The following is a 53,843-nucleotide window of genomic DNA, read 5'->3' as shown; positions in this document are numbered from 1 at the left end:
GCTCAGCGGCGCCGCGGGGCGTGCGACCCCGTTCGCGACGTCGCGGGCGAGGTCGAGGATGACCGAGACCGGAAGATCGTCCGCGCCGAGTCCGAGCAGCTCGCGCAGGGCGGCGGCCCACTCGTCCAGCGCCTCGGGGGGCAGGGTTCGTTCGCTCATGCTCGCTCCGCTTCCGGTCCACGCGCCCGGGCGCGGGCCCGCTCCAGATCCTCCCACGTGTCCACGTCGTCGGTCTCCTCGGCCGGCGCCGCCACGACCGCGATCGCGAGGTCGTCCAGGAGCGCGCGCACGGGGGCGCCCTGACCTCGATCGGGGAGTGCGGTCGCCGCGCGGCGCAGCGGAGTCGTCCGATAGAGCCCCGTGAGCCACTGCGGACGCGAGCCCGCATCGCCGAGGCAGACGCCGTCGGAGTCGGTCGGCAGGAGCGGCAGGTCGCGACGCAGGCGTGCGGCGGCCTCGACGACGCCCGGCACATCGCACGCCAGGATCATGGTCCAGTCCGGATCCTCGGACCACGCGGAGAGCGCCGCGACGATCGCTGCCGCCGGACCTCCGAACGGCGGGTCCTCGCGGAACCACTCGACGCCGTCGATCCCCGGCACCGGCTCGCCGACGACGGTCAGCGGGCTGCAGGCGGCGGCCGCGTCGACGGCGCGCTGCAGGAGGCTCCGCCCGCCGACCTCGAGGAGCGGCTTCGCCGCCCCGCCCAGCCGCGTGGCCCGGCCTCCCGCGAGGAGGATGGCGCCGATCCGCGTCACGGGCGCTCCCAGTCGCCGCTCTTCCCGCCGGTCTTTCGGGTCAGGTGCACGGTCTCGATCGCGGTGGCCTTGTCCATGCCCTTGACCATGTCGACGACCGCGAGGGCGGCCACGGAGACGGCGGTCAGCGCCTCCATCTCCACGCCCGTCCGGTCGGCCGTCCGCACCGTCGCCTCGATCTCGACGCCGTCGTCGGTCACGACGAGGTCGACGGTGACGCCGTGCACGCCGATCACGTGCGCGAGGGGCAGGAGTGCGGGGGTCTGCTTCGCGGCCTGGATGCCGGCGATCCGCGCCACCGCGAGCACGTCGCCCTTCGGCACCGCGCCGTCCCGCAGCGCCGCCACGACCTCGGGTGCGCAGCGGACGAACCCGCGCGCCGTGGCGGAGCGCGCCGTCGGCTGCTTCGCGGTGACATCGACCATGCGGGCGTGACCCGCGGCATCCAGATGCGTGAAACCCATGCCCCCAGCATGGCATCGGCGGGCCGCGCGGGACTCGGTGGGAGAGACGCGGTCGCCTCCGCTCGCGTGCTCAGTCGAGCAGCAGCACGTCGACGAGGTCGCCCGCGGCGACGGCGTCGGTCTCGGCGGGGACGACGGCAAGCGCCTCGGCCGCGCCGAGTCCGCCCGCCAAATGCGAGCCCGACCCTCCCGCGGTCGCCGGTCGCACGGTCCACCGGGACGGGTCGGTCCGGTCGATCACGACGGGCAGGTACTGGCGGCGCGCAGGGGGCGTGCGCCACGGCGCGGCCGCCGGCAGCCGCAGCACGGCCCGGTCGACATCGGTGCGGCCCTGCAGGGCGAGGAGGGCGGGGCGGACGAACACCTCGAACGACACCGCCGCGCTCACGGGGTTGCCCGGCAGCCCGAACAGCAGGGTGCCGCCGGGCGTCACGCCGAAGCCCTGCGGCTTGCCGGGCTGCATCGCGACCGTCGAGAAGGACATCGTGCCGGCCAGCTCGTTCTTCACGACCTCGTACGCGCCGGCGCTCACGCCGCCGGAGAAGACGACGACGTCGGCGGGCTCGGCTCCACCGGTCACCGCCGCGAGCACCGTGCGGAGGCCGTCGCCGTCGTCGTCGACGCTCTCCCGCGCCACGACGACGGCGCCCGCGGCGACCGCGAGGGAGGCGAGCAGGATGCTGTTGGACTCCGGAATCTGCCCGCGACGGAGCGCCCGGCCCGGCTCGATCAGCTCGCTGCCGGTCGAGACGACGGCGACCCGCGGGGCGCGCGCGACGTCGACCTGCGCGACGCCCGCGGCGGCGATCGCCGAGAGCTGCCACGCGCCGAGGGCGACCCCGGCGGGCAGCACGACGTCGCCGACCCGGGCGTCCTCTCCCCGCCGGCGGAGGTGGCCCCCCGCGCGCGGCGCGGCGACGACCGTGACGGTGACGAGAGACCCCGCCAGTCCGCCGACGGTGTCCTCGAACGGGACGATGGCGTCCGCGTCGGTGGGCATGGGGGAGCCCGTCATGATCCGTGCGGCCTCCGCGGCGCCGATCGCGGGGTCCGCGGCGGTCCCGGCGGGGAGGTCGGCGACGACCCGGAGCGTGACCGGCTCATCTGGGCTCGCGTGTGCGACATCGACCGCGCGCACGGCGAACCCGTCCATCGCGGAGTTGTCGAACACGGGGATGTCGACGGCCGCGCGGACCGCCGTCGCAAGAGTGCGACCGGCGGCGGCGCCGAGCGGCAGCACCTCCGTCGGCAGGGGGCGCACGGCGGCCAGCACCGTCGCCCGCTGCGCTTCGACGGTGCGGAGGCCCGTCATGCCGGTGTCCAGGCGGCGAGGCCGCCCGCCAGGACGGAGGCCGTCACGCCGCGGCCCTGCAGCACCTCGGCGGCGCGCAGCGCGCGGATGCCGTGCGCGCAGATCACGACGACGGGACCGTCGTCGATCTGGCCCGGGTCGGCGAGGAAGTCCGCGAGCGGGATGACGACCGACCCGCCGACGATGCCAGCGTCCGTCTCGAACGGCTCGCGCACGTCGAGGAGCGTCGCGCCCGCCTCCTGCGCCGCGAGCATCTCGGCGGCCGTGATGTGCGGGATCTCCTCCCGAGCCGGTGTGGGTGCGGGGGCGGGAGCGCTCGCCGCCGGGCGGAGGACCGCCGGGCGCAGCGGCACCTCGCGCTGCGTGCCGGCGAGGGCGTCGATCACCGCGACGCGGCCGAGGAGCGGTTCGCCGATGCCGGTGAGGAGCTTGACGGCCTCGGTCGCGAGCAGTCCGCCGACCTGGAGGCAGAGCGCCCCGAGGACGCCGACGGCAGCGCAGGTGGGCAGCTCGCCGACCTCCTCCGCTCGGTGAAGGTCGCTCAGGCGCACCGGGGCGATGCCGGCGGGGGGAGCGGACCAGAACACCGTGACCTGCGCGTGGAACTCCTGCACGACGCCCCAGACGAGCGGGATGCCGAGGCCCTCGCACGCTGCGGCGACGGCGGCGCGGGTCTCGAACGTGTCGCTGCCGTCGATCACGAGGTGGGCGCCGCGCAGCAGATCGCCGGCGTTCTCGCCCGTGAGACGCTCACGGACGGGATGGACCACGGTCTCGGGGGCGAGGTCGGCCGCGACGCGCACGGCGGAATCGACCTTCGCGGCGCCGATGTCGGCGAGCCGGTGCAGCACCTGCCGCTGCAGATTGGTGTGCTCGACGATGTCGTCGTCGATGACGGTGAGGGTGCCGACGCCCGCGGCCGCGAGGGCGAGGATGGCGGGCGACCCGAGACCGCCGGCACCGATCACGGCGACGTGCGCCGCCGCGAGGCGTCGCTGGCCGATCTCGCCGAGACCGGCGAGGGCGACGTGCCGCGCCGTGCGCGCGCGTTCGGCATCCGTGAGCGCCGGGACGGGGTCGACGAGCGGTGGGAGCGGCATCCCTTCAGCGTAATCCCGGGCGCGATGATCAGGATCGACCGCAGATGCGGAAGAAGCACCGTATCTTCGCCGCATCTGCGGTGATAGCGTCGCTGCATGGACGCTTTTCGCATCTCCGAGGCTGCCCGGCTGCTCGGCGTGAGCGATGACACCGTGCGCCGCTGGGTGGAGCAGGGCACGCTACCGACGACCGGCGAGTCCCCGGCCCGCATCCCCGGCGATGCGCTCGCCCGGCACGCGGTCGAGCTCGCGAGCGCGGCATCCGATCCCACCGATGCGCTCGCCAGCGCCCGCAACCGCTTCGTCGGCCTCGTGACGCGCGTGCAGGTGGACGGCGTCATGGCGCAGGTCGACATTCAGGCGGGGCCGCACCGTGTGGTCTCCCTGCTGTCGGCCGAGGCCGTCGCCGAGCTCGGGCTCGAGCCCGGATCGCTGGCGGTCGCCGTCGTCAAGGCCACGAACGTCATCGTCGAGACCCCGCGGGCCTGAGGTGCGCGGGCGACTGCTGTTCCTCGCGGCGTGCGCGCTAGCCCTCACCGGCTGTGCGGCCGGCGCGGACGCGGCCGGACCCGCTGCGGACGCCGGTCCCGACATCCGGCTCACGGTGTTCGCCGCGGCGTCGCTGCAGGGCGCGTTCGATGAGATCGCCGACCTGTTCGAGGACGGGCACCCGGGCGTCGCGGTGGACGCGGTCCGCTACGACGGCTCGGCGACGCTGGCGACGCAGCTCATCGAGGGGGCCGCCGCCGACGTCTTCGCATCGGCCGATGAGGCGAACATGCAGAAGGTCGTGGACGCCGGACTCGCCGCATCCCCGACCGTCTTCGCGACGAACACCCTGACGCTCATCGTTCCCGCGGGCAACCCCGCCGGGGTGAGCGGGCTGTCGGACTTCGCGCGACCCGATCCGGTCATCGTGCAGTGCGCGCACGAGGTCCCGTGCGGTGCGGCCGCCGATCGCCTGCTGACGGCCGCCGGCGTGACCGCACGTGTGGACAGCTACGAGCAGAACGTCACTGCGGTGCTGACCAAGGTCGCGGCAGGGGAGGCGGATGCGGGTCTCGTCTACGTGACGGATGCCGCGGGCCGGAGCGACATCGACACCGTCACGACGCCCGGCGCTGAGGCGGTCGTCAACCTCTACCCGATCGCCGCGCTCGCCGGAGCGTCGGCGCCGGAGGCCGCGACCGCCTTCGTGGCGTTCGTCCGCGGTCCGGTCGGTCAGCGGGTGCTCGGCGAGCACGGATTCGGGACGCGGTGACCCGCGCAGAGCGCGGCTTCGTGCCGCAGGTGCTCGTCGTTCCGGCCGTGGTCGGGCTCGCGCTCCTCGTCGTGCCGTTGGCGGCGCTGGTCGGACGGGTGCGCTGGGAGACCCTGTGGCAGGACGTCACGGCGCCGGCCGCGCTGGAAGCTCTCGCGCTGTCGATGCGCACCGGACTCATCGCGACGGCGCTGTGCATCCTGCTCGGCGTGCCGCTCGCGCTCCTCATCGCCCGCGCCGGCAACCGCACGGCGGCGGTCCTGCGCGCGCTCGTGACGATCCCCCTGGTCCTGCCGCCGATGGTCGGCGGCGTCGCGCTGCTGTTCCTGTTCGGCCGGTCGGGCTGGCTCGGACCGGCGCTCGAGGATGTCGGCATCAGCATCCCGTTCACGACGACGGCCGTCGTCCTCGCGCAGACCTTCGTCGCGCTGCCGTTCCTGGTGCTGGCCCTCGAGGCGTCGCTGCGGTCGACGGGTGTCGGCTACGAACAGGCGGCCGCCTCGCTCGGCGCCGGGCGGTGGCGCATCCTCACGCGTGTGACGCTGCCGCTCGCGGCCCCCGGGCTCGTCGCCGGCGTCGTGCTGTGCTTCGCGCGCGCCGTGGGCGAGTTCGGCGCCACCGCGCTCTTCGCGGGCAACGCGCCGGGGGTCACGCAGACCATGCCGCTCGCGATCTACTCCGCGTTCAACGGCGCCGGGGTGTCGCAGGGGACCGCGGTCGCGCTGTCGCTCCTGCTCCTCGGCACCGCCGTCACGGTGCTGCTGCTCGTGCGTGCGTGGCGCCCGGGGGCCGCGCGATGAGCGGGGCGGCGCTCGATGTGCACGCCGCCGTGGAGCGGCGCGGCTTCGCCCTCGATGCCGCCCTTGCGGCGCGGGCCGGGGAGACCGTCGCCGTCATGGGCCCGAGCGGCGCCGGCAAGTCGACGCTGCTGTCGGCGATCGCCGGCCTCCATCGCCTGACGCGCGGACACGTCCGTGTGGGGGAGCGGACGGTCTCGGATCGGCGGACGCACGTCGCGCCCCAGCGTCGCGGGGTCGTCCTGCTCGGACAGGATCCGCACCTCTTCCCGCACCTCAGCGCCCGCGAGAACATCGCCTTCGGGCTCCGTGCGCGCGGCCTCGACCGCGCGCACGCCGCCGCGGAGGCCGACGAGTGGCTGTGGCGGGTCGGGCTCCCGGGGGCGGGGGCGCACCGTCCCGGGGAGCTGTCCGGAGGTCAGCAGCAGCGGGTGGGCCTCGCTCGGGCGCTCGCGACGCGCCCCGCGGTGCTGCTCCTCGACGAGCCGCTCACGGCCCTCGACCCGGAGACGGCGGGCGGCGTGCGGGCGATGCTCGCCGAGCAGCTGCCCGCCGCGCACACGACCACCGTGCTGGTGACGCACGACGCCGTCGACGCGGCCGCGCTCGCCGAGACCCTCGTGCTCCTCGAGGACGGGCGGGTCACGCAGCGCGGCGCGGTGCGGGAGGTGCTCGCGGCCCCGGCGACCGCGTTCGGCGCCGTCGTCGCCGGTCTCAATCGTGTGCCGGGGTCGGTCACGGACGGACAGTGGCGCGCCGGCGGGCTCGTCCTGCCCGCCCGAGGTCTGTCGGACGGCGATGCCGTGGCCCTCTTCCGCCCCGGCGCCGTGAGCCTCGAGACGCTCGCCGAGCACACCTGGACCGGCGCCCTTCGTCTCACCGCCGCGGCCGGAGCATGGGTGGCGCGCGTCGAGCGCCTCGAGCAGACAGTCGCGGGTGTCCGCGTGCACACGGCGGCGCCGGCCGTCGCGGTCGACCTCCCGATCGACCTGGTCGCCGAGCACGGCCTCACGCCGGGACTGCCGGTCCGGTTGCGGGTGGAAGGCTCGGTCGTGCGGCTCCTGCCCGGCTGAGGGGCCGGGGCCCTGCACGGCGCGCCGCGTGCCAGGATGCTGGGGTGCCCCGCATCCGTCCGTTCCGCGCCGGCGACGAGCCAGCGCTCGCCGAGATCTGCCTGAAGACCGCCGACGCCGGCGCCGACGCGACGGGGGTCTTCGCGGACGACGACCTCTGGGCGGAGATCTTCGTGCTGCCCTACGTCGCGCGGCATCCCGACCTCGGCTTCGTCGTCGAGGCCGATGACGGGCGCGTCGTCGGCTACGTCGTCGGGACGCCGGACACCCACGCCTTCGAAGACTGGTTCGCGACGCAGTGGTGGCCGCGGTTCGCGGATCGCTGGCCCCGTCCGCAGACCGAGACCACCCGGCAGGACGGCACCCTCGTCTACGCCTACGGCCGACGCGCCGGCGCCGAACCGTACGGCGACACGCATCCCGCGCACCTGCACATCGATCTGCTTCCCGAGGCGCAGGGGCACGGCTGGGGGCGCCGTCTCATCGAGACGCTCCTCGGCGCCCTCCGCGAGCGCGGGGTGCCGGGCCTGCATCTCGTCGCGTCATCGGACAACACCGGCGCGCTCGCGTTCTACCCGCGGCTCGGCTTCCGGCCGGTCCCGTCCCACGACGGCGTCCAGGCCTTCGTCATCGACCTGACCTAGACGATCCGCCCGTCGGCGAGCCGCACCGTGCGGTCGACGAGCCCGTCCGGCACGCTCACGTGCGAGATCAGCACGACCGCGCGGTCGGCATCGACGGCCGTCAGCAGGTCGGTCAGGAGCGCGTCGGATGCCGCCGGGTCGACGCCCGCCGTCGGCTCATCGAGCACGAGCACGGGGAAGCCGCGGAGGAGGCCGCGCGCGAGTGAGAGCCGCTGCGCCTGCCCGCCGGACACCAACGCGCCGCGCTCGCCGACGCGGGCGCCGAGGCCGCCGCGCTCGCGGAGCCAGGGGCCCAGTCCGACGCGCTCGAGGACCGCTTCGAGCTCCGCGTCGGTCGCGGTGTCGCGGGCGAAGAGCAGGTTCTGCCGGATGTCCTCGTCGAAGAGCATCGGATGCTGCTCGCACAGCCCGACGGTCCGCCGCAGGTCGTCCGGCGCGATGTCCGCCGCCGACCGGCCGCCGATCGTGTACCGGCCCTCCGCCGCGAGGAACCGCACGAGGACGTGCGCGAGCGTCGTCTTGCCGGCGCCGCTGGACCCCACGACGAGGACGCGCTCGCCGGGACGCACGTCGAGGTCGACGCCGCGCAGGGCGGGCTCCGCCCCGCCGGGCCACCGGGCCGTGACGCCGCGCAGCGCCAGACCGGCACCGAGATCCGGTGCGACGCCGGTGCCGGCATCCGTCTCCGCGACCAGCTCGGCCGGGATGGTGTCGGGCACGGCGTCCGCGATCCGCTCGGCCGCGGCGCGCACCTGACGCCACGCGGACGCCGCGAGCGGGACCGCCGCGAACACCTCGAAGACGGCCATCGGCACGAGCACCGCGACGGCGAAGAGCGGCCCGCCGAGGTCGCCTGCGGCGACGGCGGGCGCCGCCGCCCATACCGCCAGCAGCGAGGCCGCGCCCGCCAGGAGCGAGACGGCGGCGGTGGTGCCCGCCTGGGCGCCGGCGCGGCGGACGACCGCGCGCCGCAGCGCGTCGTCGGCGCGGGAGATGCGTGCGCGGCTCTCCTCCTCGGCGCCGCAGGCGATCAGCACGTCGAGGCTGCCGAGGTGGTCGAGCACGGCGTCGGCGAGCCGGCCGCGCAGCGGCGCGATCGCGCGCTCCGCCCGCGCCCCGGAGGCCCATCCCCAGCCGGTCGCGAGGAGTCCCGCGACGGCGAGGCAGCCGAGGAATGTGAGAGCGGCCGGCCACCACACGAACGCCACGAGGACGACGGCGCCGGCGGCGACTGACGCCGAGGAGACGAGCGGCAGGACGACCCGCAACGGGAGGTTCTGCAGCTCGTCGACGTCGTCGACGAGCGCCCCGAGCATCGACCCCCGTCGGCTCCGCTGCAGACCCGCCGGGGCGAGCGGCAGAAGCCGGCGGACGAGGTCGGTGCGCGTCACAGCGAGCTGATGCAGCGCCGCGTCGTGGCTCGCGAGCCGCTCGGTGTACCGGAAGGCGGCGCGGGACAGGGCGAATGCCCTCACCCCCACGACCGCGGCGGAGATGTACATCACGAGCGGCTGCTCGCTGGCCCGCACGATGAGCCACGCGCTCACCGCGAGGAGCGCGACGGCGGAGGCCTCCGCCGCGAACGCAGATGCGGCACCCGGCCAGAAGCGCCGGGCGGACGGCATCGCGTGACGCAGCACGTCGGAGGCGGTCGTCATGCCGTCACCTCCGCGGCATCCAGCCGCACCACCTGGTCGGCGATGGTGCGGGCCGACGCACGGTGCGAGACGAGCAGGACGGTCGCGCCGCCGCGCGCCACGGCCTGCAGCGAGGCCCACAGCTCGGCCTCCGTCGCGGCGTCGAGGGCGGCGCTCGGCTCGTCGAGGGCGAGGACCGGTCCGCGCCCGCGCAGGTGGCGGTAGAAGGCGCGGGCCACCGCGACCCGCTGCGCCTGCCCGCCGGAGAGCCCCGCGCCCTGCACGCCGAGCTCCCTCTGCGGCGCCAGCGCGCTCGCGCCCGCGAGGACGAGCGCACGCTGCACGAGCGCGTCATCGGGCGCGTCGTCGCCGAGCGTCACGTTCTCCGCCACGGTGCCCGCGACGAGCCCCGGGGCCTGCCCGGCCCACGCGAGCCACGTCGAGGGCGCCAGACGGGCGACGTCCGTGCCGCCGAAGGTCGCCGTGCCCTCGCCGACCGCCGCCCCCCGCAGAGCCGCGAGGATGCTCGTCTTGCCCACTCCGCTCGGTCCCTCCAGCAGCGTCACCGTGCCGGGCGTCGCGGTCAGGGAGACCGGCGGCAGGAGACGGTCGCCGCGGCGCACCCGCAGGCCGTCCAGCACGAGCACGCCGCTCGTGACGGCGGCGACGGCCGTCGGCTCGTCGGCAGCCCGTGCCGCATCCAGCACGGCGAAGACGTCGTCGGTCGCGGCGACGCCCTCGGCGGCCGCGTGGAACTGGACGCCGACCTGCCGCAGCGGCAGGTAGGCCTCGGGCGCGAGCAGCAGGACGAACAGGCCGACCAGCAGGGTCAGCGACCCGTCGATGAGCCGGAAGCCGATCGTGACGGCGATGATCGCGACCGAGATGGATGCCAGGAACTCCAGGGCGAACCCGGAGAGGAACGACACCCGCAGCACCCGCATCGTCTCGCGGCGGTACGTGCCGGTCAGGCGCCGGATCGACTCCACGGCACGGTGCTGCCGCCCGAAGACCTTGAGGGTGGACAGGCCCCGCACGGTGTCGGCGAAGCGCGCGGCCAGGCGGCCGAGGGTCTCCCACTGGCGCTGCTGCACGGCGCGCGTCGCGAGCCCGATGAGGACCATGAAGAGGGGGATGAGGGGGATGGTGAGGAGAACGGTCAGGCCGGAGATCCAGTCCGCCCACCACATGACGAGCACCAGCACGGGGGTCGCGACGACGGTCTGCACGAGCTGCGGCAGGTACCGGCCGAAGTACGCGTCGAGCGCCTCCAGCCCGCGACCGGCGGTCACGGCGAGATGCGCGGAGTTGCGCCCGGCGAGCCAGCCGGGTCCGAGCCGGCCCACGGCGGCGACCAGCTGCTCGCGCAGCTCCGTCTCCACCCGCGCCGCGGCGCGCGCCGCGATGGTCTCGCGCGCCCAGAGCAGCGCCGCGCGCAGCACCACGACGCCGGCCAGCGCCACGAGTGTTCCGGCCAGGTCACGACCGGCGAGCGCATCGACGATCGCCCGCGTGAGGAGCCACGCGAACGCGACGATCATGACGGTCTGCAGTGCGGCGACGACCCCGATCGCCGCGAAGAACCCGCGCGAGGCGCGCGCGTAGCGCAGCAGTCGGGGGTCGACGGGGCGGCTGCGTGTGCGCGCAGCAGCCCCACCCGATGAAGCCATGATTCGATCCTGCCATCCGCGCGCGGCGTGCCCGCGCCGGTTCAGTGGGCGAGCGCGGCCGCCTTCTCGATGCGCGACCGCGTGACGCGCTTGCGGAAGATCCAGTAGGTCCAGCCCTGATACACCAGCACGAGCGGCAGGAAGACGACCGCGGCCCACGTCATGATCGTCAGCGTGTAGTCGGTGCTCGAGGCGTTCTCGATCGTGAGGCTGTACGCGATGTCGGTCGAGGACGGCATGACGAACGGGAAGAGCGCGAGCCACAGCGTCAGCACGGCGAATACGATCGTCGCGGCGCCGGCGGTGAACGCCCAGCCGTCCCGTTTGACCGCGTTGGCGACGACGGATGCCAGGAGGGCGAGCGCCGCGATCACTCCGCAGCCGACGACGGCCCACAGCAGCGGCGCCTCGCGGCCGGCGGCGATGACGTAGGTCCAGACGACCGTGCCGGCGGCGAAGACCACCGTCGGGATCGCGAGACGCCGCGCGAGCGCGTGGGCGTCCTGCTGCACCTGCCCGTCGGTCTTCAGGGCGATGAAGTACACGCCGTGCAGCCAGAACAGGAGCAGCGTCGTGACGCCGACCCAGAGGCCGTAGGGGTTCAGCAGCGTGAGCAGCGAGCCCGTGAACTCGTGGTCCTGGTCGATCGGCACGCCCTGCACGATGTTGCCGACCGCGACGCCCCACAGCAGCGCCGGGAGCGCCGAGCCGGCGACGATCATGCGGTCGAACCCCCTCTTCCAGCGCAGCGAGTCGCGCTGGTGCCGGTACTCGAAGGACACGCCGCGCGCGATGAGGGCGAGGAGGATGATGAGGAGAGCGAGGTAGAAGCCGCTGAAGAGGGTCGCGTACCACTCCGGGAACGCCGCGAACAGGCACGCGCCGGCGACGATGACCCAGGTCTCGTTGAGGTCCCAGACGGGCCCGATCGTGTTGATGATCTGGCGGCGGGAGACGTCGTCCTTGCCGAGGAAGGGCAGCGACATCCCGACGCCGAAGTCGAACCCGTCGAGGACGAAGTAGCCGACGAACAGCACGCCGACGATGAAGAACCAGACGTATGCGAGATCCATGGCGCGCTCCTAGTAGACCGTCGTCGGGGTGTCTGCGACCGGGACGTCGGAGGGATCCGGGTCGTCGGGCCCCGGCAGCGGCGCGGGGCCGGCCTTGGCCGTCTTGATGATGAGGCCGGCCTCGACGACGGCGAGCGCCGCGTAGATCCCGGTGAACGCGAGGAGCGAGATCAGGACGGTCCAGCCCGGGACGGAGGGGGAGACGCCGTCCTCGGTGAGCATGAGACCGAACACGATCCAGGGCTGACGGCCCATCTCCGTGAAGATCCAGCCGATGAGGATCGCGCCGAGCGACGCCGGCCACGCCCACACGGCGAGCTTCCACGCCCACGGCGGGACGTCCCGCTTGGCTGTGCGGCGGGTGAGCCACAGACCCACGACGGCGCTAAGGGCTGCGATGGCGCCGAGGCCGATCATCCAGCGGAACGACCAGTACGTGATCCAGAGGATGGGGGCGAAGTTGCCGTCGACCTGGTCGGCGAACTGCGGGAAGAGCTCGGTCGTGTACTGCAGGTTGAGGTCGTTGATGCCCTCGACGCAGCCGTCGAGGGTGTGGGTCGACAGGAAGGCCAGCAGGTACGGGACGCGCAGCGACCAGATCTCGCCGGTCCCGTCCGGGGTGCCGATCGAGAAGAGCGAGAACGAGGCGTCCGCGCCGCACGCGGAGTCGAACAGCGCCTCGGCCGCCGCCATCTTCATCGGCTGCGTCTGCACCATCACGAGGCCCAGCTGGTCGCCGGAGAGCGCGACGGCGGCGAAGGAGACGATCATGCCCCACAGCCCGTACTTCAGCGCGGGGCGCATCATCTCGAGGTTCTGGCCGCGCATGAGGTGCCACGCGGAGATGGAGATGATCACGCCGGCGGTCATCATGAACGCGGCCGACAGCGTGTGCGGCAGGGCCGCGAGCGCGACGGGGTTCGTGAGGACGGCGAGGAAGTCGGTCATCTCGGCCCGGTGGCCGTCCTGCGCCATCTGGTAGCCGACGGGGTTCTGCATGAAGGCGTTCGCGGCGAGGATGAAGTACGCCGAGAACCAGGCGCCGATCGTCGCGATCCAGATGCTGGCGAGGTGCAGGGCCTTCGGGAGCTTGTCCCAGCCGAAGATCCACAGGCCGATGAAGGTCGCCTCGAAGAAGAATGCCATGAGGCCCTCGAACGCGAGCGGTGCGCCGAACACATCGCCGACGAAGCGGGAGTACGACGACCAGTTCATGCCGAACTGGAACTCCTGCACGATGCCGGTGACGACGCCCATGGCGAAGTTGATGAGGAAGATCTTCCCGAAGAAGCGCGTGAGGTGCAGCCACTTCACGTTCCCGGTGCGGAACCAGGTCGTCTGGAAGATCGCCACCGTCAGTGCCATGCCGAGAGTCAGCGGCACGAACAGGAAGTGGTAGAGCGTCGTCAGTCCGAATTGCCAGCGTGCGAGCAGCAGAGGGTCGAGCAGATCCATCCCCGGTCCTTCCCCGTATCTGAAGGTCACGGTACCGAGGCCGCCGTCGCGGCGGGAGGGGGACGGCCGTGCAAAATAGCTCGAGCCGCCGGGAGGCCCTCGGCGCCGCCAGCGCGGGTAGCCTCGGAGCATGGTCGCCGTCCCCGTCACGCTCGCCCACCGGGCGCCGTCGACGACGCCCGGGGAGGCCGGCGGCCCGCTCGTGGACACGTTCGGGCGCGTGCACCGCGACCTGCGGATCTCGCTCACCGACCGCTGCTCCCTGCGCTGCACGTACTGCATGCCGGAGCAGGGCAACGAGTGGCTCGCGCGCGCCGGCATCCTCACGACCGACGAGATCGTGCGCGTCGCCGGGATCGCGGCCGCCGCGGGGGTCACGACCTTCCGCCTGACCGGCGGGGAGCCCCTCCTGCGGCCCGACCTCGTCGAGGTGGTCCGCCGGCTCGCGGGCATCGAGGGCGCGGGCGGCCCGGTGCAGATCGCCATGACGACCAACGGCATCCGCCTGCCCGACCTGCTCCCTGACCTCGTCGCCGCGGGGCTGCACCGCCTCAACATCTCCATCGACACGCTCGACCGTGAGCGGTTCCACGCCCTCACGCGCCGCGACCGGCTGGACGACGTCCTCGCCGGCATCGCCGCCGCCGCACGCTCGGGCCTGCGTCCCCTCAAGCTCAACGCCGTCGCGATGCGCGGCGTCAACGACGACGAGCTCGCCGACCTCGTCCGCTTCGCCGTCGCGCACGGCGCGCAGATGCGGTTCATCGAGCAGATGCCGCTCGATGCCGGTCACACGTGGGATCGGAGCGCGATGGTGACGCGGGCGGAGATCCTCGCCGAGCTCGGCCGGCACTGGCAGCTGACCCCCGTCCCCGGTCGCGGCGGAGCGCCCGCCGAGCGGTTCCTCCTCGACGGCGGTCCGGACGCCGTCGGCGTCATCGCGAGCGTCACGGCGCCGTTCTGCGGGGACTGCGACCGCCTGCGCCTCACCGCCGACGGCCAGCTGCGCAACTGCCTGTTCTCCGTGACCGAGTACGACCTGGTTCCGATACTGCGCTCCGGAGGCGACGACGGCGTCGTCGACGGCGACCTCGAGCGGATGCTGCGCGCGTGCGTGCACGGCAAGCTGCCGGGCCACGCGATCGACGACCCCGCGTTCCTGCAGCCGGCGCGCGGCATGAACGCGATCGGCGGCTGACATGGGGCGCATCACCACACGGAGCCCCGTCGTGAAGATCACCGTCGGCGGGGACCGGGTGCGGCGCCCCGACACACTCGCCGTCGAGGAGCCCCTGGAGATCCGGGTCGCCGGCGCCCCGCTCGCCGTCACGATGCGCACACCGGGCCACGATGTGGAGCTCGCGGCCGGCTTCCTCGTCTCCGAGGGCGTGCTGTCCCGCGGTGACCAGTTCGCCTCCGCGATCCATTGCGGCGGTCCGGGCACGGGCGGTGCGGACGGCAACACCTACAACGTCCTCGACATCACGCTCGCGCCGGGCGTGCAGCCGCCGTCCGCCGACCTCGCCCGCAACTTCTACACGACGAGCTCGTGCGGCATGTGCGGGAAGGGGTCGATCGAGGCGATCGAGACGATCTCCGCGTACGACGTCGCAGACGATGCCGTGTCGGTGTCGGCCGCGACACTCGCCGCCCTCCCGGACGCGCTGCGCGCGCAGCAGGCGGCGTTCGACAAGACCGGGGGACTGCATGCGGCAGGGCTCTTCGACGCCGCGACGGGCGAGCTCCTCGTGCTGCGCGAAGACGTCGGGCGGCACAACGCGGTCGACAAGATCGTCGGCTGGGCCGTGCTGCACGACCGCCTGCCGCTGCGGGGCACGGTGCTCCTGGTGTCGGGGAGGGCGAGTTTCGAGCTCGCGCAGAAGGCCGTCATGGCGGGCGTGCCGGTTCTGGCCGCCGTCTCGGCGCCGTCGTCTCTCGCCGTCGAGCTCGCGACGGCCTCCGGGCTCACCCTCGTCGGGTTCCTCCGCGGCCCGTCGATGAACGCCTACGCGCGGGCGGACCGCATCCGGGAGTGAACGGTGACCGCTACTGCCGGTGACCGGCGTGCAGCAGCTGCACGACGCACTCGGTCGGGTCGCACGAGGATCGCATGCCGTCGATCGACAGCGGGCCGCCCGCCTCGGTGAGGACGCTCTGCATGAGGCTCAGGTGCACGCTGCACAGCACTTCCCGGTGTGCGGCCTGGGACTCCGCGTGCGCGCAGGGCGTCAGGTCGATCGTGAGGGCCTCTTCGTCGATGAGCGGGTCGAAGCCGGCATCCATCAGGTCTTCGACGACGGCGTCGACCTGATGCAGCGCCGCCGTGTCCAGCTCGATGTTCTGCGTGCCCGGGAGCACGCGGCGGAGGAGGTCGCCGCGTTCGGCGGCGGCCTTCACCTTGCGCTGCTGCACGACGCTGGAGGCGCCTGCCCCGTCGGCGGCGCTGTACAGCACGCGCGGGCGTCCGCGCGTCGTGCGGTGCTCGCTGTGCGCGACGACGTAGCCGTCGTCGATGAGGCGCTGGAGGTGCTCGCGCACGGTGTTCGCATGCAGGCCCGTCGCGGCCACCAGGTCGGTGATCGTGCGCTCCTGCTGCCCCTGGATCAGGTGCAGCAGCTCCACTCGGGAGTAGCTCGAGATGGCGCTGTACCCCGCGGGGCGTCCTGTGGTCATACCTCTATTATTCACGGTGTCGGGCCCCGCTGTCGACCACCCGCCGATGAGGTCTTCGAGTCGCCCTCCGCGGCGCCGCGTTAGGGTGCAGTGATGACCTCGGGGACCGCTGCATGACGGGCGGAGCGCACTACGCGCTCGCCCGCGCCCGCGCGGCCCTTCCCGTCCTCGTCACCCTCGCCGTCGTCGCCGCGATCGCCTCCGCGCTGCTGGTGGGGGTCGTGGCCGGGGTGCGGTCCGGGGAGACCGCCGCCGCCCGATCCGCGATCGCCGCCGCGTCGGGCGACGCCGCCCTCGTCACGGTGACCGCGCCGGATGCCGATCCCGACGCCCTGCGCCGCGCGGTCGCGGACTCCCTGCGTGCGCGCGGCGCCGCCGGCGTCACGACGATCGACGCGGAATCCGGTGTCACCGTGCGGATGACCGTCGCACGGGTGACCGGTGACACGATCGAGACGGCGGGCGCGGCCCTGCGCGCGCTCCGCGACGATGTGGCGGAGGCCGTCGATGCGCGGGTCCAGGTCGCCGGCGGACTGCCGGCCACCCTGGAGACCCTCGCCGAAGGACTTCAGGCCCGGCGCGGGCCGGCCGCCGTCGCCGTGGCCCTCCTCGCCGTGGTGACGACCGTCGTCGTCGGTGCGGTCGGGCTCGAGCCCGTGCGCGCGCGGATGACGGAGACGCTGCTCCTCCGGGCCCGCGGCGCGCGGCGACGCGGCATCGCCGCGATGACGGCGCTCGAGGTGGGCGTCGTCAGCCTGGCCGGTGCGCTCGTCGGCGCCGCAACGGCGCTCGCCGTCGTCGCGATCACCTCCGCGACGACGCCCGGTCTCCTCGTCGCGGCGGCCGCGGCTGTGGCCGTCGCGCTCACGGCCACGCTCGTCGCCGTGATCGTGGCGGCGCGGACCGCCGACCGGCGCTCTTCGCGGGCCGACGTCGCGGCGTTCGCGGGCGTCGCCGTGGTCCTGGCGGTCCTGACCGCGCTCGCGGCCTGGCGGTTCGCGCAGGCCGGCACGCCCGTCGTGTCCGCCGGTGACGCGACGCTCCTGGACCCGCTCGTGGCCGTGGCGCCCGCGCTCATCCTGGTGCTCGCGGCGCTCGCCGCCGTGCTCCTGGCGACCCCGGCCGCGCGCGCCGTCGCGGCGCTGCTCCGCGCGTCGCGGGGGGTCCTGCCCGTGACGCCCCTCCGGCTCGTCTCCCGCCGTCCCGGCCGGCACGCGCTCCCGATCGCCGCCGTCGCGTTCGCGGTCGGCGCCGCGACGGTCGCGGCCGGCTATCAGGGCAGCATCTCGGCGCTCGGCGATGCTCCCGAGGCCTTCCGGGTCGGCGCGGACGTACGCGTGACGACGATTCCCGACACGCTCGCGGCGGTCGAGGTCGCGCGGTCGGGCTCGCCGGATGCCGCGATGCTCGTCCGGGCGTTCTCCGCGCAGGGGCCCGATCGCCGGATGCCGGTGCTCGCGGCGGAATCGGCGCAGCTCGGCCGGGTCATGCTCGATGCGGGCGGCACGATCGACCCCGCCGCCATCGGCACGGCGATCGGCGGCGAGGCCATCGGCATCCCGCTCGACGGCGAGGAGGTGACCTTCACGGTGACGGCCGACGAGATGCCGGCGATCGAGATCGACGGCGAGGTCCTCGAGCAGGGAGCCGTGCCCGTCACCGTGAGCCTGATGTTCGTCTCGGACGGCGGAGCCGTCTGGCGGGCCGCGGTCGGAAACGTGCGGATCACGACCGTCGAGGGCGATGACGGGACGTTCCAGGAGATCGAGGTCCGGGACCGGGTCACCGAGACGGTGGAGCTGCCCGCGGGCGCGACCTGGACCCTGGTCGGCATCGACGCCCGGATCCAGTTCGCCGACATGTCGATGGTCGTCGGTGACGGCCGGGTCACGGTGTCCGACGTCGTGAGCGGTGGCGTCGCCGTCGACCTCGCGGCCCTCGCGCCGGCGCCCGGGACGCCCGGCGAGGTCGAGCCGCGCGCGGACGCCGTCGTGCTGTCCGTCGTCCCCGACGGCGTGGACCCGCCGCCGACGCGCGCCGTCGTCGCGGGCGCCCCGGACGCCGCCCCGGTCGTCATGACGGCGCAGCTCGCGTCGTCGCTCAGCCTCGAGGTCGGCGACCGGATCGCCCTGGAGTTCGCATCCCCGGACGTCGAGGCGGAGGTCACGGTCGCGGACATCATCCCGGTGCTGCCGGGGGCGCCGGCCGGCGAGGGGATCCTCGTGGACCTGGCGACCCTCTCGCTGCTGTCGCCGGAGGACATCGTGCCGAACCAGGCGTGGCTCGCGAGCGGGGACGCGGCGGCGGTCGCCGCGGCCGTGGAGGCCGCGCATCCCCAGACGACCGTCCTGGTGGCGGACCCGCGCTCCGGGCGGGATGCCGCCGGAACGGCGTGGGGATTCGTGCTCGCGGCGGCGGGCACCGCGGTCCTCGCCCTCCTCGTGCTGTTCCTCCGCCGGACGCGCACGCGGGCGGATGCGCGCGAACTCGCCCTGCTGGCCGTCCTGGGCCTCGGCCGCCGCCGCGCCGCGGGCCTTCGCCGCGCGGAGGACCTCTTCGCCCTCGCCATCGGCGTCGTCGGCGGCGTGGTCGCCGGTGTCGTGACGGCGACGCTCATCGTGCCGCCGCTCGTGCGGGCCGCCTACCGGACGATCCCCGGGTCGTACCCCGTCCCGCTCGTGTGGCCGTGGCTTCCGCTGGCCGTCGCGCTCGTCGGCGTCGTGGCGGCGTGTGTCGCCGTCGTGTCCTCCGTCCGCGTCCCGACGGCGCTCGCTCCTCTCGTACGGGAGGACGAATGACGACCTCGCCCGGGCTGTTCGCGCTCACGCGGCGGCGCTTCGCGACGCCCCGCAGCGCGGCGCTCGTCATCGTCGCTCTCACCGCGCTCGCGGCGTTCGTGATCGCCGCCGCGCCGCGCGCGCTCGTCGGCGTCGTTCGGGCCGAGGTCGCGCACCAGCTGGCCGGGGTCGCCCCGACCTCGCGAGACCTCACCGGCGCGACGCTCGATGCGCCGGCGTTCGGTGCGCCGGACGACGCGGCGGTCGCGGACGGGTGGGATGCCGGGGCCGCGGACGTGCTCGGCGCGGTCGCGTCCCGGCTCGCCGACGCCCGCGAGGGCTTCGATCCCGTCCTCCGCGGACTCACCGGCACGGCCCGGTTCGCGGAGCACCTCGCGGCTGCGCCGTTCGCGGTGCCCGACGCGCTCGCGTCCGACATCCCGCTCGCGCGCATCCAGCTGCTGGCCGAGCCGAGCGCGCAGGCGCACCTCGAGCTCGTCGAGGGCACGTGGCCGCAGGGCTGGGACGGCACGGGTCCGCTCCCGATCGCGCTCGCCGCGGATGCGGCAGCCACGATGGGCTGGCCGGTCGGGCAGGAACGCCGTGTGCCCGTCAACGCCCAGCGCCTGTCGCAGGGGTGGATGGCGGAGACACCCGTCTTCATCCTCTCCGGCACCGTGGCCGCCGTCGATCCGGATGCCGACCGGTGGCAGCACCTTCCCCCGGCCCTCGCGGCGACGGTCTTCGACGACGGCAACCGGCGCCCCACCGCGACCGCCGTCGCATGGACGGCGGCGGCGTCGTGGCAGCGGGTCATGGAGAGCGGTGTCCTCGGTCGAGGGCAGCTGACGGCGTGGTATCCCGTCGACGCCGCGGCGGCGCGCGGCGTCGAGCCGAACGATCTGCTGGATGCCCTGCGGGGCGCCACGACCGCGTCGATCCCGCTCGATGCGACGGGCACCCTGCGGATGCGGCTGTCGACCGAGCTCGTCGGCGTGCTCGGGACGGCGCTGTCCCGCGCGAACTCGGCCAGCGCCATCCTCGCGGTCGCCGCCGTCGGGCCCCTCGCGGTCAGCGTCGCCCTCATCGTCCTGGCCTGCGCGCTCATCGTCCGCCGTCGCCGCACCGACCTCGCGCTCCTCTCCGCGCGGGGCGCCCCGATCGCTCGCCTCCGCCGGCTCCTGGCCGCCGAGGGGATGATCCTGGGGTTCCCCGGCGCGGCCGTCGGAGCGGCGCTGGGCCTCGTCGTCGCACGGGACGACGCGGGCCTCCTGCCGACCGTGATCGCGGTGGCCGTCGGTGCGGCCCCGGCGCTCGCGCTCGCCGGGACCCTGCGCCCGGGCCTGCTCACCCGCGCCCGTGCCGATCTGGACGCCCGCGTGTCGGGCCGGTGGACGCGGATCGTGGAGATCGTCGTCGTGCTGCTGGCGGTGGTGGCCGTCGCCCAGCTGGTGCTCCGCGGCATCGGCACGCAGACCGACGAGATCGACCCGCTCGTCATCGTGGCGCCGCTGCTCGCGACCGTCGCGCTCGCCCTTCTCGTCGTCCGCCTGCACCCGCTTCCGATCGCCGCCGCGCTGGCCGCGTCGCGACGCGGGCGCGGGGTCGTCGGGCTCGTCGGCGCGGCCCGGAACCTGCGCGATCCGGCCGCCGGGACCACCGCGGTGCTCGCGATGGTCGTCGCCGTCGCGATCGCGGTCTTCTCGTCCCTGATCCTCGCGACGGTGGACCGCGGCGCGGTCGTCGCCGCCCAGCGCGACGTCGGCGGCGACATCCGCATCGCAGGACCGTACCTGGACGACGCGACCATCGAGCGGCTCCGGGCCGTCGACGGCGTCACGGAGGTGGCCGGCATCCTGCGCGGCGACTACCTGTCCGTGACCGCTTCAGGCGGGCGCGCCAGCGTGCTCGCGCTCGTCTCCGACACGGCGCGGCTCGCCGAGATCCAGCGCGGGTTCGTCGGGGCGATCGCCCCGGAAGCGATCTCCGCCGGGGCGGAACCCGTCCAGGTCGTGCTCGCCGATGCGGTGGTCGCCGACATCGGCTCGGGGTCCGCCACCGTGGCCGAGGCGCCGGCCGAGATCACCGGCACGCTGGCCCGCGTCATGGGAGTGCCGCAGACGGCGTCGTTCGTGCTGCTGGACCGCGCCGACTACGTCGCGCTCACGGGTCTCGGGTTCTCGCCGCGCATAGCGGTCGTCGACATCGCCGACGACGCCGATCCCCATGTCGTCGCGGACGCCCTCGGCGAGGCGCTGGGCCAGAGCCACTCCGTGCGCATCCTCATCGACTCCACGGCCGAGATCCAGGCCTCGCCCGCCGTCACGGCGCTGCGGTTCGTGCTGCTCGGCGCCCTGGCGGTCGCGGTGGCCCTCTCCGTCATCGCGCTCCTGCTCGTCGCGGGCGTGTCGCGGGACGCCCGTTCGCGCGTCATCGCGCTGCTGCGGACGATGGGCCTGGACCGACCGCGGGGCCGCGGAATCGTGACGTGGGAGTTCGCGCCGCTCGGGGCCACGGCCCTCGTCGGCGGCATCGCCCTGGGCGCCGTGCTGCCCCTGCTCGTCGTGCTCTCGATCGACCTGCGACCCTTCACCGGCGGGGGAGGGCAGCCGTCCCTGACGGTGGACCCGGCCCTCACCGGCATCCTGATCGCCGTCGTGGTGGTGGCCCTCGCGGCGGCCGTCATCGCCGGGGTGCTCAGCGCCCGGACGACATCGATCGCCACCGTGCTGCGAACAGAGGAGGACTGATGGACGCTCCCGACATCATCTGCGAAGGGCTCGTGCGCATCTTCGCGGTCGCGGACATCGAAGTGCAGGCGCTGCAGGGTCTGGACCTCCAGATCGGCCGCGGCGAGCTCGTGGCGCTCGTCGGGGCATCCGGGTCCGGGAAGTCGACGCTCCTGTCGATCCTCTCCGCCCTCGACGCCCCCACGGCCGGCAAGGCGACGGTCGCGGGCCGCGACCTGACGGCCCTGACGGCCCGGCAGCGCGTCGACTACCGGCGGGAGATCGTCGGCTTCGTGTGGCAGCAGACGGCCCGCAACCTGCTGCCCTACCTCACGGCGGCGGAGAACGTGCACCTCGCGCGGGCGATCGGCGGCGACCGCCGGCATCCGGACAGGGCGCGGGACCTGCTCGAGCTGACGGGCGTCGCGGATGTCGCGGACCGCCGGCCGGCGGAGCTCTCCGGCGGCCAGCAGCAGCGCGTGGCGATCGCGGTCGCGCTCGCCAACGATCCGCGCGTGCTTCTCGCCGACGAGCCGACCGGCGACCTCGATGAGCACGCGTCGGCGGAGGTGCTCGCGACGTTCGAGGCCGTCAACCGCGAGCTCGGCACGACCGCCCTCATCGTGACGCACGATCCGGCGGTGTCCGATCACGTGCAGCGGACCGTGCAGATCCGGGACGGCCGCACCTCCACGGAGGTCCTGCGGTGGACCCACACGGACGACGAAGGCCGCGAGCACGCCATGGCCGAGGAGTTCGTCGTGCTGGACCGGGTGGGACGGATGCAGCTGCCCACCGAGTACATGAGCCGCCTGTCGCTGAGCGATCGGGTGCGACTCGAGCTGAACCCCGATCACGTCGGCGTGTGGCCGGGCGACTCGCGCCCGCCGACCGCGACGCCGCCGACCGCGACGCCGCCGACAGACACGCCGCCGACCGACGAACCCCCCGCCGACCCGCCGCCGTCCCGCCGGAGTCTGCGGGCCGCGCGCAGCGAAGGAGACCTCGATGACTGACGCCGTGCTCGAGGCCGACGGACTCTCCGTCGTCCACCGCACGCCCGCCGGCGACGTGCACGCTCTCGTCGAGGCATCCCTCGTCCTGCACCCCGGCGAGTTCGTCGTGCTGGTCGGGCCGTCCGGTGCGGGGAAGACGACGCTGCTGCATGCGCTCGGCGGCATCCAGCCCGTGACGACCGGCCGGGTCCGCGTCGGCGACGTCGTGGTCACGGAAGCCTCTGAGGCCGAGATCGACCGCGTCCGACGTGACGACATCGGCTACGTCTTCCAGTCGTTCGGCCTCCTCGGCGCGCTGTCGGCCGAGGAGAACGTCGAGCTGCCGCTGCGCATCGCCGGTGCCGACTCCGCCGACCGTTCCGCGCACGTCCGGCGGCTGCTGGAGCGGGTCGGACTCTCCGGCCACGCGGCGCAGCGACCCGCCGAGCTGTCCGGCGGCCAGCAGCAGCGGGTCGGCATCGCCCGCGCGCTCGCCGGGTCACCGCGCATCCTCCTCGCCGACGAGCCCACGGGTCAGCTGGACTCCACCACCGCCGCGCAGATGATCGACCTCATCTCGTCGATCGCCCACGAGGAGTCCCTCGCGGTGCTGCTGTCCACGCACGACCCGTCGATCCTCGCGCGTGCCGACCGCGTCCTCGAACTGCACGACGGGGTGCTCCGCGGCTCCTGAGCCGTCGCGGAGCCGACCGGCGCTACGCCCGCGTCGACACCCAGCCGAGCGCCGGGGCGACGTGGGTCGCGAACGCCTCGACGATGCGGAGGTTGAACTCGACGCCGAGCTGCGACGGGATCGTCAGCATGAGGGTGTCGGCCGAGCGGATCGCGGCATCCTGCAGCAGCTGCTCGACGAGCACGTCGGGGGTCGCCGCGTAGGTCTTGCCGAACGTCGACCGGAACCCGTCGATGTACCCGATGCCGTCGCCGTCCTGGCTGTGCCCGAAGTACAGCTCGTCCTCTGCGGTCGTGATCGGGAAGATGGAGCGGCTCACCGACACGCGCGGCGTCCCCGCGTGCCCCGCCTCGCGCCACGCGGCCCGGAACGCGTCGATCTGATCGGCCTGCAGGAGGTCGAACGGGCGTCCGTCGGCCTCCGTGAGCAGCGTCGACGACATGAGGTTCACACCGACGCGGCCGGCCCACTCGGCCGTCTCCCGCGTGCCCGCACCCCACCAGACGCGCGACCGCAGCCCGGGGGAGTGCGGTTCGATGCGCTGCAGGCCGGTGCCGCCGCCGAACGGACTGTCCGGGTCGCGCTGCGCGATCCCCTCGCCGTCGATGGCGCGGAGGAACAGGTCGAAGTGGGCCCGTGCGAGGTCGGCTCCGCGAGGATCCTCGGCGCCGGTGTACCCGAACGCCTCGTACCCGCGGACGACGGTCTCGGGTGAGCCGCGGCTCACGCCGAGCGCGAGCCGCCCGTCCGAGAGCAGGTCGACGGTGGCCGCCTCCTCGGCGAGGTAGAGCGGGTTCTCGTAGCGCATGTCGATGACGCCGGTGCCCATCTCGATGCGCTCCGTCGTCGCCGCGATCGCGGCGAGCAGCGGCATGGGGGAGGACTGCTGGCGGGCGAAGTGGTGCACGCGGAACGCGATGCCGTTGACACCCAGGTCGTCCATCCCCTGCGCGAGATCCACGGCCTGCCGCAGGGAGTCGCCGGCGGTGAGCGAGCGGCCGCCGCCCAGGGGGCCGTAGTGACCGAAGGAGAGGGTTCCGAAGCGTTCCATGTCGCCTGCAACCGTACGCCGGGCTCGTGCATTCCGGTGAATGGATATGGGCCGGAATAGACCGCCCGCGTCGCGACTTGATCTTCGGTATGACCCGCATCGGATCCAGCGACCTCGACATCTTCCCGCTAGCCCTCGGGGGCAACGTCTTCGGCTGGACGGCCGACCGCGACACGTCCTTCGCGGTGCTGGACGCCTTCACCGCCGGCGGCGGGGACTTCATCGACACCGCGGACTCCTACAGCTCCTGGAAGCCCGGCAACTCCGGGGGCGAGAGCGAGACGCTCATCGGCGAGTGGCTGGCCTCCCGGAAGCCCGCCGGGGTGGTCGTGGCCACGAAGGTCAGCCAGCACCCCGACTTCCGGGGCCTCTCCGGGGCGAACGTGCGCGCCGCCGCGGAGGCGTCGCTGCGTCGCCTCGGTGTCGACACGATCGACCTCTACTACGCGCACTTCGACGACGCGTCCGTGCCCCTGGAGGAGACCGTCGCGGAATTCGGCGCGCTCGTCGCCGACGGACTCGTCCGTCACACCGCCGTGTCGAACTACTCGGCCGACCGGATCCAGGAGTGGATCCGCATCGCCCGCGACCTCGGTGTGGCCGAGCCCGTCGCCATCCAACCGCACTACAACCTCGTGCACCGGGGCGATGTCGAGGAGCACATCGTCCCCGTCGCGCAGGAGCACGGACTGAGCCTCGTGCCGTACTTCGCACTCGCGAAGGGCTTCCTCACGGGCAAGTACCGGTCGACGGATGCCACCGGCCAGGCCTCGCCGCGGGCGCAGGCCGCCGCCGAATACGCGACGCCCGCGGGCCTGCGGATCATCGACGCGCTCGAGCGCATCGGCGACGCCCACGGCGTCTCCGTGGCGGCGACGGCGCTCGCGTGGCTGCGCGCCCAGCCGTCGGTCGCGGCGCCCATCGCCTCGGCGTCGCAGGTCGCGCAGGTCGCCGACCTCCTCGACGGCGCGCGCACCGAGCTCGACGCCGACGAGGTGTTCGAGCTGAACCGCGTCTCGGAGTGGACGCCCGCGACCGCCTGAGCCGCCGCACCCGGCGCGACGCGCTGCGGCAGGATGGTGCCATGCCGGACGACTACACCCACGGACACCACGAGAGCGTCCTGCGCTCGCATCGCTGGCGCACGGCGGAGAACTCCGCCGCGTACCTGCTGCCGGACCTGCGTGCCGGCATGTCGGTGCTCGACGTGGGCGCCGGCCCCGGCACGATCACCCTCGACATCGCCCGTCTCGTCTCGCCGGGGCCCGTGCACGGGATCGACGCGTCCGCCGATGTGATCGGGCAGGCCGAGGCCGATCGCGCTGCCGCCGGGGTGGCGAACGTGTCCTTCGCCGTGGACGACGCCTACGCCCTCGCGTCGGCCGACGGCGCGTGGGATGTCGTGCACGCGCACCAGGTGCTGCAGCATCTCACGCGGCCGGTCGACGCGCTCCGGGAGTTCCGTCGCGTCGTGCGACCGGGCGGTCTGGTCGCCGCGCGCGACGTCGATTACGAGGGGACCATCTGGTTCCCGCAGGTGCCGGGCCTCGCGGAGTGGCGCGAGGTGTACCTCGCGGTGCACCGCGGCACCAGCGGCGACCCGGCGGCGGGCCGGATGCTCAAGTCGTGGGCGCGGGCCGCCGGGTTCGCGGAGGTGCGCTCGAGCGCGTCACTGTGGCTCTTCGAGAGCCCTGCGGACCGGGCGTGGTGGGGCGGCCTGTGGGCCGACCGCGCGCTGCACTCCTCGTTCGCGGACAACGCGCTGCGCCTGGGACTGGCCGACCGGGCGGGCCTCGAGCGGATCAGTGCGGGCTGGCGGGAATGGGCCGCGAGCGACGACGGCTGGCTGCTCATGCCGCACGGCGAGGTCCTCGCGCGCGGCTGATCCGTCACGGCCCGGCGGGGCGCGCGGCGCGCAGCTCCATGGCGGCGATGAACGCGTCGACGTCGAAGCGGAACTGCTCGTCGCCGAAGTTGTCCACGCGGGCGTCGACGAGGTCGCGGAGGGCGGTGTACCCGGCGTCATCGGATGCCAGCGCGGCGCGCAGCGCCTCGACCTGGGGGTGCCCCCCTTCGCGCCGGCCGATGACGGCATCCCGTGCGAAGCCGCTGCAGATGGTCATGAGCAGGTGCATGGCGCGGCTGACCGTCACCTCGTCGAACCCGGCCGCGAGCATCCGCTCCGCGACCGTCTCCGCGGGACCCACGATCGCGAGGTCGTGGGGGTTGGTGAACCGGAAGAACGTGAGCCACTCGCCGGTGTCGGCGAGACTCTGGCGCATCGTGTCCGCGTACGCCCGGCACGCATCCTGCCAGGTGGTGCCGAGATCGACGTCCTCCGCCGCGAACCGGCGCCGGAAGGCGTCGATCGCCAGCAGCTCCAGGAGTCCCTCGCGATCCGTCACGTGATGGTTGAGGGCCTTGCGGTCGACGCCCAGCTCATCGGCCAGCGCCTGCATCGTCAGGCCGGCGGGATCCATGCCGCGCGCGGCGGCCAGGATGCGATCGAGGTCGAGCCCCGCGCGCGATCCGCGTCCTCGGCGTTGCGGGCTCGCCATAGCGCCTCCTTGGGGTTCTCCCGGTTGATCTGCGGCATCCGCGAGTTTAGTATTTCCCGCGCGGGAATAAGCCGCGTGGCTTGATCAGCCCGGATCGAGCCGGAAGCGAAGGGGAACCACATGTCAGAACAGGCACTCACCGCCGGCAGCACGATCGGCGATTGGCTCGACAGCGAGGTCGGCGGCCAGCTCGTGCGCGGACTGCTCGCGGCGTCCGGGGCGTCGGAGGAGTCGCTCGCACCGGTGCGCGGACTTCCGCTCCAGCAGCTCGTCCCGCTCAGCCAGGGCCAGATGCCCCAGTCGGTCATCGACGACCTCGTCCTGGCGGCGAACGGCGGCGTCATGCCCGAGACGGAGGCCGCCGGCTGGACCGAGCGGATCACGCCCGGGCGGTTCACCGGCAAGACGGTCGTCGTGACGGGTGCCGCCTCCGGCATCGGCCGTGCGACCGCGTCGCGCATCGCACGCGAAGGCGGCCGTGTCGTCGCCGTCGACATGTCCGCCGACCGGCTGCAGGAGTTCCGCGGCTCCCTCGCGGACGCCGACATCGTCACGGTCGTCGGCGACATCACCACGACCGCGTCCGTGGATGCCATCGTCGCCGCGGCAGGCGAGAAGATCGACGCCCTCGCCAACGTCGCGGGCATCAACGACGACTTCTCGCCGCTGGGCGAGACCACCGACGAGATGTGGGACCGCGTCATCGCGGTCAACGTCACCGGCGCCTTCAAGCTGACGCGCGCCGTCCTGCCGGCCATGCTCGCGGCGGGCACGGGGTCGATCGTCAACGTCGGCTCGGAGGCGGGCCTGCGCGGCAGCGCCTCCGGCAACGCCTACACGGTGAGCAAGCACGCGGTGGTCGGCCTGACCCGCAGCGCCGCCTTCATGTACGGGCCGCAGGGCGTCCGGGTCAACCTCGTGGCGCCCGGCGGCGTCGCCACCGGCATCCCGTTCCCGCCGCACGTGTCCGAGGCGGGGCAGTCCCGCCTGCAGCCGTTCCAGTCCGCGATCCCGACGCTCGCGACGGCGGAGCAGTTGGCTGCATCCATCACGTTCCTGCTGTCGGACGACGGTGTGAACATCAATGGCGCGATCCTGCCGAGCGACGGCGGTTGGTCGGTGCAGTAGGCGCCGGTACGCGCCCGAAGGGGCGTCCGGCATCCCGCCGGGCGCCTCCGTCGTTTTGCGGCGTAGTCTCGAAGCCCTGACCGGAAGGAGCCTTCACATGGCCCGCATCCTGCTCATCGGCGGACACGGCAAGGTCGCCCTGCTCCTCGAGCCGCTCCTGGCCGCCCGCGGCGATCACGTCACCGCCGTCATCCGCAACGCCGCCCACGAGGCCGACGTCGCGGCGACCGGCGCGACGCCCGTCGTCGCCGACATCGAGACCCTCGACACCGCACAGCTCGCGAACCTCCTGAGCGGCAACGACGCCGTCGTCTGGTCGGCCGGTGCGGGCGGAGGCAGCCCGGAGCGCACCTACGCCGTCGATCGGGATGCCGCGATCCGCAGCATCGACGCGGCCGCCGCCGCGGACGTCCGCCGCTACGTGATGGTGTCGTACTTCGGTGCCGGCCCCGACCACGGCGTGCCGCCGGAGAATGGCTTCTTCGCCTACGCCGAGGCGAAGGCCGCCGCCGACGCGCACCTCCGCGCGAGCGGCCTGGACTGGACGATCGTCGCGCCGAGCGGCCTCACGCTCGACCCGCCGACCGGTCGGATCGACGTGGATGCCGCAGACTCCGGCACGGTCCCGCGCGGCGATGTCGCTGCCGTCGTCGCGGCGGTGCTCGCCGACGACTCCACCGTGCGCCGCACCCTGCGGTTCAACTCCGGCGACGCGCCGATCGCGGACGCGATCCGGGGCTGAGCAAGCGTCAGGGCTTCGGCGCGTGCCGCAGCCCGGTGTCGATGACGATCCGGTTCCCCGTGATGACCCCGGGCCCGTCCGCGGGCACGGGGGACGGCGCGGGCGTGATCTGCTCCGCCTCCCACACGGCCTGAGCCTCGGCGGCCGTCGGCCGCCAGACCTCGTCGAAGCCGATGACGCCGCCGGTCGACCTCGCGACGACCTCACCCCGGCGCCGCCGCCGGCGGGTGTCGGCGGCGTACCAGACGGCGTAGACCAGGAGCGCGACGACCGCTGCTCCCGCCATGAGGCCGCCGACTCCGTCCATGACTCCACGGTAGATCGGATGTCCGCGCGCCGCACCTGCGCTCCCTAGGCTGGAGGGGTGGCATCCGTTCTGAACGTCTCGGCGTATCTCTTCACGCAGATCGACGACCCGGCGGCCCTGCGCCCCATCCTGCGGGAGCGCGCCGAGGCGGCGGGGCTCGCCGGCACGATCATCCTCGCGGAGGAGGGGATCAACCTCTTCCTCGCGGGGGCCGAGGCGGATCTCCGCGGCTTCCTTCGCATGCTGCGCGTCGACGGACGGTTCGCCGCGCTCACGACGAAGGAGAGCTGGTCCGAGGAGCAGCCGTTCCGCCGGATGCTGGTCAAGCACAAGCGCGAGATCATCCGGATGGATCACCCGACCATCCAGCCCGCCGCGGGGCGGGCGCCGGCGGTCGCGCCGGGCACCCTCCGCCGCTGGCTCGATCAGGGCCACGACGACGCGGGCCGGGAGGTCGTGCTGCTCGATACCCGCAACGCGTTCGAGGTCGACTACGGCACCTTCGACGGGGCGCTCGACTGGCGCATCGAGCGCTTCACGCAGTTCCCCGGCGCTGCGCGGGCGCATCGGGCGGAGCTGGCGGACAAGACCGTCGTGAGCTTCTGCACCGGCGGCATCCGCTGCGAGAAGGCCGCCATCCACCTTCGGGAGAGCGGCGTGGATGCGTACCAGCTCGACGGCGGGATCCTCGGCTACTTCGAACACGCCGGTGGCGCGCACTTCCGCGGCGACTGCTTCGTCTTCGACGCCCGCGAGGCTCTGACCCCCGCCCTGACCCCCGTCTCGCCCTCCCCGTCCTCCCCGTCCCCGTCCTCCCCGTCCCCGTCCTCCACCTCTCCGTCCTCCGCGAACCACTATGGGCTCGCCGAACCCACCCAGGATTCGCGCGAATCGAGCAGGGGCTCGGCGAACCCACATGGGTACGTACGTGCGTCGGCGACCGCGGGCCTCGCGCGCACGCCGGAGATCGAAACCCTCGCGGGCGCCGCAGGCGGCCGACGATGAGCCGGCGGGGCATCGCGGGGGCACTCGCGGCGGATGCCGTGCTCGTCACCGCGTTCGCGGCGCTCGGGCGGACGACGCACGGCGAGGATCCGGTCCTCGGGCTCTGGACCACCGCGTGGCCGTTCCTCCTCGCGCTCGCGGTGGGCTGGGCCGTGACCCGCGCGTGGCGCGTACCCGCGGCGCCGGTGCGCGCCGGCATCCCGATCGCGGTCGTGACGGTCGCCGGCGGGATGCTGCTGCGCGCGCTCTCCGGCCAGGGCACCGCGGTCCCGTTCGTCGTCGTCGCCTCGGTCGTCATCCTCGCCGCCCTCGTGTGCTGGCGCCTCATCGCGACCTCCGTGATCCGCAGGCGCTCGGCCCGGCAGGTGTCGCCCGCGGCGGGGGCGGCGCACGCCCGTGACCTCGGCGACGGCGCCGTCCTGCGCGCCGCGCGACCCGGCGACGAGCCCGGCATCCTCGCCCTCATCCACGCGCTCGCCGTCTACGAGCGTGAACCGGATGCCGTCGAGAACACACCCGAGATGATCCACGCGACGCTGTTCGGTCCCGAGCCGCGTGCCTTCGCGCACGTCGTCGAACGCGAGGGCGCCATCGTCGGCATCGCGATCTGGTTCCTGACGTACTCGACCTGGACCGGCACGCACGGCATCTGGCTCGAGGACCTGTACGTCGACGAAGCGCAGCGCGGCCGCGGCTACGGGCGCGCGCTCATGTCGGCGCTGGCTGCCGTGTGCATTGCGCGCGGGTACCGCCGCTTCGAGTGGACCGTGCTCGATTGGAACGAGCCGTCGATCGGCTTCTACCGCTCGATCGGCGCCGAGCCCCTCTCGGAGTGGACGACGCAGCGCCTGACCGGCGCGCCGCTCGAGGCCCTCGCCCGCGCCTGACGCGGCAGAACCCGCCCGCGCGCCATTCACACGGGCGCCCGTGCTTGTCAACCCTCGGGCGTCGCGTCCGACGATCGAGGACACTGGCACTCCCGAGACGCAGAAGCGAAGAGGAGAACCCCATGGCAAGCATCACGAAGACGATCGACGTCGACGTCCCCGTGTCGACGGCGTACAACCAGTGGACGCAGTTCGAATCGTTCCCGCAGTTCCTGAGCTTCGTCGACGCGATCACCCAGATCGACGACACCACGAACCGGTGGACGGTCACGATCGCCGGTGTGCAGCGCGAGTTCACGGCGAAGATCACCGAACAGCACCCCGACGAGCGGGTCGCATGGAACAGCATCGACGGCGATGCCGATCACGCCGGGGTCGTCACGTTCCACAAACTCGACGACACCACGTCGCGCGTGACGGTCCAGCTCGAATGGGAGCCGAAGGGTGTCGCCGAGACGCTCGGGGCGCTCGTCGGCGTCGACGACCACGCCGTGAAGAAGGACCTGGAGAACTTCAAGGAGTTCATCGAAAGCCGTGACACCGAGACCGGCGCCTGGCGCGGCGACGTCTCGTGAGGAGATGGCGATGAGTGAGACCGACGGCATGACCGACGAGGAGAAGCGCCGCGATCAGCTGCTGCGCGCCGCAGGCTCCACGGAGCGCGATGCCGCGCCGCGCATCGAGGTGAGCGAGCACGACGGGCACACGCGCATCGACATCGCGGAGGATGCCGTCGTGCGCCCCGGCCCCGGTCCCGGGGTCGATGACGCCGACGCCGCCGCTGTCGAGAACGCGGCGGCGGGGGAGCCGCCGGACGCGCCCTGACGGATCGCGCTCCCGTCGCCGATCAGCTCAGGCGCAGGCCCGTGAGACAGGTCGGGTCGTCCGCGCCGGTGCTGATCGGCGTCGTGGCGCGTGCGCCGTCGTACGCGACCTCGAGCGTCGCGTCGATGCCGCGGGGCAGCCACACCCCGACGAAGCCGTTGTCGGCGGCCGTCAGCGTCTCGTCGACGAGGGTCGCGCCGGACGCGTCGGTGATGGTCACCTCGATGAGTTCGCCCCCGAGCTCGCCCTGGCAGGTGGTCAGGCTGTGGAAGAAGCAGTCGTGCGTCCCGTCGACGTACGGTGCGAGCGAGAGGTAGAACAGGTCCTCCGGCAGGGCCCGCTCGGTCTCCTCGCCGTCCGCGGTGATCAGCAGGTGATCCGGACGCACGGACACCGTGAAGTCGGTCGGCCGTTCGTCGACGGGGAGCGCTTCGAGGGTGTCGACGACCTCCACGGGCGTCATGTCGGCGAGATCGGACACCGTCACGGTGGTCGGGCGAGGATCCGCGGCGGGGCTGGTATCGGCGGCCGCGCAACCCGCGAGGCCGGTGAGAGCGAGGACGACGGCGAGCAGGCCGGCCATGCGAGCAGGTGCAGAGGTGGTCATGGTGCCACTCCACACCTGTCCCGGGTTCCGCGCGGGCGCTCGGACCGTGAATATGGTCAGACCATGCGGATCTCGCCCGCAGGACGACCGATCGCCGTCGCCGCCTGCGGCTACGCTCGTGGCATGCATCGGCTGACGCGGGACGAGGCGCGTCGCATCGCCGTGCGCGCCCAGTTGCTGGACGCCGATCGCCCGGGCGACGTCGTGGAGGTCGCCGAGCAGATCGGCTCGATCAAGATCGATCCGACGGCCACCATCGCGCCGGCCGAGCAGAGCGTCCTGTGGTCGCGCATCGGCTGGTCGTTCGAGCAGCCGCAGCTGACCAAGGCCGTCGAGACCGACCGCCTGCTCTTCGAGTTCGACGGCGGGTTCCATCCGTCCTCTCTCCTGCCGTTCCTGGTGCCTCGGATGCGGCAGCGGAAGCTCCGCGACAGCACCGTGGAGTGGTTGGAGGCGAATGCCGCGTTCCGCCGCGATGTGATCGCGCGACTGCGCGCCGACGGTCCGCTCCTCGCCGCCGACATCCCCGACACGAGCGCGGTCGCGGCCACGTCGGAGGGCGGCTGGTACGGCTCCAATCAGGTGCCGCGGATGCTGGAGATCCTCATGCTGATCGGCGAGGTGGCCATCGTCGGGCGCGTCGGCCGGTCGCGCCGCTGGGACCTCGCCGCGCGCGTGTACCCCACCGACCTGCCCGACATCTCCTACGAGGAGGCCGGTCATCGCCTCGAGGAGCGCCGACTCCAAGCCGCGGGCATCGCGAAGCGGCGCTCGCCCTGGACACCCGTCGGCGAGGCCGGCGAGGCCGCCGAGGTGGAGGGATGCGCCTGGAAGTGGCGCGTCGACCCGGAGGCCCTCGCTGCGCTGGACACCGACCCGGGCGGTCGGGTCGCCATCCTCAACCCCTACGACGGGATGCTGTTCGACCGCCCGCGCCTGCAGGAGCTCTTCGACTTCGCGTACGTCCTCGAGCAGTTCAAACCGAAGGCGCAGCGTCGCTACGGGTACTTCGCGCACCCCGTCCTCGTCGGCGACCGCTTCCTGGGGCTCCTCGACGCCGAGCTCGACAAGAAGCGCGAGACGCTCGTCGTGAACGCGCTCCATGAGCTCGCCCCCTTCGACGACGAGGAGACCGAGATGGTGCACGCGGAGATCCGCGACCTCGGGGAGTGGCTCGGCGTGCCCGTGGTGGGACTGTAGCCGGAGGGCGCTGCAACGCGGCTCAGTCCGGTGCGTGCGCCGCCCGCAGTGTGGCGGTGACCTCGTACCACCGGAGGAGGAATGCCGGCTCGTCGAGTCGCCGGCGCCGCATCCACGACGTGACCTCGTCGTTGCTCTTGCTCGCATTGCAGGAGCGGCATGCCGGCACGACGTTGTCCACCGTGTAGCGGCCGCCGCGCGAGATGGGCAGCACGCAGTCGCGCTGCAGCGCGACGCCGTCGGCGCCGCAGTACGCGCACCGGGTCCACGCGTCCAGGATGGTGAACCACTGGGCGTCGGTGAGGTCGCTCCCGCTCGCGGCGACCCGCTTCGCGCGCCGACGTGCGGCGCGGGCGCGGCGGGTCTGCGGGGCGGGCATGACACGACGGTACCCGTGGGCGGGTCGTGCCCCGCGGAGGGCGACCCGCCCGGCGCGGCATACGATCGAAGGACCGCCCGCCCATCAGGAGGTCCACTGTGCCCGCCGACGCGCTCGCCCACGCCGACGATCTGGCCGCGTTCATCGCCGCGTCGCCGTCGAGCCACCATGCCGCCGCCCACGTGGCCGACCGGCTCGTCGACGCCGGGTTCACGCGGCTCGCCGAGGACGAGCGGTGGAGTTCGCCCGTCGGAGGGCGGTTCGTCGTCGTCCGCGACGGTGCCGTCATCGCCTGGGTGGTACCGGAGGGCGCGTCCGCGGCCACCGGGGTGCGCGTCTTCGGCGCGCACAGCGACTCACCCGGATTCAAGCTGAAGCCCAAGCCCACCACGGGCCGGCTCGGCTGGCTGCAGGCGGCCGTCGAGATCTACGGCGGCCCGCTGCTGAACTCGTGGCTCGACCGCGAGCTGCGTCTCGCCGGGCGCCTCGTCCTGGACGACGGGACCGCGGTCCTCGCCGCGACGGGGCCGCTCCTGCGCCTCCCGCAGCTCGCGATCCACCTCGACCGCGAGGTGAACGACCACCTCGCGCTCGACAAGCAGTCCCAGACGCAGCCGGTGTGGGGGCTCGGCGAGGCGGACTCCGCGGATCTCCTGGGCGAGGTCGCCCGCGCCGCCGGGGTGGATGCCGCGCGGATCCGCGGCTACGACCTCGTCACCGCGGATGCCGCCCCCGGCCAGACGTTCGGTCACGACGACGTGTTCTTCGCCGCGGGCCGCCTCGACGATCTGGCCTCCGTGCACGCCGGTGTCGTCGCCCTCGAGAAGACGGGGCTCGATGCCGACCACATCGCGATGCTCGCGGTGTTCGACCACGAGGAGGTCGGGTCGGGCACCCGCTCGGGCGCTGCCGGCCCGTTCCTCTCCGACGTGCTCGAGCGCATCTGGCTCTCGCTCGGCGCCGACCGCGAGCAGCAGCTGCGTTCCCTCGCGGCGAGCTGGTGCGTATCGAGCGATGTCGGCCACGCCGTGCACCCCAACTACGCCGAGCGCCACGATCCCATCGTGCAGCCCCGGCTCGGGAGCGGGCCGATCCTCAAGATCAACGCGAACCAGCGTTATGCGACGGATGGGGTCGGCGCCGCGGCGTGGAGCGCCTGGTGCGCCGACGCCGGTGTCGCGAGCCAGGAGTTCGTGTCGAACAACGCCGTGCCCTGCGGTTCGACGATCGGCCCCATCACGGCGACGCGCCTCGGCATGCGCACCGTGGACGTCGGCATCCCGATCCTGTCGATGCACTCCGCGCGCGAGCTCGCCGGGGTCAGTGACCTCTGGGATCTGACCCGCGTCGCCGAGACGTTCTTCCGCGGCTGACCGGCATCCGCCCGGCCGCGTCCCGGCATCCGCCAGCCACCCCCGCCGCGATCGGGCGTGCCGCCGCGCCATAGGATGAGGCGAGCGCGCGGCCGCGCTCGGGAGAGGACACCGTGCACGAGACGGACCGTACGACCTGGGTGCTGATCGACGGCGAGAACATCGACGCGACGCTGGGCAACTCGATCCTCGGCCGTCGGCCGCAGCCGGAGGAACGGCCCCGGTGGGACCGGATCCTGTCGTTCGTCGCCGGCCGCTGGAACCAGCAGGCCCGCGGCCTGTTCTTCCTGAACGCCTCGACCAGTCTGCCGATGCCGTTCGTCCAGGCCCTGCTGGCGATGAACTACCAGCCGGTGCCGCTGTCCGGCAATGCCGACGAGAAGGTCGTCGACATCGCCATCCAGCGGACGCTCCAGGCGCTCCGCGAGCGGGGTGACGACGTCGTGCTCGTCAGCCACGACCGCGACTTCGTCGAGGATGTCTCGGCGCTCATCGACGGCTCGCGCCGTGTCGGGCTGCTGGCGTTCGAGGAGTTCCGGAGTTCGGAGTTCGCCGGCCTCCCGGGCCTGCAGTTCTTCGACCTGGAGTTCGATGTGCAGGCGTTCGATGCGCAGCTGCCGCGGGTCCGTGTCATCCCGATCTCCGAGTTCGACCCCGCCCAGTTCCTGCGCTGAACCCGCTTCACGGGATGTGGCGGCGCACCGCCTCGAGGAAGCCCTCCACGTCGTCCGTCCACAGGCGCACCACCTCGACATGGTGCGTGCCGCCCTTGGGCGTCGTTCCGGGCAGGCGCACCGCGGTCGGACGCTCCAGCACGATCTCGACGTTCGTCTCGTCCTGCATGCGCAGGGCGAGAGTCGGGATGCCGTGCGACGGCGTGATCCGCGGGCTCTTCGGCTCGTCGACCGTGCGCCGGCGCGCGACGGAGGCGATGTCGTCCCAGGAGAGCGGGATGTCGATCTCCAGGCCCTCCCGCACCACGATGCCCGCGGGCCCGACCGTGTGCGGCCGGACGAGGAACGCGCAGAGCAGGCCGATCATCCAGGTGAGGCCCCAGATCCCGAGCACGAGGAGGGCGATGCGGATGGCCGGCCAGCGGTGCACGATGAGGTCGAGGATGGGGATCTCGATCGCCGAGAGGGCGATGAAGATGACCAGGATCGTCAGGACCGGGCGGTGGTACCCGAAGCCGCTCGCACCGGCGGCGACGGCGGGGCGTCGGACGACGGCGCGGGCGATGCTCGTGTAGATGCGCAGCTCGACCCGCAGGGCGCGCATCGCGAAGGCGCCCGCCCGGGCGAGGCGGGACGGCCGGGTGGCGACGGCGGAGGTCACCGCGCGTCCTGTGCTGCCATGAGCTGCTGCAGGCGCTCGGCGATGGCGTCCAGGCCGCGGTCGAGCGCCGCCCGATCGGCAGGGGCGACGGACGCACGGAGCGCGCCGCTCAGCTCCTCGTGCTCGGCGGCGGTGCGACGCATCAGTTCGGCGCCCTCCTCGGTCAGCTGCACGACGTGGGCCCTGCGGTCCGTCGCGTGCGCCGTGCGCCGGACGTGGCCGGACGCTTCGAGGGAGTCGATGTGTGCGCTGACGGTGCGCGGTGTGAGCGCCAGCTCTGCGGCGATCGCCTGCTGCGTCTGCGGCCCGCCGTGGTGCACGACCCACAGGACCGCCATGCGCGCCTCGGTGAGATCCGTCCCTGCGAAGGCCCGCGTCATGTCGCGCTGGAACAGGTGGGAGACCAGGAGCAGGCGATCGAGGAGGAGCGGTGAGGGCATGTTGTTACATTACCTCATGATTACATGACCTCAGTTGACGTCGGTCTCCGTGCGATAGCGCAGGATGTCGCCCGGTTGGCACTCCAGCACGCGGCAGATCGCGTCGAGCGTCGTGAACCGCACCGCCTTCGCGCGTCCGTTCTTGAGTACGGCGACGTTGGCCGGGCTGATCCCGACGGCGTCGGCGAACTCCGCGACCGACATCTTCCGCTGCGCCAGAAGCACGTCGATGTCGACGATGATCGCCATCAGACCACCTCCGCCAGCTCGGAGCGCAGCCCCGTCGCGCTGCGGAGGAGGCCGCGCATGACGATCATCAGCAGGACGAACGCCGCCGCGCAGATCACCCCGCCGAGAGCGAAGGCCGTCAGGCCGGGGGCATCCAGGGGCGGCTCCACGACGAGCGCGACGTGCAGCGCGAGCGCCAAGAGCGTCGCGGTCGCCGTGATGCCGGCGGCGAGGATGACATCCACCCACCGGTGTGCGCTCTCGCTGAAGATCGCGTCGCGCCGCACCATCGACAGCAGCGCCCAGATCGCGACGAGGACGGCCTGACCGCACGCGATCGCGAGGATGCCGCAGAACGCGTACGGCAGGGCGATCTCCGGGCGCTCCGCATCCGACGCGAGCCCGCGCGCGATGAACGGGACGATGCGGATCTGCGCGAACAGGCCCGCGAGCGCGATGACGACGATGAGTGTGCGGAGGGCGGCGATCACAAGGCGAGTCATCTCTCGATTATCGATAGATAGAGATCGAATATCAATAGCGGGTCTCGGTGGTGCTACGTCGTGTGACGGCCGCCACCCGACCCTCGGGTCGACGGTCCTACGCTCGCGGAACACCCATCGACAGGAAGGCTGCCGACGTTGGCTCAGCAGAACAGCGCATCCCGCCTCGCGGGCATCGACCCGCGCGGCCCGCGATTCGCTGCCGGGATCACCGCGGCGCTCGTCCTCTTGGGCACGTTCCTCGCGCTCCTCGGCCCCGCTGTGCGCACCGGCACGACGCTGACCGAGCGGATCACGGACCCGGGGTTCCTCGTCCTCCTCCTCGTCGACCTCCTGTTCGTCTGGGGCTTCGCTTCGCCGCGCACCGCTCCCTGGGGTGCGCTGTTCCGCGCCGCCGTCCGCCCGCGGCTGGCGCCGCCGAGCGAGCTCGAGGACCCGCGACCGCCGCGCTTCGCCCAGATCGTCGGATTCGTCGTCGTGACGATCGGGATCGTCCTGCACCTCGTCGGCGTGCCGTGGGCCCTGCCCATCGCGGGCGCCGCCGCCTTCGTCGCGGCGTTCCTCAACGCGGCGTTCGCGTTCTGCCTCGGCTGCCAGCTCTACGTCCTGCTCCTCCGCGCCGGTCTCATCCGCACGCGGGGCGGCGCGCTCGTCGGCGTCTGACGCGGCACATCGGGCGCGACGTCCCGCTGCCGCAACCCCCTGTCGCGGTGTCGGACCCGCCGTCTAGCCTGCCCAGATGACCGACACCGTCGTCCTGGACTGGCTGCTCGACTCCGATCCCACCCTGCGCTGGCAGGTGCAGCGCGATCTCGCCGCAGAGCCCGAGCACGTGTGGGAGGAGACGCGGGGGCGCATCGCGACCGAGGGGGACGGGGCCGCGCTCCTGAGTCATCAGGATGCGGACGGGCAATGGGGCGGCGGCGCCTACTTCCCGTCCGACGCGACCCCCGATGAGGAGGGGCAGCCCTGGACGGCCACGACGTGGAGTCTCACGACGCTGCGTGAGTGGGGTCTCGACCCGGCCGTCCTGGCCGGGACGGCGGAGAAGCTCGCTGCGAACTCGCGGTGGGAGTACGACGACCTCCCGTACTGGAGCGGTGAGGTGGACGTGTGCATCAACGCGATGACCCTCGCGAACGGCGCATGGCTCGGCGCCGACGTGTCGACCATCGCCGCGTGGTTGCCGGAGCACCGCCTGAGCGACGGGGGCTGGGACTGCGAATGGGTCGAGGGATCGACGCGGTCCTCGTTCCACTCCACGATCAATGCCCTGCGCGGCATCCTCGCCTACGAGAAGCTCACCGGCGGAACACCCGAGCTGCGCGACGCGCGACACGGTGGCGAGGAATACCTGCTCGAGCGGCGGCTGCGCTACCGGCTCTCCACGGGGGAGCAGGTGGGGCCGTGGACCGATCGGATCGTCTACCCGTACCGCTGGCCCTTCACGGCGCTGAAGGCGATCGACTACTTCACGGAGGCGGCCGAGCACGACGGCGTGCGCCCGGACGCCCGCATCGGCGAGACGGTCGAACGGGTGCGCGCCGCACGCCAGGACGATGGGCGCTGGCTGCAGGGGCATCTGTATCCGGGGCGGGTCTGGTTCCCGCTCGATGTCGAGCCCGGCGAACCGTCCCGGTGGGTCACCTTCCTCGCGCAGCGCGCGCTGAACCGCTGGGATGCCGCGCGCTGACCTGATCAGAGCAGCGGTGCGCCGTCCGTTCCGAGCGGCGCGCCGATCCGCGTCGCGTACTGGTCGAAGTAGACGCGGGCGACGAGCTCGCGGCGACTGGCGACGCCGGCCTTGTCGAAGATCGACTTGAGGTGGTCCTGCACGGTGTACGGCGACACGTGCAGGGCAGCCGCGATCTCCCGCGTGTCTGCGCCGGTCAGCAGCACCTCGACGACGTCGCGCTCCCGCATCGTGAGGCCGAATGCCGCGGCGACGAGGTCGATGACCTCTTGAGGGCGTGCCTCCTCGATCGTCACGACGACGTCGCCGGCGCGATCGCCCGCGCCCCCGAGGGGGGCGGCGTGCAGCACGATCCAGACGCCGTCGGCCGTGCGGGCACGCACGCGCGGCATCCGATCGGCTTCGCCGCGCGCGAACCGCCGTGCGCCGGCGACCAGGGCCTGCACGATGAGAAGGGGATCCGCGGCGTTCGGCACCTCTGTCATGCGCCGGAGGTGCTCCTGCGCCCCCGGGCTCGATTGCGCGATGCGGTCGTGCGCGTCCACGACGATGACGGCGGGACCCCTGTTCGCGTGCGGTGCGGTCGTGTGCATCTGGGTGAGCAGCCCGGCGCGGATGCCGCGGGTCAGCGCGGGCGCGACGGTCTCGAGGAAGCTCAGCTCCTCGGCGCTGAAGGCGGGGTCGTCCCCGCCGCGGAAGACGCTGAGGCTGCCCCATGCGCCGCCGCGGTCGCTGAGCAGGACGCGGGCCTCGTCGTGGTAGTCGAAGCGGGGGAGCAGGAGATCCGACATGCGGACCGACCGCTCGACATCACCGGACGTCTCGTGCGCCACGCCGACGGCGATGCGGCCGGTCGCGAGCATCGCGGTGAACGCGGTGGGATCGTCGCCGCCGTACTCGATCTGCGCCCAGTGCACGTCGGACTCGTTGCGGCCGCGGATGTCGCCGAGCTTGAGCGTGCTCGAGATCATCGCGGTCGCGGGGTCGACGGTGGAGAAGCATCCGGCGATGAACGGGACGACTGCGGCCATCGCCGCCGCCGCCTCGTCCATGAACCGGAGCAGCGGAAGCCCGGCGCGCGAGATGACATCGAGGTCGCTGCGCGCGCGACCTACCACCACCCCCGAGGCCATGGAGGAAAGTGTGGCCCCGATCTCGCGGTTTCGCCATCCCAGGAATCTGGGAGGGCGCAAGACCCCCTCGATCTGGGATGGTGAGGCCACCGATCCGGCGGGCAGACTTCCGACGCCCCATCCCACGACGATTCGGACTTCCGCATGACTTTCTCCGACCTCACCACCGACACCCGCGCCCAGCAGCTTCGCGACGCGCTGGGCGACCGCGTGATCCTCGCCGGTGACCCCGGCTTCGACGAGGCGCGCCTGCCGTGGAACGTCGCCGTCGACCAGCATCCCTTCGCCGTCGTCCGCCCCGAGTCCGCGGAGGACGTCGTCGACGCCGTGCGCGCGGCGGTGGCGGCCGGCCTGCGCGTCGCGCCGCAGTCGACCGGGCATGCGGCGGGCGCCCTCGCGGACACCGACCTGTCCGGCGCCGTCCTCGTCAGCCTGGCGCGCCTGCGCGGAGCGACCGTCGACCGCCTCGCCCGGACGGCGCGCGTGCTCGGCGGGTCGCAGTGGAACGACGTGATCGCCGCCGCCGCGCCGCACGGCCTCACCGCGATGCACGGGAGCGCCGGGGACGTCTCGGTCGTCGGGTACGCGCTCAGCGGCGGGCTCTCGTTCTACGGGCGCGCGCTCGGAATGGCCGTCAACACCGTGCGGGAGGTGCAGCTGGTGACCGCCGACGGCGCCCTGCTGCGGGCGAGCGTCGACGAGAATCCCGACCTGTTCTGGGCGGTGCGCGGCGGCAGCGGCGCGTTCGGCGTCATCGTCTCGCTGGAGATCGATCTGCTTCCGTACGCCGACATCTACGCCGGGATGCTGCTGTGGGACGCCGTGCATGCGCCGGCCGTGGCGCACGCCTGGGCGCGGTGGAGCGCCGCCGCGCCGGAGAGCGCGACCACGACGCTGCGGGTGCTGCACATCCCGCCGCTCCCGGACTTCCCGCCGTTCCTGTCCGGACGGTCCCTGGTCGTGATCGACGGGGCGATTCTCGAGACGGATGCCGTCGCCGCGGAGGTCCTCGCACCGCTGCGCGCCATGCAGCCCGAGATGGACACCTTCGCGCGCATTCCATCCGCGGGGCTCATCGCCGTGCACATGGATCCGCCCGAACCGACGCCCGCGATCACGGCGCACGCGGTACTCGAGGCGCTCCCCGCCGACGCGGTCGACGCCTTTCTGGCGGCGGCCGGATCGCCGGGGCTCTTCGTCGCCGAGCTGCGCCACATCGGCGGGGCGTTCGCGCGTCCGCGCCCGGACGGGGGCGCGATCTCGGCCATCGCCGGCGAGTACATCGTCCACGGCATCGCCGTCGCGCCCGTGCCGGAAGCCGTCGGGCCTGCGACGGCGGCCGTGCAGGGGACGGTCGACGCGCTCAGCCTGTGGCACGGGGACGCGCTCGCGCTGACCTTCATCGACAGTGCGGGGGTCGCTCGCGCGGCTGGATTCGGGGGCTCGGGGGAGCGCCTGCGCGAGCTCAAGCACCGCTACGACCCGGCGGGCGTCTTCGCCGCCGCGCATCCGGTCTGAGCACGACTTCGCCGGGTGGGGCCCGGCGACAGCGGAACGGGGCGGGAGGGCGGGGGGTTCCTCCCGCCCCGGGTACGCAATCCGGGTCACGTGCCTACGATGGAAGCAGCGCCAACGGCATCCGTCGAGGGGAGAGGCCCATGGTCCAGGTGAGAGTGGCCGGGGTCGCCTTGGATGCCGCGGGACAGCACGTCATCCTGCTGAAGCCCCTGGATTCGCTGCCCGGCGAGGGGCGCATCCTGCCGATCTGGATCGGTGCGCAGGAGGCGACCTCCATCCTCATCGCCGTCGAGGGCGCGATCCCTCCGCGTCCCCTCGCGCACGACCTCATGCGGTCGCTCCTGGACGAGCTCGGCGCCACCGTGGACCGCGTCGAGGTGACGCGGATCGAGGAGGGCACGTTCTACGCCGAGGTGACGCTCACCTCTGCCGCCGGCATCCACCTCGTCGATGCGCGCCCGTCGGACGCCATCGCGCTGGCGTCGCGGGCGGCGGCTCCGATCTGGGTCGCCGACGATGTGCTCGCCGAGGCCGGCGTCATCGACGTCGTCACGGACGATGAGACGGAGGGCGACCCCGAGGAGAACCTCGAGGAGTTCAAGGAGTTCCTCGAGCACGTCGACCCCGAGGATTTCCGGGAGTGAACACTCCCGCGTGACGGGCGCTCAGCCGACGGGCGTGATCTCGACGGGTTCCCCGAGGTCGTAGTAGTGCTGGGTGATCGTGCTCGACGAGCCGAAGAAGGACGCGGTGCCCTCGGAGCCCACCGGCGTCCAGTCCTCGGCGAGCCAGACGACGTACTGCTGCACCGGCAGGTCGTACCAGTCGAAGGGCGCATCGCTCGTGATGCGGGTCGCGGCGACGGTGTCGCCGTTCGCCAGCGTGATCGACTCCTGCGCCGACGCGACGGTCCAGGTGGGGCTTGCCGCGATGAGGTCGCCCGCGAACGAGGGGTCGGAGAAGACGCGGTACAGCTCTCCGGCGACGCCCGCCATCTGCTCCTCGGGGTCGGACGATGCGGTGTCGCCCTTGACCGGACCCTCTCCGCTGTCGATCCAGACGGTGCCGTCGAGGAAGGTGATCTCGATGGGGCCGTCGCCGGTTTCGAGCGACCCCTGGAACTCGAAGTCCGGCGCGTAGCGGAACTCGATCTCGCCGCCGAGCTCCTCGCCGCTGATCGTCTCGCGCCCCGTGCCGTAGCTGGAGAGCGCCTTCTGCATGCACGCACCCAGCGCCTCGCCGGCCACGGCCGCGCCGGGGCTGACGTCGATGCCGGTGCACTCCTCGGGCGCCGTCCAGCCGGCGGGCTCCGGCGTCGGTGTCGCGGACGCCGTCGGGGAAGCGCTCGCCGTCGGCGCCGCGTCGGGGGTCTCCGACTCCGATGCGGCGGGGGCTCCGGAACAGCCGGCGAGGACGAGCATGGCGAGGGCGGTCAGCGCGAAGCCGGCGGTCTTGGTCACGGCTCGACGCTACCAAAGCGCGTCGGGCGCCCCCTGCGAGATATCCGGACCCTGTCTTCGGCTCGACAGGCGTGCGCGGCGGCCCCCAGAATCGTCGGATGGCGACGAGACTGCTCCTCCTCTCCGACACGCACATCCCGGGTCGAGCGCGCGGGCTTCCGGCCGCCGTGCTGCGGGCCGCGGATGACGCGGACCTCATCGTCCACGCGGGCGATTGGGTAGCGGCGTCGGTCCTGGATGATCTGGCGGGGCACGGCGACGTGCTCGGCGTCTTCGGCAACAACGACGGACCCGATCTGCGGGCACGCCTTCCCGAGGTCGCGCGCCGGGAGGTCGACGGCGTGCGGTTCGCCGTCGTCCACGAGACCGGCCAGGCGCGGAAGCGCGAGGAGCGGATGGACGCCGAGTACTCGGAGGTCGACGTGCTGGTGTTCGGACACAGCCACATCCCGTGGGACACGACCACCCCGGGCGGGATCCGCCTGCTCAACCCCGGATCGCCGACCGATCGGCGGCGGCAGCCCCACCACACGATGATGACGGTGGTCGTCGACGACGGCATCCTGCGGGACGTCGAACTGCGGACGCTCTGACGTCGGCCGGCCTCAGCGCCTGCCGCCCGCCCCTCCCGCGCCGCCCCATCCGCCCCAGGGGTCGTAGTCGACCTCGAGGGCCTCCTGCGCCGGCCGGTCGCCCTCCGCGACGTGCTGCAGGTTGATGCGGATGCGGTACCAGAGCGAGCTGGAGCCGCGCATCCCGTCGACGAGGACGTCGGCGGGGGAGAGCTGGGCGACGACGTCGGGATGCCGCTTCTTCCAGGTCTCCAGCGCGGCCAGGGCCTCGTCCTTGGTCTTGGCGCGGGCGATCTCGATGAGCGGCATCGTCGACTGCCGCCGACCCGAGCCGTCGCCGCCGCGGGGCGCACGCTCGGCCGGACCGATCTCCTTCGCGAGGGCGAGGAGCGCGTCGAGCGATCCGGGCGCCTCATCGATGCCGGCGTGCGGGTCGCCCTGCTCGGCGAAGCGCACCGGAACCGTGCGGACGGTGAACTCCTCGGGGCGGCGTACGCGCAGCTCCTCCCAGGTGAGCGGCGCCGAGACGCGCGCATCGGGTCGTGGGCGGACGGAGTAGGCGGAGGCGACGGTGCGGTCCTTCGCGTTCTGGTTGAAGTCGACGAAGACGCTCTCGCCGCGCTCCTCCTTCCACCAGTGCGCGGTCGCAAGGCCGGGAGCGCGGTTCTCGACCTCACGCGCGAACGTCTGCGCGGCGAGGCGGACGTCCTTGTAGTCCCACTGCGGGTGGATCCGGATCAGGATGTGGATGCCGCGGGAGCCCGACGTCTTGGGCCACCCGACCAGGCCGTGGTCATCGAGGACGTCGCGTGCGACGAAGGCGACGTCGACGATCTGCGACCAGTCCACACCGGGCATGGGGTCGAGGTCGATCCGCAGCTCGTCGGGGTGGTCCAGATCCGCGGCGCGCACGGGGTGCGGGTTCAGGTCGAGGCAGCCGAGGTTCACGACCCATGCGAGACCGGCGGCATCCTGGATCACCGTCTCCTCGGCGCTCGTTCCCGAGGCGTACTGCAGTGTCGCGGTCTGGATCCAGTCGGGGTGATTGTCGGGGACGCGCTTCTGGAAGAACGCCTCCTTGTCGATGCCCTTCACGAAGCGCTTGAGGACCATGGGGCGGTCGGCGGCTCCGCGCAGGGCGCCGTCGGCGACGGCGAGGTAGTACTCGACGATGTCGAGCTTGGTCAGCCCTGCATCGGGGAAGACGATCTTCCCGGGGCTGCTCACTCGGACCTCGCGTCCGTCGATCTCGAGCGTGACGGCATCGTCCTTGCCAGGAGACATGGCGCCACTCTACGGATGCTGTCAGAACGGCGCGAGGTCGAACTCGGGGTCGGTGACGAAGGTCACCGTGCTCACCGGCCGGTCGTCGTAGACGCGGCCGGTGGGGGATGTCCACTCCAGGACGCCGCCCGGTCGCTGTCGCACCCGCCACGCGGAGTTGTGCTTCACCGTGTGATGCCTTCGACACAGGTGGGCGAGATTCGCGGCGTCCGTCGCGCCGCCGCGCGCACGGTCGTGCGTGTGATCGATGTCGCATGCCGTCACCGGCAGGCGGCATCCGGGGAACCGGCAGTGCTGATCGCGGACCTTCAGGTGCCGCCGCATCTCCTCGCTCGGCCGGTACCGGTCGACGGCGAGGACGGCGCCGGTGACGGGGTGGGTCAGGATCCGGTCCCAGCCGGGTGCACTCGCGGCCAGCGCTCGCGCGGTGGCGAGGTCGACGGGGCCGTGCCCGTCGAGCATCGTGGCCTCGAACGGGTCGGCGATGTCGTCCCCGATGAGCGCGAGCACCGGAACGGTCACCTGGACCCGGCCCTGCACCGCGGCGGCACCGGTGGGAAGCGGGACAGACAGCGGATCCGCTGTGAGGATCAGGTCGGCGAAGACATCGGCTCGCAGCTCATCGAGCGTGCGCGTGTCGGCCGCCGCGCCCTCGTCGCCCGCCGTGTCCCGGGCCTCCTGCACGCCATGCGCGAGCTGCGTCACACGGTCGAACGCCGCGTGGATGATCGGAGCAGGTCCGACGGCCAGGAACTCCGCCATGCCGTCGTCGAGATCCGTCACGCTCACCCGCCGGTGCAACCGTGCCGCGCGGTGACGCTCCTCGAACGTCGTCTCGGCGTACCACTCCGCGCGCCGCCGTGCGAGGGGCGCGAGCCGCGTCGCGGACTCCGCCTCGGCGTAGGGCAGGACGGACTCCTCGTACTCGGCGCGCAGTTCGGGTCGCGCGATCAGCGAGCCGCTCGCAAGGATCACGCGCGCGTGCGCCAGCGAGATCCGGCCGGTCTCGAGCGAGGCCAGGGTCGCGGGGAAGTCGTGCACGAGGCTGCGTGCATCGTCGAGCTGGCGCTGCACCGTGCGATCGCTGACGCGCCAGACGGCCGCGATCTCGGCCGCCGCGACCCGGTGCGGAAGCTCCGCCTCCGAACGATGCCGCCAGCCGGCATCCGTCACCCAGTCATCGACGATCTCGTCGGCGACGGCGAGCAGCCGCGCCTCCCGAGCCTGCAGTCGCGCGATCTCTTCGCGCACGTCGATCAGGTCGGGGAGCACCTCAGCCAGACGCCCGGCGGCGCGGGCCGCGGCATCCTCAGCGATCGGGTCGGGTAGCTCCTGCATACCTCCATTGTCCCGCCAATATCAGACATTGATGCGACACTGAGGGCCCAGTAGTGGACGACTGGACGAATATCCGTCCGGTGCAGGAGGTGACGTCGGCGCCTCCGGTGGACCCGCGCGATCACTCCCGCAGCAACGGCACTCTGGCCACGAGGAAGCCGGCGGCGACCGAGCCGAGTCCGCCGACGGCCATGTCGCCGATCGTGTCGGTGTAGGTCACGAAGATCTCCGCTGTGACGAAGGTCTTGCCGATCCACTCGAGCATCTCCCACACGGCACTCGCCGCGAGGCCGAGCGACGCCGTGAAGATGACGGCCGCCGGGCGCGCGGCAGGAGGCGGAGGCGTGACTCCCCAGCGCACGAGCGCGAGGTATGCGATCGCCGCGATCAGGCCCGTGCAGACGGTGTGCACCACGAGGTCCCATCCCGCGATGCTGCGGTACAGGTCGAGCACGTTGCTCCATGACGCCACGAGCACCGCGATCCCATACGTGATGTCGAACCACGGCCGGACGCCGACGAACCGGGGGACCAGCAGCGCGGGAAGTGCGAGCGCGAGAATGCCGGCATCCGTCCCGGACCACCAGATCGCCGCGATCAGGATGCTGACCGCCCCCGCGACGCGCACGGCGTCGGCGATCGTCTCGGCCACGCCGCGCGGACGCCGGAGGAAGTTCTCGATCATGCGCCGCGGCCCTCCCACCGCACGACGGCGTGCACCGGCAGATGATCCGAGGCCCAGCCTCCGTCGAGGCGGCGGGCGTCGATGGCCGCGCGCGTCACCTGCACGTCCGGTGTGACCGCGATCCAGTCGATCCGTCCTCGACGCACATGCGGGCGACGATACCCGGCGTAGGTGTCCCATTCGGGGGTCTCGCGTTCCGCGGCGCCATCCCAGGCATCCACGAGGTCATCGCCGCCCAGCAGCTCGAGCAGGGGCGCCGATCCTGGGCGCGCGTTGAAGTCGCCCATGACGATGGTCGGAAGGTTCTGATCTTCGACGAGCTCGCGGATCTGCCGAGCGCCGGCCACCCGAGCGCGCGCCGAGAAGACATCCAAGTGGGTGTTGAGGGCGACGAATCGCAGATCGGTTCCACGGTCCCGGAACGTCGCCGTCACGAGGATGCGGGGAAGCGCCGAGCCCCAGGACTTCGAACCGGGCACCTGCGGCCGGTCGGAGAGGGCTCTCTGCCGCCAGTCGAGCAGCTCGAGGCGCCCACCGTCGAAGAACAGCGGGCATCCCTCGCCCTGGCCGTTCGCCTGGCGACCATGTCCGACGAACCGGTATCGCTCTCCGAGTGCGTCCCGCACGGTCGTCGCCTGATCGGGCATCGCCTCCTGCACACCCAGCAGCGTCGGCTGCTCGGCGCGCAGGAGTGCCTCGAGGAGGGGTCGGCGCCGGCGCCAGCGGTCGGCGGGGCGGACGCGTGGGCCCGTGAACCGACGACGGATGTTGTAGCTCATGACGTGCAGGTCCGGTGGGTCCACCGGCCCGATCAGGGGAGCGACGCTCATGGCGCGGCCCGCCGCCGGGGGACAGGCACGCCCAGGCGATGCAGCGCCCGACGCAGAGCCAGGCGCACCCAGCGCACCGGCGGGAAGTCCGCCGGCCAGTGCACGAGCACGGTGCGGACCCCTCGCCGCACGCGCTGCCCGAAGTCGGCCCCGGACGCGAACGGCCGCATCGAGATGCCCATCGCCGCGCCGCGGAGATAGCGGATGCGGTGCCGCTCGCCGACGTGGAACGCGAAGTCCAGGTCGTCGTGCAGCTCGGGATCCTGCCGGTGCACATGGCTGCGGATGCCCTGCCACGCCGAACGCCGGAAGGCCAGGTTCGACCCGAAGACGGGCAGGTGGCCCAGCGCGGGAACCGTGACGAGCGCGTAGGCCCCGAGGTAGCCGGCCGCCAGCGACGTGCGCAGCGCGATCGGCCCGTCGACGAAGCGCGCCCCGCCCGTGAACACCGACACATCCGGCCGGCGCGCGAACGCGTCGGCGACGGTCTCGATCCATGTCCGCGCCGGAATGCAGTCGGCGTCGAGCCGGGCGATGACGTCGCCCGTCGCGGCGTCGTACCCCGCGGAGCTCGCCGCCGGGATGCCGGACCTGTCGCACCGGATGACACGCGCACCGAACTCCCGCGCAACCTGCGCCGAGGCATCCGAGGAGCCGTTGTCGACGACGACGATCTCGTCGGGCTCGCGGGTCTGCAGCTGCAGAGCACGGAGGCAGCGGTGCAGCTCGTTCGCGTCATCCTTCACGGGGATGACGACCGAGATCGTCGGCGATCCCTCGGGTCGTGCGGTCACGTCGACTCCTCAGGCGGCTGTGCGGCCACGCTAGTCGAGTGGCCGCCGCGCGTAGCGGTGACGCGCCATCGACGCTACGCTCTGAGGCACCTGCTGGGGGGTTGGGGATGGGATCACGGGGGCTACCCGACGCTGCTCGCGGTGTCGAACGAATCGAGTCGCTCGACGGTCTGCGCGGCGTGGCAGCCCTCGTGGTCGTTCTGTGCCACTCGCTCCTCATCGTTCCGGCGTTCTCCGCGTCGATCGTCGATGGCGCGGAGCCGTCCTTCGGCACCGCCGAGTGGGTCCTGCTCAGGACTCCGCTGCGCGTCCTCACGATGGGGGCCGAGGCCGTCATGGTGTTCTTCGTGCTGAGTGGATTCGTCCTCACCCTGGGCTTCATCGGCCGCACCATGACCGCGCGCTTCGTGGGCTCCTACCTGGCGCGCCGCATCGTCCGCCTCTACGTGCCGGTGTGGGGATCGCTGATCCTCGCTCTGATCCTGGCGCTGTCGATCGCGAGGGACACCGGCGCCGCCAGTTCCTGGCTTGCGTCGCACCAGGACCCGTCGGCCGGCGCGTTCGCGCTCGACATGGTCCTGCTGTTCGGCACCTCGAACCTGAACAGTCCCCTGTGGTCGCTGACCTGGGAGGTCTGGTTCTCGCTGCTCCTGCCACTGATCTGGATCGTCTTCCGGGCCATACGCGTCGAGCGATGGTGGCTGATCGCGGTTCCGCTGCTCGTCGTGATGAGCTGTCTCGCCGAGTTCCGGGAGGTGCGCGAACTTCTCCCGCTCGCTCACATCACGAGCGGGCTGCTGAGGTATCTGCCGGTCTTCTGCCTCGGGATGATCCTCGCGCTCAAGGTCTCGACGCTGCGTGGCTGGTACCTGAGCGCGGGAAGTGCCGGGCGCACCGCGTCGTGGAGCGTCGTGGGGCTGCTGCTGATCGTTCCGGCGCTCTTCGAACCCTTCGCCCCGAGCGCTCCGCTCGTTCGCGGACAGTTCTGGATCCTCTCGCTCCTCGGATCCGTGGGCCTCGTCGTGCTGGCGATCGTGTCGCGTCGAGCAGGGGGATTCCTCGCGAGCCCGGGCGTCATGTTCTTCGGGCGCCGGTCCTTCAGCCTGTACCTCGTGCACGAGCCGATCATCGTGGCGTCGGCCCTCCTGCTCGGCGCCGCGGGATGGTTCCCGTGGGTTCTCGCCCTTCCGGTCGTGTACGCGGTCATCGTCCTGGTCACCGTCGCGTTCTACCGCTGGGTGGAGAAGCCGTCCATCGGTCTCTCCCGCGCCGCGGGGCGCTTCTTCCGTTCGAGGGCGCCGGTCACGGTCGGCATCTGAGCCCGAGTCAACCCCTCGCCGCGATCGAGGTCGCTCGATAGCGTGAAGTCATGACCTCCCAGGCAGAACGCGCCCAGACCCTGTCCGCCCTCCACTCCGCGCCGGAGATCCTCCGCGTCGTGAACGTGTGGGATGTCGTCTCCGCCAAGACGATCCTCGCTCTGCCGGAGACGAAAGCGCTCGCGACCGCCGGGCACTCGATCGCCGCGACCTTCGGCTACGCGGACGGCGAGAACATCCCGCTCGACTTCGTGCTCGACATGGTCGGCCGGATCGTCGCGGTCGCGGGCGACGTGCCGGTGTCCGCCGACCTGGATGCCGGCTTCGGCGACGCCGGCGAGACGGCCCGTCGCGCGATCGGCGTCGGCATCGTCGGCGCCAACGTCGAGGACCGCTTGAAGCCGCTCGCCGAGTCGGTCGCCGCCGTCGAGGCGATCGTGCGCGCGGGGGAGTCCGAGGGTGTGCCGTTCGCGCTCAATGCACGCACCGACGCGATCGTCCGCGGCGGGGACCGCCCCATCGAGCAGTCGATCGCGGATGCCATCGAGCGCGGCCGCGCCTACCTCGACGCCGGCGCGGACATCGTCTTCGTGCCCGGCATCCTGAACGCGGACGTCACCCGCCGGCTCGTCGAGGGGATCGGGGAGCGGAAGATCAGCGTCATCGGCCTGCCCGGTGCGCTCTCCGCCGCCGAGTACGAGGCGCTCGGCGTCGCGCGGATCTCCTACGGACCGATGACGCAGCGCGTCGCCTTGACCGCGCTGCAGGACGTCGCGAAGAGCCTGTACGCCGACGGAGTCATCCCACCCTCGACCCGCGCGCTCAACTGAGCAACGGTCAGTCCCCGTCGCCCTTCCGCGGCGTCATGAACCACTCGATGAACTTCCTCGCGCGCCCGTCCGGCGCGAAATGGACCTCCCAGAGATTCGCGTAGGAGGCGTGGCCCGGGTACTCGACCCGGCCGCTGATGATGCCGACCCGGTCGTCCTCGACGAGGACCTGGAGGTCGGGCTGCGCCTCGGTCGGCTCGGGATCGAGCCAGGCCTCGATCACCGCGTCGATGCCGCGGGCCGGGTCGGGGTCGTCGGGGCGGAACCAGTACTCCGCGTCGTCGGTGAAGATCGCCCGGACGTCGGCCGGGTCCTTGGACTTCCAGGCCGTGAGGTAGCCGTCGAGCCACGTGCGTGTCTTGCTCATCGTCCCGGTGTACTCCGCCCCGCCGACAGCGGCAACAGCCCGTGGGCAGCACCGTCCCGTGCGGCGCGGTCAGTCCGGCAGTCCGAGCAGCGGCTCGATCTCCAGCGTCAGGTCGATGATCTGACGGAGGAGCCCTCCCGTCGTCGTGGACTGCAGCAGGGTGAAGCGGTCGTACTCGCCGAGCGGCGCGATCGCGGCGAGCTGCCACGCGGAGGCGACGGGATCATCGGACAGCTCGACGTTCGGATCCCAGGCCGCCTCGCCGATGGCGGCGCTGCGGGCCAGCATCCGGCGCACCAGCGCCTCCGCCTCGGTGAGCAGCGGCGTCAGGGCTTCGTTCCACTCGAGCGGCGGCACGGGCGACACCTCGGCCTGCGGGTGGGGATCGTCGTCGAGCCAACGATCGACCGTGATCCGCTCCGTGCCGACCGCCAAGGCGTACATGTCGTCGTCGCCGGTCGAGATCTCCAGGAGCCGCGCCAAGGTCCCGATGCTGCTGCGCTGATCGCCGCCGCCCGCCTCGTGACCGCGCTCGATGAGCACGACCCCGAATGTCGGCTCTTCGGCGTCGAGCAGGCGCCCCAGCATCGTGAGGTAGCGCGGTTCGAAGACGCGCAGGGGGAGCGGGGTGTACGGGAACAGCACGGACCCGAGCGGGAACATCGGCACGGCGCTCATGGCACCAGTCAAACATCGCGGGCGGCGGCCCGGGTGGACCTTCAGCGGACGTACAGTGAAGGGATGCCGCGCCCTCACGCCGATCCCGTCGCTCCCGGCCAGGAGTCCGTGTGGGACTACCCGCGTCCGCCCCGCGTCGAGCAGGTCGCGTCCCGCGTCACGATCGTCCTCGGCGGGCGGACCATCGTCGACACGGACGACGTCGTCCGCGTGCTGGAGACGAGTCATCCGCCGGTCTACTACCTGCCGGTCGCGGCGTTCGCCGACGGCGCCATCCTCTCCGCGGCCGGATCGTCGGTCTGCGAGTTCAAGGGCGCGGCGCGCTACTTCGACGTCGCCGGCGGCGGCCTCGTCCGCCCTCGCGCGGCATGGGGCTACCCGTATCCGCTGCCCGGCTACGAGGGGCTCGCCGACCGTGTCGCCGTCTACGCGCGCGAGATGGACCGGTGCACGGTCGACGGCGAGACGGTCACCCCTCAGCCCGGCGGCTTCTACGGCGGCTGGGTGACGGCATCCGTCGTCGGCCCGTTCAAGGGCATCCCGGGATCGATGGGCTGGTAGCGGCCGACCCGCACGATCCACCCAGCGCGTTCCCACCGGCACGCGCTACTCTGGAAGCGAGGCGTCCGCATTCTGCGGCGCCCGTATGGTGCATCTACCTGCTGGGAAGGCAAGGCGGCACACTCCGACCGCCAGCCGAACCGAGGTGCTCCACCATGACCGCGACCGCCGTCGATGATCGTTCCCTGATCTCGCACACCGGGCTCTGGTACTTCCCGATCGCGTTCCTCGCGCGTCTCCCGTTCGCCATGATGGTCGTCGGCGTGCTGACCCTCGTCGTCTCGGTGCGCGGCTCCGTCGCGCTCGGCGGGCTGACGTCGGCCGCCGTCGGCATCGGCACGGTGATCGCCGGTCCCCTCGTCGGCGACGCCGTCGACCGGCTCGGCCAGCGCCGCGTGCTGGTCCCGCTCGGGCTCGTGAACGGGGCGCTCCTCATCGCATTCCCGTTCGTCGCATCGTCGAACCTCGTCGACGGGATGCTGCTGACCGCGGCGTTCCTCATCGGCCTGTCCGCGCCGCAGGCCGCCGCGATGTCGCGGAGCCGCATGATGACGATCATCCGCGACCGCCTCTCGCCGCACCGCCGCATCCGCACCTTCTCCCGTTCGATGGCGTACGAGTCGGCGGCGGACGAGACCGCGTTCGTCATCGGGCCGGTGGTCGTCGGCATCCTGGCCTCGTTCATCGCCCCGTGGGTCCCGATCGCCGCGGCCGCCGTGCTGAGCCTCGTCTTCGTGACGGCATTCGCCCTGCATCCCACGGCGCGCGTGTCGACGAGCCACGGCGAGAGCGTCGCCGAGATGGCTCCGGCGCGCGACCTGCTGCGCGCCCCCGTGCTCGTCCTCGTGGCCGCGACCTTCGCCGTGGGCATGTTCTTCGGCTCGACGCTCACGTCGCTGACGGCCTTCATGTCGGAGCGGAACGACGTCGACGCCGCGTCGCTGATGTACGGGGTGATGGGCATCGGGTCCGCCGTGCTCGCCCTCGCCGTCGCCGTGCTGCCGACGCGCTTCGCGCTGCGCTGGCGGTGGATGCTGTTCGCCGGCGTGCTGGCGGCCTCCGCGCTCGGGTTCGCGCTGAGCGACTCGGTCGGCGGCGTGA

Annotated in this window: 59 protein-coding genes and 1 pseudogene (2 of these 60 running past the window's edge); 32 read left to right on the top strand and 28 right to left on the bottom strand. The window is 72.8% G+C overall.

Annotation, left to right across the window (positions count from 1 at the left end; all coding sequences use genetic code 11):
• The 5 genes from QZL85_RS14710 to QZL85_RS14690 form a co-directional block, all read right to left on the bottom strand.
• Window positions 1–159 carry the 5' portion of a DUF6457 domain-containing protein gene (locus tag QZL85_RS14710; RefSeq protein ID WP_295578142.1) on the bottom strand. 108 nt of this gene lie to the left of the window's left edge, so 159 of the gene's 267 nt are visible here — the first part of the coding sequence; it begins with the start codon at window positions 157–159; its stop codon lies off the left edge, out of view.
• Window positions 156–758: a molybdenum cofactor guanylyltransferase gene (locus QZL85_RS14705; RefSeq protein WP_295578141.1), complete on the bottom strand. Its 603-nt coding sequence runs from the start codon at window positions 756–758 to the stop codon at window positions 156–158. The genes QZL85_RS14710 and QZL85_RS14705 overlap by 4 nt, the downstream gene beginning before the upstream one ends.
• The gene (gene moaC, locus QZL85_RS14700; protein ID WP_295578139.1) at window positions 755–1,222 is read right to left on the bottom strand and encodes a cyclic pyranopterin monophosphate synthase MoaC; all 468 of its coding nucleotides are present in this window, start codon (window positions 1,220–1,222) and stop codon (window positions 755–757) included. The genes QZL85_RS14705 and moaC overlap by 4 nt, the downstream gene beginning before the upstream one ends.
• A gap of 70 nt (window positions 1,223–1,292) precedes the next feature.
• Window positions 1,293–2,534 carry a gephyrin-like molybdotransferase Glp gene (glp, locus tag QZL85_RS14695; protein WP_295578137.1) on the bottom strand — a complete coding sequence of 414 codons (1,242 nt, stop codon included), beginning with the start codon at window positions 2,532–2,534 and terminating at the stop codon, window positions 1,293–1,295.
• A complete protein-coding gene (locus QZL85_RS14690; protein ID WP_295578135.1) occupies window positions 2,531–3,634 on the bottom strand; it encodes a ThiF family adenylyltransferase in 1,104 nt (367 codons plus the stop codon). The genes glp and QZL85_RS14690 overlap by 4 nt, the downstream gene beginning before the upstream one ends.
• A gap of 96 nt (window positions 3,635–3,730) precedes the next feature.
• Between QZL85_RS14690 and QZL85_RS14685 the strand changes: the two genes are divergently transcribed.
• The 5 genes from QZL85_RS14685 to QZL85_RS14665 are packed head-to-tail and all read left to right on the top strand — an operon-like array spanning window position 3,731 to window position 7,409.
• Window positions 3,731–4,123, top strand: coding sequence for a molybdopterin-binding protein (locus tag QZL85_RS14685; RefSeq protein ID WP_295578132.1), 393 nt, complete (start codon window positions 3,731–3,733; stop codon window positions 4,121–4,123).
• Window position 4,124: 1 nt separating this feature from the next.
• Window positions 4,125–4,895, top strand: a complete 771-nt coding sequence (modA, locus tag QZL85_RS14680) for a molybdate ABC transporter substrate-binding protein (protein WP_295578130.1) — start codon at window positions 4,125–4,127, stop codon at window positions 4,893–4,895.
• Window positions 4,892–5,695 carry an ABC transporter permease gene (locus tag QZL85_RS14675; RefSeq protein WP_295578128.1) on the top strand — a complete coding sequence of 268 codons (804 nt, stop codon included), beginning with the start codon at window positions 4,892–4,894 and terminating at the stop codon, window positions 5,693–5,695. Before modA ends, QZL85_RS14675 begins: the two co-directional genes overlap by 4 nt.
• Complete coding sequence (locus tag QZL85_RS14670) at window positions 5,692–6,765, top strand: sulfate/molybdate ABC transporter ATP-binding protein (protein WP_295578127.1); 1,074 nt, start codon at window positions 5,692–5,694, stop codon at window positions 6,763–6,765. Before QZL85_RS14675 ends, QZL85_RS14670 begins: the two co-directional genes overlap by 4 nt.
• 44 nt (window positions 6,766–6,809) lie before the next feature.
• Entirely contained in the window at window positions 6,810–7,409 is a 600-nt protein-coding gene (locus tag QZL85_RS14665) for a GNAT family N-acetyltransferase (RefSeq protein ID WP_295578125.1), read from the top strand.
• Here QZL85_RS14665 and cydC read toward each other — a convergent pair.
• The 4 genes from cydC to QZL85_RS14645 are packed head-to-tail and all read right to left on the bottom strand — an operon-like array spanning window position 7,406 to window position 13,244.
• On the bottom strand, window positions 7,406–9,067 hold the full coding sequence (gene cydC / locus QZL85_RS14660; RefSeq protein WP_295578123.1) for a thiol reductant ABC exporter subunit CydC: 1,662 nt from the start codon (window positions 9,065–9,067) through the stop codon (window positions 7,406–7,408). The two genes, QZL85_RS14665 and cydC, sit on opposite strands and share 4 nt — an antisense overlap.
• Window positions 9,064–10,716 (bottom strand): thiol reductant ABC exporter subunit CydD, encoded by a 1,653-nt coding sequence (gene cydD, locus QZL85_RS14655; RefSeq protein WP_295578120.1) that lies wholly within the window; start codon window positions 10,714–10,716, stop codon window positions 9,064–9,066. The genes cydC and cydD overlap by 4 nt, the downstream gene beginning before the upstream one ends.
• Window positions 10,717–10,757: 41 nt before the next feature.
• Complete coding sequence (gene cydB, locus QZL85_RS14650) at window positions 10,758–11,789, bottom strand: cytochrome d ubiquinol oxidase subunit II (RefSeq protein WP_295578118.1); 1,032 nt, start codon at window positions 11,787–11,789, stop codon at window positions 10,758–10,760.
• Between the two features lie 9 nt (window positions 11,790–11,798).
• A complete protein-coding gene (locus QZL85_RS14645; RefSeq protein WP_295578116.1) occupies window positions 11,799–13,244 on the bottom strand; it encodes a cytochrome ubiquinol oxidase subunit I in 1,446 nt (481 codons plus the stop codon).
• Window positions 13,245–13,374: 130 nt separating this feature from the next.
• On the opposite strand from QZL85_RS14645, the gene moaA reads away from it, so the two are divergent.
• Window positions 13,375–14,442, top strand: a complete 1,068-nt coding sequence (gene moaA / locus QZL85_RS14640; protein ID WP_295578114.1) for a GTP 3',8-cyclase MoaA — start codon at window positions 13,375–13,377, stop codon at window positions 14,440–14,442.
• Window position 14,443: 1 nt separating this feature from the next.
• The gene (gene fdhD / locus QZL85_RS14635; RefSeq protein WP_295578112.1) at window positions 14,444–15,280 is read left to right on the top strand and encodes a formate dehydrogenase accessory sulfurtransferase FdhD; all 837 of its coding nucleotides are present in this window, start codon (window positions 14,444–14,446) and stop codon (window positions 15,278–15,280) included.
• A 10-nt stretch (window positions 15,281–15,290) separates the two neighbouring features.
• Here the strand turns inward: fdhD and QZL85_RS14630 are convergent, their stop codons facing one another.
• Complete coding sequence (locus QZL85_RS14630; RefSeq protein ID WP_295578110.1) at window positions 15,291–15,917, bottom strand: ArsR family transcriptional regulator; 627 nt, start codon at window positions 15,915–15,917, stop codon at window positions 15,291–15,293.
• 113 nt (window positions 15,918–16,030) lie between these two features.
• On the opposite strand from QZL85_RS14630, the gene QZL85_RS14625 reads away from it, so the two are divergent.
• From QZL85_RS14625 to QZL85_RS14610, 4 genes are read left to right on the top strand one after another with little or no spacing between them, the layout of a single operon-like run.
• Window positions 16,031–18,715 carry an FtsX-like permease family protein gene (locus QZL85_RS14625; RefSeq protein WP_295578106.1) on the top strand — a complete coding sequence of 895 codons (2,685 nt, stop codon included), beginning with the start codon at window positions 16,031–16,033 and terminating at the stop codon, window positions 18,713–18,715.
• Window positions 18,712–21,444 (top strand): FtsX-like permease family protein, encoded by a 2,733-nt coding sequence (locus QZL85_RS14620; RefSeq protein WP_295578103.1) that lies wholly within the window; start codon window positions 18,712–18,714, stop codon window positions 21,442–21,444. Before QZL85_RS14625 ends, QZL85_RS14620 begins: the two co-directional genes overlap by 4 nt.
• Window positions 21,444–22,439 carry an ABC transporter ATP-binding protein gene (locus tag QZL85_RS14615; RefSeq protein WP_295578101.1) on the top strand — a complete coding sequence of 332 codons (996 nt, stop codon included), beginning with the start codon at window positions 21,444–21,446 and terminating at the stop codon, window positions 22,437–22,439. The genes QZL85_RS14620 and QZL85_RS14615 overlap by 1 nt, the downstream gene beginning before the upstream one ends.
• Window positions 22,432–23,112, top strand: coding sequence for an ABC transporter ATP-binding protein (locus QZL85_RS14610; protein WP_295578099.1), 681 nt, complete (start codon window positions 22,432–22,434; stop codon window positions 23,110–23,112). Before QZL85_RS14615 ends, QZL85_RS14610 begins: the two co-directional genes overlap by 8 nt.
• A 22-nt stretch (window positions 23,113–23,134) precedes the next feature.
• Here the strand turns inward: QZL85_RS14610 and QZL85_RS14605 are convergent, their stop codons facing one another.
• Window positions 23,135–24,163: an LLM class flavin-dependent oxidoreductase gene (locus tag QZL85_RS14605; protein WP_295578097.1), complete on the bottom strand. Its 1,029-nt coding sequence runs from the start codon at window positions 24,161–24,163 to the stop codon at window positions 23,135–23,137.
• An 89-nt stretch (window positions 24,164–24,252) separates the two neighbouring features.
• Between QZL85_RS14605 and QZL85_RS14600 the strand changes: the two genes are divergently transcribed.
• Complete coding sequence (locus tag QZL85_RS14600) at window positions 24,253–25,206, top strand: aldo/keto reductase (protein WP_295578095.1); 954 nt, start codon at window positions 24,253–24,255, stop codon at window positions 25,204–25,206.
• 41 nt (window positions 25,207–25,247) lie between these two features.
• Entirely contained in the window at window positions 25,248–26,048 is an 801-nt protein-coding gene (locus QZL85_RS14595; RefSeq protein WP_295578093.1) for a methyltransferase domain-containing protein, read from the top strand.
• Window positions 26,049–26,052: 4 nt separating this feature from the next.
• Here QZL85_RS14595 and QZL85_RS14590 read toward each other — a convergent pair whose 3' ends face one another.
• Window positions 26,053–26,721 carry a hypothetical protein gene (locus QZL85_RS14590; RefSeq protein ID WP_295578091.1) on the bottom strand — a complete coding sequence of 223 codons (669 nt, stop codon included), beginning with the start codon at window positions 26,719–26,721 and terminating at the stop codon, window positions 26,053–26,055.
• Window positions 26,722–26,841: 120 nt separating this feature from the next.
• On the opposite strand from QZL85_RS14590, the gene QZL85_RS14585 reads away from it, so the two are divergent.
• Together QZL85_RS14585 and QZL85_RS14580 are read left to right on the top strand one after the other, a co-directional pair.
• Window positions 26,842–27,849, top strand: a complete 1,008-nt coding sequence (locus tag QZL85_RS14585) for an SDR family NAD(P)-dependent oxidoreductase (RefSeq protein ID WP_295578089.1) — start codon at window positions 26,842–26,844, stop codon at window positions 27,847–27,849.
• Window positions 27,850–27,946: 97 nt separating this feature from the next.
• The gene (locus QZL85_RS14580) at window positions 27,947–28,591 is read left to right on the top strand and encodes an NAD(P)H-binding protein (protein WP_295578087.1); all 645 of its coding nucleotides are present in this window, start codon (window positions 27,947–27,949) and stop codon (window positions 28,589–28,591) included.
• Window positions 28,592–28,598: 7 nt separating this feature from the next.
• Here the strand turns inward: QZL85_RS14580 and QZL85_RS14575 are convergent, their stop codons facing one another.
• Window positions 28,599–28,898 (bottom strand): hypothetical protein, encoded by a 300-nt coding sequence (locus QZL85_RS14575; protein WP_295578085.1) that lies wholly within the window; start codon window positions 28,896–28,898, stop codon window positions 28,599–28,601.
• Window positions 28,899–28,955: 57 nt separating this feature from the next.
• Here QZL85_RS14575 and QZL85_RS14570 point away from each other — a divergent pair, with 57 nt between their 5' ends.
• From QZL85_RS14570 to QZL85_RS14550, 5 genes and pseudogenes are all read left to right on the top strand, one after another.
• Window positions 28,956–29,903 (top strand): sulfurtransferase, encoded by a 948-nt coding sequence (locus QZL85_RS14570; RefSeq protein ID WP_295578083.1) that lies wholly within the window; start codon window positions 28,956–28,958, stop codon window positions 29,901–29,903.
• Window positions 29,900–30,220: pseudogene (locus tag QZL85_RS14565) on the top strand (DUF3054 domain-containing protein); the annotation flags it as partial. The gene QZL85_RS14570 and the pseudogene QZL85_RS14565, both read left to right, overlap by 4 nt.
• Before the next feature lie 48 nt (window positions 30,221–30,268).
• A complete protein-coding gene (locus tag QZL85_RS14560) occupies window positions 30,269–30,790 on the top strand; it encodes a GNAT family N-acetyltransferase (RefSeq protein WP_295578167.1) in 522 nt (173 codons plus the stop codon).
• Window positions 30,791–30,912: 122 nt separating this feature from the next.
• Entirely contained in the window at window positions 30,913–31,365 is a 453-nt protein-coding gene (locus tag QZL85_RS14555; RefSeq protein ID WP_295578081.1) for an SRPBCC family protein, read from the top strand.
• Window positions 31,366–31,375: 10 nt separating this feature from the next.
• Window positions 31,376–31,615, top strand: coding sequence for a multidrug transporter (locus tag QZL85_RS14550; protein WP_295578078.1), 240 nt, complete (start codon window positions 31,376–31,378; stop codon window positions 31,613–31,615).
• A gap of 22 nt (window positions 31,616–31,637) precedes the next feature.
• On the opposite strand, the gene QZL85_RS14545 is transcribed toward QZL85_RS14550, so the two are convergent.
• A complete protein-coding gene (locus QZL85_RS14545; RefSeq protein WP_295578076.1) occupies window positions 31,638–32,222 on the bottom strand; it encodes a CueP family metal-binding protein in 585 nt (194 codons plus the stop codon).
• 63 nt (window positions 32,223–32,285) lie between these two features.
• On the opposite strand from QZL85_RS14545, the gene QZL85_RS14540 reads away from it, so the two are divergent.
• Window positions 32,286–33,422: a DNA glycosylase AlkZ-like family protein gene (locus QZL85_RS14540; RefSeq protein WP_295578074.1), complete on the top strand. Its 1,137-nt coding sequence runs from the start codon at window positions 32,286–32,288 to the stop codon at window positions 33,420–33,422.
• A 22-nt stretch (window positions 33,423–33,444) separates the two neighbouring features.
• Here the strand turns inward: QZL85_RS14540 and QZL85_RS14535 are convergent, their stop codons facing one another.
• Window positions 33,445–33,801, bottom strand: coding sequence for an HNH endonuclease (locus QZL85_RS14535; RefSeq protein ID WP_295578073.1), 357 nt, complete (start codon window positions 33,799–33,801; stop codon window positions 33,445–33,447).
• 98 nt (window positions 33,802–33,899) lie between these two features.
• Here QZL85_RS14535 and QZL85_RS14530 point away from each other — a divergent pair, with 98 nt between their 5' ends.
• On the top strand, window positions 33,900–35,174 hold the full coding sequence (locus tag QZL85_RS14530) for a M18 family aminopeptidase (RefSeq protein WP_295578071.1): 1,275 nt from the start codon (window positions 33,900–33,902) through the stop codon (window positions 35,172–35,174).
• Between the two features lie 113 nt (window positions 35,175–35,287).
• Complete coding sequence (locus tag QZL85_RS14525) at window positions 35,288–35,848, top strand: NYN domain-containing protein (RefSeq protein ID WP_295578068.1); 561 nt, start codon at window positions 35,288–35,290, stop codon at window positions 35,846–35,848.
• A 7-nt stretch (window positions 35,849–35,855) separates the two neighbouring features.
• Here QZL85_RS14525 and QZL85_RS14520 read toward each other — a convergent pair whose 3' ends face one another.
• Genes QZL85_RS14520 through QZL85_RS14505 form a run of 4 tightly spaced genes read right to left on the bottom strand, consistent with a single transcriptional unit; the run spans window position 35,856 to window position 37,680 of the window.
• On the bottom strand, window positions 35,856–36,509 hold the full coding sequence (locus tag QZL85_RS14520; protein ID WP_295578066.1) for a hypothetical protein: 654 nt from the start codon (window positions 36,507–36,509) through the stop codon (window positions 35,856–35,858).
• Window positions 36,506–36,949 (bottom strand): MarR family winged helix-turn-helix transcriptional regulator, encoded by a 444-nt coding sequence (locus tag QZL85_RS14515; RefSeq protein ID WP_295578063.1) that lies wholly within the window; start codon window positions 36,947–36,949, stop codon window positions 36,506–36,508. The genes QZL85_RS14520 and QZL85_RS14515 overlap by 4 nt, the downstream gene beginning before the upstream one ends.
• A 30-nt stretch (window positions 36,950–36,979) precedes the next feature.
• Window positions 36,980–37,198, bottom strand: a complete 219-nt coding sequence (locus QZL85_RS14510; protein ID WP_295578061.1) for a helix-turn-helix transcriptional regulator — start codon at window positions 37,196–37,198, stop codon at window positions 36,980–36,982.
• The gene (locus QZL85_RS14505; RefSeq protein ID WP_295578059.1) at window positions 37,198–37,680 is read right to left on the bottom strand and encodes a DUF2975 domain-containing protein; all 483 of its coding nucleotides are present in this window, start codon (window positions 37,678–37,680) and stop codon (window positions 37,198–37,200) included. The genes QZL85_RS14510 and QZL85_RS14505 overlap by 1 nt, the downstream gene beginning before the upstream one ends.
• Window positions 37,681–37,818: 138 nt before the next feature.
• On the opposite strand from QZL85_RS14505, the gene QZL85_RS14500 reads away from it, so the two are divergent.
• Both QZL85_RS14500 and QZL85_RS14495 read left to right on the top strand, forming a co-directional pair.
• Window positions 37,819–38,343, top strand: a complete 525-nt coding sequence (locus QZL85_RS14500) for a DUF4395 domain-containing protein (RefSeq protein ID WP_295578057.1) — start codon at window positions 37,819–37,821, stop codon at window positions 38,341–38,343.
• Window positions 38,344–38,419: 76 nt separating this feature from the next.
• Window positions 38,420–39,373, top strand: coding sequence for a squalene cyclase (locus tag QZL85_RS14495; protein ID WP_295578055.1), 954 nt, complete (start codon window positions 38,420–38,422; stop codon window positions 39,371–39,373).
• 5 nt (window positions 39,374–39,378) lie between these two features.
• Here the strand turns inward: QZL85_RS14495 and QZL85_RS14490 are convergent, their stop codons facing one another.
• A complete protein-coding gene (locus QZL85_RS14490; protein ID WP_295578053.1) occupies window positions 39,379–40,506 on the bottom strand; it encodes a helix-turn-helix transcriptional regulator in 1,128 nt (375 codons plus the stop codon).
• Window positions 40,507–40,650: 144 nt separating this feature from the next.
• Between QZL85_RS14490 and QZL85_RS14485 the strand changes: the two genes are divergently transcribed.
• Together QZL85_RS14485 and QZL85_RS14480 are read left to right on the top strand one after the other, a co-directional pair.
• Entirely contained in the window at window positions 40,651–42,024 is a 1,374-nt protein-coding gene (locus tag QZL85_RS14485) for an FAD-binding oxidoreductase (protein ID WP_295578051.1), read from the top strand.
• A 140-nt stretch (window positions 42,025–42,164) separates the two neighbouring features.
• Window positions 42,165–42,668: a bifunctional nuclease family protein gene (locus QZL85_RS14480; protein WP_295578049.1), complete on the top strand. Its 504-nt coding sequence runs from the start codon at window positions 42,165–42,167 to the stop codon at window positions 42,666–42,668.
• A gap of 21 nt (window positions 42,669–42,689) precedes the next feature.
• On the opposite strand, the gene QZL85_RS14475 is transcribed toward QZL85_RS14480, so the two are convergent.
• Window positions 42,690–43,484: a hypothetical protein gene (locus QZL85_RS14475; RefSeq protein ID WP_295578047.1), complete on the bottom strand. Its 795-nt coding sequence runs from the start codon at window positions 43,482–43,484 to the stop codon at window positions 42,690–42,692.
• Window positions 43,485–43,582: 98 nt separating this feature from the next.
• On the opposite strand from QZL85_RS14475, the gene QZL85_RS14470 reads away from it, so the two are divergent.
• Window positions 43,583–44,077, top strand: coding sequence for a metallophosphoesterase (locus QZL85_RS14470; RefSeq protein ID WP_295578045.1), 495 nt, complete (start codon window positions 43,583–43,585; stop codon window positions 44,075–44,077).
• A gap of 12 nt (window positions 44,078–44,089) precedes the next feature.
• Here QZL85_RS14470 and ligD read toward each other — a convergent pair whose 3' ends face one another.
• From ligD to QZL85_RS14445, 5 genes are all read right to left on the bottom strand, one after another.
• Entirely contained in the window at window positions 44,090–45,340 is a 1,251-nt protein-coding gene (gene ligD, locus QZL85_RS14465) for a non-homologous end-joining DNA ligase (RefSeq protein WP_295578043.1), read from the bottom strand.
• A gap of 21 nt (window positions 45,341–45,361) precedes the next feature.
• Window positions 45,362–46,678 carry an HNH endonuclease signature motif containing protein gene (locus QZL85_RS14460; RefSeq protein WP_295578041.1) on the bottom strand — a complete coding sequence of 439 codons (1,317 nt, stop codon included), beginning with the start codon at window positions 46,676–46,678 and terminating at the stop codon, window positions 45,362–45,364.
• A gap of 121 nt (window positions 46,679–46,799) precedes the next feature.
• Entirely contained in the window at window positions 46,800–47,363 is a 564-nt protein-coding gene (locus QZL85_RS14455) for a hypothetical protein (RefSeq protein ID WP_295578038.1), read from the bottom strand.
• Complete coding sequence (locus QZL85_RS14450) at window positions 47,360–48,193, bottom strand: endonuclease/exonuclease/phosphatase family protein (RefSeq protein ID WP_295578036.1); 834 nt, start codon at window positions 48,191–48,193, stop codon at window positions 47,360–47,362. The genes QZL85_RS14455 and QZL85_RS14450 overlap by 4 nt, the downstream gene beginning before the upstream one ends.
• Entirely contained in the window at window positions 48,190–48,987 is a 798-nt protein-coding gene (locus QZL85_RS14445) for a glycosyltransferase family 2 protein (protein ID WP_295578034.1), read from the bottom strand. The genes QZL85_RS14450 and QZL85_RS14445 overlap by 4 nt, the downstream gene beginning before the upstream one ends.
• 107 nt (window positions 48,988–49,094) lie before the next feature.
• Between QZL85_RS14445 and QZL85_RS14440 the strand changes: the two genes are divergently transcribed.
• Complete coding sequence (locus QZL85_RS14440; RefSeq protein WP_295578032.1) at window positions 49,095–50,306, top strand: acyltransferase; 1,212 nt, start codon at window positions 49,095–49,097, stop codon at window positions 50,304–50,306.
• Between the two features lie 50 nt (window positions 50,307–50,356).
• Window positions 50,357–51,136 (top strand): isocitrate lyase/phosphoenolpyruvate mutase family protein, encoded by a 780-nt coding sequence (locus tag QZL85_RS14435; RefSeq protein ID WP_295578030.1) that lies wholly within the window; start codon window positions 50,357–50,359, stop codon window positions 51,134–51,136.
• A gap of 7 nt (window positions 51,137–51,143) precedes the next feature.
• Here QZL85_RS14435 and QZL85_RS14430 read toward each other — a convergent pair whose 3' ends face one another.
• Entirely contained in the window at window positions 51,144–51,503 is a 360-nt protein-coding gene (locus QZL85_RS14430; RefSeq protein WP_295578028.1) for a nuclear transport factor 2 family protein, read from the bottom strand.
• A 69-nt stretch (window positions 51,504–51,572) separates the two neighbouring features.
• Window positions 51,573–52,181 carry an LON peptidase substrate-binding domain-containing protein gene (locus tag QZL85_RS14425; protein WP_295578025.1) on the bottom strand — a complete coding sequence of 203 codons (609 nt, stop codon included), beginning with the start codon at window positions 52,179–52,181 and terminating at the stop codon, window positions 51,573–51,575.
• A gap of 63 nt (window positions 52,182–52,244) precedes the next feature.
• Here QZL85_RS14425 and QZL85_RS14420 point away from each other — a divergent pair, with 63 nt between their 5' ends.
• Window positions 52,245–52,742 (top strand): DUF427 domain-containing protein, encoded by a 498-nt coding sequence (locus QZL85_RS14420; protein ID WP_295578023.1) that lies wholly within the window; start codon window positions 52,245–52,247, stop codon window positions 52,740–52,742.
• Between the two features lie 155 nt (window positions 52,743–52,897).
• On the top strand, window positions 52,898–53,843 hold the 5' portion of the coding sequence (locus tag QZL85_RS14415; protein ID WP_295578021.1) for an MFS transporter. The gene runs 335 nt beyond the window's last position; 946 of the gene's 1,281 nt are visible here — the first part of the coding sequence; its start codon is at window positions 52,898–52,900; its stop codon lies off the right edge, out of view.

Source organism: uncultured Microbacterium sp. (genome assembly GCF_900078385.1).
Classification (GTDB): Bacteria; Actinomycetota; Actinomycetes; order Actinomycetales; family Microbacteriaceae; genus Microbacterium.
The sequence above is the reverse complement of the archived record's forward strand: the minus strand, read 5'-3'. Positions and strand labels throughout refer to the sequence as shown.

Bases quoted from the DNA above. Each gene is read 5' to 3' on its own strand.
- QZL85_RS14425 (WP_295578025.1), bottom strand. From the start codon at position 52,181: ATGAGCGCCGTGCCGATGTTCCCGCTCGGGTCCGTGCTGTTCCCGTAC.
- QZL85_RS14630 (WP_295578110.1), bottom strand. From the start codon at position 15,917: ATGACCACAGGACGCCCCGCGGGGTACAGCGCCATCTCGAGCTACTCC.
- QZL85_RS14610 (WP_295578099.1), top strand. From the start codon at position 22,432: ATGACTGACGCCGTGCTCGAGGCCGACGGACTCTCCGTCGTCCACCGC.
- cydD (WP_295578120.1), bottom strand. From the start codon at position 10,716: ATGGCTTCATCGGGTGGGGCTGCTGCGCGCACACGCAGCCGCCCCGTC.
- QZL85_RS14460 (WP_295578041.1), bottom strand. From the start codon at position 46,678: ATGCAGGAGCTACCCGACCCGATCGCTGAGGATGCCGCGGCCCGCGCC.
- QZL85_RS14505 (WP_295578059.1), bottom strand. From the start codon at position 37,680: ATGACTCGCCTTGTGATCGCCGCCCTCCGCACACTCATCGTCGTCATC.
- QZL85_RS14595 (WP_295578093.1), top strand. From the start codon at position 25,248: ATGCCGGACGACTACACCCACGGACACCACGAGAGCGTCCTGCGCTCG.
- QZL85_RS14590 (WP_295578091.1), bottom strand. From the start codon at position 26,721: ATGGCGAGCCCGCAACGCCGAGGACGCGGATCGCGCGCGGGGCTCGAC.
- QZL85_RS14480 (WP_295578049.1), top strand. From the start codon at position 42,165: ATGGTCCAGGTGAGAGTGGCCGGGGTCGCCTTGGATGCCGCGGGACAG.
- QZL85_RS14645 (WP_295578116.1), bottom strand. From the start codon at position 13,244: ATGGATCTGCTCGACCCTCTGCTGCTCGCACGCTGGCAATTCGGACTG.
- QZL85_RS14605 (WP_295578097.1), bottom strand. From the start codon at position 24,163: ATGGAACGCTTCGGAACCCTCTCCTTCGGTCACTACGGCCCCCTGGGC.
- QZL85_RS14600 (WP_295578095.1), top strand. From the start codon at position 24,253: ATGACCCGCATCGGATCCAGCGACCTCGACATCTTCCCGCTAGCCCTC.
- QZL85_RS14615 (WP_295578101.1), top strand. From the start codon at position 21,444: ATGGACGCTCCCGACATCATCTGCGAAGGGCTCGTGCGCATCTTCGCG.
- QZL85_RS14510 (WP_295578061.1), bottom strand. From the start codon at position 37,198: ATGGCGATCATCGTCGACATCGACGTGCTTCTGGCGCAGCGGAAGATG.
- QZL85_RS14625 (WP_295578106.1), top strand. From the start codon at position 16,031: ATGACGGGCGGAGCGCACTACGCGCTCGCCCGCGCCCGCGCGGCCCTT.
- QZL85_RS14585 (WP_295578089.1), top strand. From the start codon at position 26,842: ATGTCAGAACAGGCACTCACCGCCGGCAGCACGATCGGCGATTGGCTC.
- cydB (WP_295578118.1), bottom strand. From the start codon at position 11,789: ATGGATCTCGCATACGTCTGGTTCTTCATCGTCGGCGTGCTGTTCGTC.
- QZL85_RS14555 (WP_295578081.1), top strand. From the start codon at position 30,913: ATGGCAAGCATCACGAAGACGATCGACGTCGACGTCCCCGTGTCGACG.
- QZL85_RS14545 (WP_295578076.1), bottom strand. From the start codon at position 32,222: ATGACCACCTCTGCACCTGCTCGCATGGCCGGCCTGCTCGCCGTCGTC.
- QZL85_RS14450 (WP_295578036.1), bottom strand. From the start codon at position 48,193: ATGAGCGTCGCTCCCCTGATCGGGCCGGTGGACCCACCGGACCTGCAC.
- ligD (WP_295578043.1), bottom strand. From the start codon at position 45,340: ATGTCTCCTGGCAAGGACGATGCCGTCACGCTCGAGATCGACGGACGC.
- QZL85_RS14685 (WP_295578132.1), top strand. From the start codon at position 3,731: ATGGACGCTTTTCGCATCTCCGAGGCTGCCCGGCTGCTCGGCGTGAGC.
- QZL85_RS14575 (WP_295578085.1), bottom strand. From the start codon at position 28,898: ATGGACGGAGTCGGCGGCCTCATGGCGGGAGCAGCGGTCGTCGCGCTC.
- QZL85_RS14455 (WP_295578038.1), bottom strand. From the start codon at position 47,363: ATGATCGAGAACTTCCTCCGGCGTCCGCGCGGCGTGGCCGAGACGATC.
- QZL85_RS14430 (WP_295578028.1), bottom strand. From the start codon at position 51,503: ATGAGCAAGACACGCACGTGGCTCGACGGCTACCTCACGGCCTGGAAG.
- fdhD (WP_295578112.1), top strand. From the start codon at position 14,444: ATGGGGCGCATCACCACACGGAGCCCCGTCGTGAAGATCACCGTCGGC.
- QZL85_RS14550 (WP_295578078.1), top strand. From the start codon at position 31,376: ATGAGTGAGACCGACGGCATGACCGACGAGGAGAAGCGCCGCGATCAG.
- QZL85_RS14670 (WP_295578127.1), top strand. From the start codon at position 5,692: ATGAGCGGGGCGGCGCTCGATGTGCACGCCGCCGTGGAGCGGCGCGGC.
- QZL85_RS14515 (WP_295578063.1), bottom strand. From the start codon at position 36,949: ATGCCCTCACCGCTCCTCCTCGATCGCCTGCTCCTGGTCTCCCACCTG.
- QZL85_RS14485 (WP_295578051.1), top strand. From the start codon at position 40,651: ATGACTTTCTCCGACCTCACCACCGACACCCGCGCCCAGCAGCTTCGC.
- glp (WP_295578137.1), bottom strand. From the start codon at position 2,534: ATGACGGGCCTCCGCACCGTCGAAGCGCAGCGGGCGACGGTGCTGGCC.
- QZL85_RS14495 (WP_295578055.1), top strand. From the start codon at position 38,420: ATGACCGACACCGTCGTCCTGGACTGGCTGCTCGACTCCGATCCCACC.
- QZL85_RS14580 (WP_295578087.1), top strand. From the start codon at position 27,947: ATGGCCCGCATCCTGCTCATCGGCGGACACGGCAAGGTCGCCCTGCTC.
- QZL85_RS14535 (WP_295578073.1), bottom strand. From the start codon at position 33,801: ATGCCCGCCCCGCAGACCCGCCGCGCCCGCGCCGCACGTCGGCGCGCG.
- cydC (WP_295578123.1), bottom strand. From the start codon at position 9,067: ATGACGACCGCCTCCGACGTGCTGCGTCACGCGATGCCGTCCGCCCGG.
- moaC (WP_295578139.1), bottom strand. From the start codon at position 1,222: ATGGGTTTCACGCATCTGGATGCCGCGGGTCACGCCCGCATGGTCGAT.
- QZL85_RS14690 (WP_295578135.1), bottom strand. From the start codon at position 3,634: ATGCCGCTCCCACCGCTCGTCGACCCCGTCCCGGCGCTCACGGATGCC.
- QZL85_RS14470 (WP_295578045.1), top strand. From the start codon at position 43,583: ATGGCGACGAGACTGCTCCTCCTCTCCGACACGCACATCCCGGGTCGA.
- QZL85_RS14540 (WP_295578074.1), top strand. From the start codon at position 32,286: ATGCGGATCTCGCCCGCAGGACGACCGATCGCCGTCGCCGCCTGCGGC.
- QZL85_RS14420 (WP_295578023.1), top strand. From the start codon at position 52,245: ATGCCGCGCCCTCACGCCGATCCCGTCGCTCCCGGCCAGGAGTCCGTG.
- QZL85_RS14490 (WP_295578053.1), bottom strand. From the start codon at position 40,506: ATGGCCTCGGGGGTGGTGGTAGGTCGCGCGCGCAGCGACCTCGATGTC.
- moaA (WP_295578114.1), top strand. From the start codon at position 13,375: ATGGTCGCCGTCCCCGTCACGCTCGCCCACCGGGCGCCGTCGACGACG.
- QZL85_RS14620 (WP_295578103.1), top strand. From the start codon at position 18,712: ATGACGACCTCGCCCGGGCTGTTCGCGCTCACGCGGCGGCGCTTCGCG.
- QZL85_RS14435 (WP_295578030.1), top strand. From the start codon at position 50,357: ATGACCTCCCAGGCAGAACGCGCCCAGACCCTGTCCGCCCTCCACTCC.
- QZL85_RS14440 (WP_295578032.1), top strand. From the start codon at position 49,095: ATGGGATCACGGGGGCTACCCGACGCTGCTCGCGGTGTCGAACGAATC.